Below are 55984 nucleotides of genomic sequence, written 5' to 3'. Positions count from 1 at the left end.
GATCCCGGTCGTGTTCGTCATCCAGAAGGAAGTGGTCGAGCGCGAGGAGAACTATCTCGCGGGCAAGTTCGGCGAACGCTACCTGGCCTATAAGGGCGCCGTCCGCCGCTGGATCTGAACCGGCAGGCTTGACGCACGTTAAGAGGGCATGATCGACGCCCTCACCTTGCCCGAGCCCCTGCTCCGCCGCATCGGCGCCGCCGCGAGCGAGATGATGGGCAGCGCGCCCGGCATGGACTTCGATTTCGCCGCGCCCGCGGGCGAGCCCGCGCTGGTCTCCGCGGATTCGGTTTCGTGGCGGGTGTTCAAGAATCCGGTGAGCCTGTTCATCGGCGGCGTCGCGGCGGTGCTGCTCGAGCTGGCCGAGCCCGGGGTGCGCGACGGGGTGTGGCAGCATTCGAGTTTCCGCACCGATGCGCTCACCCGGCTGCGCCGCACCGGGCTGGCGGCGATGATGACCGTCTATGGCCCGCGCAGCCGCGCCGAGGCGATGATCGCCGGCGTGGTGCGCGCGCATGGCCGGGTAAGCGGCACCACCAGCGAAGGCGCGCCTTACAGCGCCAGTGATCCGGTGCTGCTCGACTGGGTGCAGGCCACGGCCTCCTACGGCTTCATCCGCGCCTATCACGCCTATGTGACGCCGCTCAGCTACCGCGAGCGCGACAGTGCGCTGGCCGAGGGCGCGGCGGTGGCGCGGCTCTATGGCGCGGTGGGCGCGCCGACCAGCGAGGCGAAGATGGCGGCGCTGTTCGCGGGGATGGACGTGCGGCTGGTGCCCTCGCCGATCATCGGCGAATTCCTGGAGATCATGCGCACGGTGCCGGCGCTGCCCTGGGTCGCCCGCCCCTTCCAGCGCACGCTGCTGCGCGCCGCGGTCTCGCTGCTCCCCGATCCGCTGATCGACCGGCTGGGGCTGGAGGAGTGGCGGCTGCGCGGGTTCGAACGCAGGCTGGTGAAGCTGGTCGCCGGCGTCGCGGACCGCGTGCCGCTGCTCGACTCCCCGCCCGCCAGGGCGAGCGAGCGGCTGGGGCTGCCGGCGGACTGGTTGTGGCAAAAACGATAAATCCTCTCCCGGAGGGAGAGGGGGACCGGCGCCGAAGGCGGTGGTGGAGAGGGCCAGCCCCAAGCGGCATCGCCCGTGGAAGGCCCCCTCCACCGCCTTCGGCGGTCCCCCTCCCCCTCCGGGGGAGGATTAATTACTCCGCAGCCTCCGCCACCACCGGCGGCTTCCACGCGAGCACCGGCTTGCGCGCGGCGAGCGTCTCGTCGAGGCGGCGGCGCGGAGCGAAGTGCGGGGCGGTCTTGACCGTAGGATCGCCGTTCTTCGCACGGGCCGCCACGCTGCGGAACGCGCCGATGAACTGGTCGAGTGTCGCCTTGCTCTCGGTCTCGGTCGGCTCGACCAGCATCGCGCCGTGGACGACGAGCGGGAAATAGACCGTCATCGGGTGATAGCCCTCGTCGATCAGCCCCTTGGCGATGTCGATCGTCGACAGGCCCTCGGGCAGGCCCTTATCGCTGAAGATCGCCTCGTGCATGCACGGGCCGTACTTGGCGAAGGGCGCGTCGAGCACGTCCTCCATGCTGCGCAGGATATAGTTGGCGTTGAGCACCGAATCCTCGGCGACCTGGCGCAGGCCATCGGCGCCGTGGCTGAGGATATAGGTGAGCGCGCGCGTGAACATCCCCATCTGGCCGTTGAACGCGGTCATCCGGCCGAAGGTGCCGGCATGATGCTCGCCTGCGGTTTCCTCCTCGACGAGGTGGAACTTGTCGCCGTCCTTCTCGACGAACGGCAAAGGCGCATAGGGCGCCAGCGCCGCCGACAGCACGACCGGACCCGAACCCGGACCACCGCCGCCATGCGGGGTGGAAAAGGTCTTGTGCAGGTTGATGTGCATCGCATCGACGCCGAGATCGCCCGGACGGACCCGGCCGACGATCGCGTTGAAATTGGCGCCATCGCAATAGACATAGCCGCCCGCCGCATGGACCGCGTCCGAAATCGCCTTCATGTCGCGCTCGAACAGGCCGCAGGTATTGGGATTGGTGATCATCACGCCGGCGATGTCCGGGCCCAGCCGCGCCTTGAGCGCTTCGAGATCGACACGGCCGTCCTCGGTGGCGGGAATGTCCTCGACCGAGAAGCCGGCGAACGCCGCCGTCGCCGGGTTGGTGCCGTGCGCGCTGGTCGGCACGAGCAGGATCTTGCGGTCCTGCTGGCCCTGCGCGTCGAGCGCCGAGCGGATCGCGAGGATGCCGCAGAGTTCCCCGTGGGCACCGGCCTTGGGGCTCATCGCCACCGCCTGCATGCCGGTGAGCGTGATCAGCCAGTGCGCGAGCTGGTCGATGACCTCGAGCGCGCCCTGCACCGTGTCGACCGGCGCGAGCGGGTGGATGTCGGCGAAGCCCGGCAGGCGCGCCATCCGCTCGTTGAGGCGCGGATTGTGCTTCATCGTGCACGAGCCGAGCGGGAACAGGCCCAGGTCGATCGCGTAGTTCTGGCGGCTGAGGCGCGTATAGTGGCGCACCGTCTCGGGCTCGGAGAGACCCGGCAGGCCGATCTCGCTCGAACGCTCGAGCCCGCCGAGGCGCGACTTGGCCTGGGGCACTTCGCCGAAATCGACGCCGGTGGTTTCGGACGATCCGATCTCGAAGATCAGCGCTTCCTCGAGCATCAGCGCGCGGTTGCCGGTGAAGGTCGAGAGATTGCCGACTTCGCCTGCCTGCGGGGTGGTCGGGCGCCAGCCGGACTGGTTGATCGTGCTCATGCCAGCACCTCCGAATTGCGGACAGCACCAACCCCGTTCGGGCTGAGCTTGTCGAAGCCCCGTCCTTCCTGGAGGACGGCGGCAAAGAAGAACGGCCCTTCGACAAGCTCAGGGCGAACGGAAATATTCCGGAGATCGCTCATGCCAGCACCTCCTCGAGCGCGGAGGCAAGCGTCTCGACGTCCTCCGCCGTAGTGGTTTCGGTGACGGCGACGATCAGCCCCGTGCCAAGATCGGTGGCCGAAGGATAAAGTCGGCCGAGCGATACGCCCGCCAGGATGCCCTGATCGGCGAGCTGGCGAACCACCGGGCGCGCTTCCTTCGAGAGCTTCAGGGTAAACTCGTTGAAGAAGGTCGGGGTGACCAGCTCGACCCCCGGCACCTGGGCCAGGCGATCGGCGGCGGCCGAGGCGCCGGCATGATTGATCGCGGCGAGCTGGCGCAGGCCCTTCTCGCCGAGCAGGGTCATATGGACCGACATGGCGAGTGCGCACAGCACCGAGCTGGTGCAGATGTTCGACGTCGCTTTCTCGCGGCGGATATGCTGCTCGCGGGTGGAGAGCGTCAGCACATAGCCACGCTTGCCCTCGGCATCGACCGTCTCGCCGCACAGGCGGCCCGGCATCTGGCGGACCAGCTTCTCCGAGCAGGCGAACAGGCCGACATAGGGCCCGCCGAACTGGAGGCCGACGCCGAGCGACTGGCCCTCACCCACCACGATGTCCGCGCCCATCTCGCCGGGCGACCGGATCGCGCCCAGCGCCACCGGCTCGGTGACGACGGCGACGAGCAGCGCCTTCTTCGCATGCGCGGCTTCGGCAAGCTTGGAGAGATCCGCGATGCGGCCGAGGATGTCGGGATACTGGACCACGACGCACGAGGTGTCGTCATCGATCTGCGCGATCAGGTCGTCGGTGTCGGGCGTCGGCGACAGGGTCGGGACCGAAGTGACCAGCTGGTCGCCGGTGAACTTGGCCATGGTCTCGGCAACCGAGACATAATGCGGATGCAGCCCGCCCGAGAGGATCGCCTTGCCGCGCTTGGTGACGCGGCGCGCCATGGTGATGGCTTCCCAGCATGCCGTCGAGCCGTCGTACATCGAGGCGTTCGCCACGTCGCAGCCGAGCAGGCGCGCGATCTGCGACTGGAACTCGAACATCATCTGCAGCGTGCCCTGCGCGATTTCCGGCTGATAGGGCGTGTAGGCGGTGAGGAACTCGCCGCGCTGGATCAGGTGATCGACGCTGGCCGGCACGTGGTGGCGATAGGCACCGGCGCCGAGGAAGAAGGGCGCAGCCCCCGCGGCGAGGTTCTTCGCCGCCAGCTTCGTCATGTGGCGTTCGACCGCGAGCTCGCTGGCATGCATCGGCAGGCCCTTGATCGGGCCATCGAGCACGGCGCTGGCGGGAACGTCGGCAAAGAGATCGTCGATCGAACTGGCACCGATGACGCCGAGCATCGCCTCGCGATCGGGCTGGGTAAGGGGCAGGTAGCGCATTGTTTTCTTCCTGACGCCGTCACCCCGGCGAAAGCCGGGGTCTCAGGCAGCAGGCGCGACGCCGAGACGTTACGCCAATTGGCACGAGATCCCGGCTTCCGCCGGGATGACGATTTAGAGCTTCGAGACGTAGTCCTGATAAGCGCTGTCGTTCATCAGGCTCTCCAGCTCGCTCGCGTCCGACAGCGTCAGCTTGAAGAACCAGCCTTCGCCCTCGGGGTCTTCGTTGACCAGCGCCGGGTTGTCGGCGAGTGCCTCGTTGCCCTCGATCACGGTGCCCGAGACGGGCGCATAGACGTCCGACGCGGCCTTGACCGACTCGACCACGGCGGCATCGTCGCCCTTCGAGACCTGCTTGCCCTCTTCGGGCACTTCGACGAACACGATGTCGCCGAGCTGGCTCTGGGCATATTCGGTGATGCCGACCGTCGCGGTCTCGCCATCGACGTCGATCCACTCATGGTCTTCGGTGAAATAGCGGCTCATGTCTTACGCTCCCTTTCGGACATAGCGGTGGGGGACGAAGGGCATCTTCACGACCTCCGCCGAATGGATCTTGCCGCGCTGGGCAAGGGTGATCTTGGTGCCGGGCTCGGCGCTCGCGGCGGGCACATAGGCCATGGCGATCGGCTTCTGCAGCGTCGGCGCGAAGCCGCCGCTCGTGACCTTGCCGACTTCATTGCCATCGGCGTCGAGCACCAGCCCGCCCTCGCGGACCGGCTGGCGGCCCTCGACGACCAGGCCGACGCGCTTGAGGATCGGGCCGTTCTCGCGCTCGAGCATGATGCGTTCGTGCCCGGGGAAGCCGCCTTCCTCGCGGCGGCGCTTCTTGAGCGCGAAGCCGAGCGCGGCGGAAACCGGGGTGGTCTCGGTATCGAGGTCATGGCCGTAGAGCGGCAGGTCCGCCTCGAGGCGGAGCGAATCGCGGGCACCGAGGCCGATCGGCTTCACTTCGGGCTGGGCGGTGATCGCGTCGGCCAGCGCTTCCGCGCCTTCGACCGGCACCGAAATCTCGAAGCCGTCCTCGCCGGTATAGCCCGAGCGGCTGATCCACAGCGCATGGCCCTGCCACTGGAAGGCAGCGCCCTGCATGAAGACGAGGTCCGAAACGCCGGAAATCACCCGCTCCAGCGCAGTGACCGCCTCGGGCCCCTGCAAGGCGAGCAGGGCATGATCCTCCATGTGGTTCATGCCGATCTCGTCAGGCAGGAACTCGCGGAAATGGGCGATGTCGTCCCATTTGCAGGCGCCGTTGACGACCATGTACACTTCGCCCTCGGCGATGCGGGTGAGCATCAGGTCGTCGAGGATGCCGCCATTCTCGGCCATCAGCAGCGAATAGACCGGGTGCGAGAGCCTGGCGGCCTGGATGTCCGCCGGCATCAGCGCTTCGAGCGCGGCTTCGACACCTTCGCCGGTGAAGGTCAGCTGGCCCATATGGCTGACGTCGAACAGCCCGGCATGCTCGCGCACCCAAAGGTGCTCGGCCATGATGCCCTCATACTGGACGGGCATTTCGTAGCCGGCGAAGGGAACCATGCGGCCGCCCCTGGCGCGGTGCCACTGATCGAGCGGCAGCAGGCGCAGTTCTTCCGCGCCCTCCCCGCCTTCGGGATCGCCGCTCAAGGGCTGGTCCTGGACTTGCTGGCTCATCGCGGCACTCCGGATTCGAGAAGGACTCGATGAAGCGGCGCGGAATCCTCGCGCACCGTTCCATCGCCCCCTCTGTCACGGAACCTGAGAGCTTTCGCCAGTTGCCTGGCTTACCCCTTCGGTGGGACGTGGCCGGGCCGCGTCCGCTTTCCAGAGTGTCGTGTACGCGCGGTCCCTGGTGCCTGAGAGATTCCGGGGCGGTTGCTCCTTCGGCGGTGGGTTGCCCCACACTCTCCCGCGCGTGCTGTTGCGACGCAGCGAGACTTGGCCGCGCCCGCGATTCGAGTCAATCGCCTATCCGTCATCCCGGCGAAAGCCGGGATCTCGTGCCGCATGCCATCACCGCCTGAGACCCCGGCTTTCGCCGGGGTGACGGCTTGCATCAGCGCGTGACGTTGTACTTCAGCTGCTCTTCGGTCAGCTGGAAGCCGACCAGCGCCTCGAAGGTCGCGGAAAGCACGGCGCCGCGCACCGAGGGATCGGCCAGCGGGTCCATCGCCGCGGCCTGCTCGCCGGCCTTGCGCTTCTCGCTCAGCCGCTTGCGGACGTCGTCGGGCAGCGTTGCGGCGCTGCGATCGACATAGGTGGTCGCGGTGCCGGTGGCCTGGGCGCGAATCTGGCCCGGCTCGAAATGCACGGTGACGCGGTTGATCCGCTTGGCGATGACCGAAGTGCCACCGCGCACCACCGTGACGAAATAGGGGAAGCTCACGTCGCGCGCGCCATCGGCGTTCTGGCGACGGGCGAGCACTTCGAAATTGACCGTGGTCACCACCTGCGGGCCGGCATCGTCGCAGGTCGAGGTGACGTTGGTCATCACCGCGTTGACGTCGATCGCGCTCGCGTCGCGGCTGTTCGCCGGATTGAAGATCGTCATGTCACCGGTGCCGGCCGGAATGCCGACATGCGGGCAGGCCGAACGCACCGCCGTGACGCCGACGCCGCCCGAGGCATCGATCTCGCCGGTTTTTGCGCACGCGCCAAGCGCGAGCGGGATTGAAGCGATAACGGCGAGGTTGCGGACCAAGACGGAAACCCTTTCAAACACACGGGACCAGAGGGGTCCAAAACGGCGCGCACCATAGGAACCGCGTTGAGCCCGCGCAAGCAATCGCGTAGGTGCGAGGCAGAACTATGGCCGACGCTTCAAAACCCTATCTCGAGCTGCTGATCGCAGCGCCCCGCGGCTTCTGCGCCGGGGTCGACCGCGCCATCCGCATCGTCGAGTTGGCGATCGAGAAATATGGCGCGCCCGTCTATGTGCGCCACGAGATCGTCCACAACAAGTTCGTGGTCGACAGCCTGAAGGCGAAGGGTGCGATCTTCGTCGAGGATCTCGATCAGGTGCCCGATGGGGTCCCGGTGGTGTTCTCCGCGCACGGCGTGCCCAAGGCAGTGCCGGCCAAGGCAGAGGAGCGCGGGCTCGACTATCTCGACGCCACCTGCCCGCTCGTCTCCAAGGTCCATCGCCAGGCCGAACGGCTGGTCAATGCCGGGCGGCACATCCTGTTCATCGGCCATGCCGGCCATCCCGAGGTGATCGGCACCTTCGGCCAGGTGCCCGAAGGCGCGATGAGCCTGGTCGAGACGCCCGCCGATGCGGAGCGGGTGCAGGTCTCCGATATCGAGAACCTTGCCTTCCTCACCCAGACCACGCTCTCGGTGGACGATACCGCGGCGACGCTCGAAGTGCTCAAGCGGCGCTTCCCCAACATCCTGGCGCCGGGGCCGAACGACATCTGCTACGCCACCACCAACCGCCAGGGCGCAGTGAAGGCGATCGCTTCGTCGGTGGACCTGATGCTGGTGATCGGCAGCCGGAACTCGTCCAACTCGCTCCGCCTCGTCGAAGTCGCCGAGCGCCAGGGCACCACCGCCTATCTGATCCCCCGCGCCGAGGACATCGACTGGGCCTGGTTCGACGGCGTCGGCACCGTCGGCGTGAGCGCAGGCGCCTCCGCCCCCGAGCTGCTGGTGCGCGAGCTGGTCGACAAGCTTTCCGAGCGCTTCGAAGTGAGCGAGCGCGAAGTGGAGACGGTGCCCGAGAACGTCACCTTCAAGCTGCCGCGCGGGCTGGAAGCGGCGTGATCCAACTTTGCCGGCCGAAAGAATAACCCGTTCGTGCTGAGCTTGTCGAAGCACCGCACTTTCTACTAACCGCGGAAGCAGGACGGCCCTTCGACAAGCTCAGGGCGAACGGGGGTTTCGGACGTTGGCAGTCTATACGCAGGTATCGGCGGAAGCGCTGAGCGCGTTTCTCGAAAAGTTCGACGTCGGCGAGCTCGTCTCGGCCAAGGGCATCGCCGAGGGCGTGGAGAACTCCAACTATCTCGTCGATACCAGCAAGAGCCGCTTCATCCTGACGCTGTACGAGAAGCGCGTGGCGGCGGGCGACCTGCCCTATTTCATGGCGCTGCTTGAGCATCTGGCGGACAAGGGCCTGCCGGTGCCGCCCGCGGTACCCGATCGCGACGGCACGCTGATCCACGACCTGGAGGGCCGCCCGGCCTGCCTGATCCAGTTCCTCTCCGGCGTCTCGGTCTCGCACCCGACGCCCGCCCAGGCGCGCGCCGCCGCCGAGTCGATGGGCAAGCTGCACAAGGCCGCCGCGGACTTCGCGCTCGATCGCCCCAATTCGATGGGGGTCGCCGAATGGCAACCGCTGTTCGAGCGCTGCGGCCGTGAGCTCGATACGATCCAGCCGGGCCTGTACGACCGTGCCGGAAAGGCGCTCGACACGATCCTCGCCGCCTGGCCCAGCGACCTGCCGACGAGCGCGATCCATGCCGACCTGTTCCCCGACAATGTGCTGATGCTCGGCAACCGGGTGACCGGGCTGATCGACTTCTATTTCGCCTGCACCGATATCCGCGCCTATGACCTGGCGGTGATGCACGGCGCCTGGGCGTTCGACGGCAAGGGCGAGAATTTCTCGCCGGAAGTCGGCGCTGCGCTGATCGAGGGCTACACCGCCAGCTTCGGGCTGCGCGCCGACGAGTGCGCCGCCCTGCCGATCCTGGCCGAAGGCGCGGCGCTGCGCTTCTTCCTCACCCGCGCCTGGGACTGGCTCAACACGCCGGCCGACGCGCTTGTCACCAGGAAAGACCCGCTCGCCTATATGCGGCGGCTGGACTTCTATGCGGAGAAGGGCGACGCGCTGTTCGCATGAGCGAACTGCAACATGTCGAAATCGCCACCGACGGCGCGTGCAAGGGCAATCCCGGCAAGGGCGGCTGGGGCGTGGTGCTGCGCATGGGCACGACCGAGAAGGAAATGTCCGGCGGCGAGAAGCACACCACCAATAACCGCATGGAGCTGATGGCCGCGATCCGGGGGCTGCAGGCGCTCAAGCGGCCGTGCCGGGTGACGCTGCATACCGACAGCCGCTACGTGATGGACGGCCTTACCAAATGGATCCATGGCTGGTTGAAGAACGGCTGGAAGACCGCCGACAAGAAGCCGGTGAAGAACGCCGACCTGTGGCAGGAGCTGCTCGCCGCCGCCAAGCCGCACCGGGTCGAATGGGTCTGGGTCAAGGGCCATGCCGGCCACCCCGACAATGAGCGCGCCGACAAGCTGGCCAGCGACGCCGCGATCGCAGCCTGATCGAAAATCCCCGCAATATTATCCGCGGACATTACCCCTCGCTTCAATGAATAACCTCGGATAGGATCGGATATTATTCGGCCAGGCATGGGGGTGCCCGATGTCGATCAACGATATGATCTTGGCTGTACTTTCGATCATCACGCCGATCATTGCAGCCATTTCGGGTATATGGGGCCTAACCCGCGAAACAACCACAAAGGGGGATGACGGGCAGAAGCAGCTGACTGCCGCGGGCCGGGTTGCAATCGGCCTCTCCTGCATCAGTGCCCTTATCGCCGTGACGAGCATCGGGTTTCGCGCGATGATCGACAATTACAAGCAGCGCATGCAGGCCGAGCAGGCGCGACAGGCCGCGGCCGACGCCCGCCTGCTCGCAGCCGAGCAGCAACGCAAATATGCCGAGGAGGTCCGCTGGCGCGACTTCAATCGCGGCCAGCAGGAACTGCTGAGCAACCTCGGCATCACGGCAACGCGCGAGGAAGGCGGGCGCGTGGTATCCAATCAGGAGCTGCTGGCGGCGATCGAGGAACAGCGCGATCGCGGCATCGCCTCGGATGCCCGGCTGTTCCAGCTCGCCCAGTCGCAGGGCATCGTGCTCCGGAGCCAGCCGCTCGGGTCGCTTCAGGTGGAGATCCGCTTCGGCGGTTTCACCGATGCGCAGTTTGCGGTTTTGAAGGAGGGATTCGATCAGGTCTCCATCTATCCCGAGACCGACGATGAATATGGCAGATTGGCCGATGCGCGCGGCTTCTACGACGACAGCAATCGCTATCGCGCCGTATTCGTGCCGATGCTCGAGATGATGATGGGCGACAGCGACGCGCCGGACGAGACGGACAGCCTGATCCTGGCGATCGACATCGACGGCACTGGCGCCTGGGTGCTGCCGATGGGCGTGACCCTGGAACCGGGCCCGCGCGGGCTGGTGTTCAACGAGTCGTGGCTGGCGGCGGTGGGCAACCCCAACGACGATGCGCAGGACGGGCTCCAGGAGATCGGCGGATGCACGGTGCCCCAAGCCACCTTCGACCAGCGCCGCAAGGAAATCTCGATCGAGATGACGCTGCTCGGCAATTGCCTGCCCTACGCCATCCACCGCGCCGGCGCGGCGAACCTCGTCGCGCGCCTGACCGATCACCCCACGGCAGTGATCTACCGCAACGGCAACAAGTCCTTTCCGATACGGGGCTCCAATGTGGCCGACATCAGCGCCTGGACGAGCCGGCATTGCTGGGGTGCGGCGTCTCCATCGGCAAATGCAAAGCCCTATATCCGGATCGTCGCGATCCCCAACCGGCGCGCCGACCTGACCGTTCGCAGCACGCTGCATTTCGCCGGAATCGGCGACATGACCTATCAGCCGACCTATTATGACGGACGCGAAGACTGGGATGCCGGCCGGTGCGCCAAGTTCCGCTGAGGCGACGCCGAAGCCCGAACCGTCAGTTGCCTGCGCCGCCGCGCCCCAGCAGCCAGGTAAGCGCGCTCTCCGCGCGATCGAAGATCTGCATATAGGGCTGAGTCATCTCGCGCCGGATCTGCATGCGCGCGACGGCGCTTTCGGTCACGACCGCAATACGGCTGGCCACGGGAAACCCGGCAAAGTGGCGGCGAAAGGCCTGCAGCGCCTCCTGCCCCTGCACGCCGCTGCGGCGCATGTCCATGCGCAGGAGATAGCCGGGCGCGAAGCCCTCCGCATCGAACTGGTCGCGCAGCTTGCGGGCATAGTCGCCCACCCGGTCGGGCTCGAACATCGCAAGCCACTCGATATCGAGAAGGTTGAGTTCTTTCCGGAACGCCACACGGTACATTCCGGCCGCCATCGCAGCGAAAAGTTAACGGACCGTCGCCCCTGCGCTCAGTCGTCGGCCTTGACGAAGAACCGGTCGATCACGTCGCGCGCCAGCCGCGCCGGACGCAGCGTCTCGGCATCGAGGCAGCACCAGCTCGACTTGACCTCGGCCAGCACCTCGCCGCCGCGGCGGATCACCGTCTCGTAGAAAGCGCGTGCGCCCTGAACCTTTTCGAGCAGCACGGTCGCGACGACATCGTCGTCGAGGAATGCCGGCTTGCGATAGGTTATCTCATGCTTGAGCGCGACCCAGAGATGCTCCGCCACCGCCTCCACGGGCGCCAGCGCCTGCCAGTGGCTGATCACCGCTTCCTGCACCCACTTCAGGTAGGACGCGTTGTTGACGTGCCCCATGAAGTCGATGTCGTCCTGGGCGACATCGATCGGGAACTCATAGGGGAGCGCGGTGCCGGACATATTCCAGCATCATACGCCAGATGGGGTTTCGAAGCGACTAAAATCCCCGGAAAACCGCGGATTCCAACGAATCCGCAGATGCCGTAGCGTCACCCGATCGTTCAGGCTGCGGCAAGGCCGGCGGCAGATAACCAGGAGCGTCGGGTGCCCTCCCATGACAGGGGACCATATGAAGCTTCACCACACTGCGCCGGCCCTGCTGCTGCTGGCCGCGACCGGCTGCACTCCACTCCAGATGCGCCCGCCCGCCACCCCATTCGACCAGACCGAGGAGGCGGTGCTGCACGGCATCGACTGGCAGGAAGCGGGCAGCTTCACACTCGCCGGCAGTTCGGGCCGCTATGCCCGGGGTGCCGGCTATGACTGGTTCGGCGACGTGATGGAACTGCGCGGCGGCGCCGGGTTCGTCGCCGCAGGCGACGGCATCACCGGCGAGCTGAGCGCAGCCTGCAACTCCTCCGCCACCGACATGGGCAGCGGCGCCCTCACCATCCGTACCCGCAACATCGCCTATCGCTGCCGCTTCGCCCGCGATCGCCATCCGATCCCTGCGCGGCTGGTGCTCGACGAGCGCACCGCGCTGCTCGACCGACGTGAAGGGCATATCGAACTGGGCGGGGCGCGAATCGAACTGCGGTCCGAGCATCACATGCTCGGCAGCTCGGTGCCGGTGGCGAAGCCGCTGGGCTATGTCTTTTCGGCAAATGGACAGGCAATCGGCGGCATCGACCTGAACGGCAGCGCCAAGCGCGTCTTCCTGCCGCGAGACCCCGCGCTGCGCGAGGCGGCGCTCGCCGCCGCACTGGCACTCGCGCTGTTCATCGATGCGGAAGTGGGCGAGGTTGCCGACTGAATTGGCCTTACCACTTGACTTGGGTACGTCGGACCAACATCGTCGGGCATAACCGCGACAACAGCGGCACCTAGACGGGGATGACCGAATGACACGCAAGCTCGCCGCCGCGCTGGCCGGCGCCGCCCTGGCCACGTCCGGAAGCGGCCTCGCCCGGCCGCCGGCACCGGCCGAAGCCGCTACTCCTGCCCTTCCCAGCCGCATCCAGGTGATGGCGTCGATGGAACGCGTTGCCGACTGGCAGCTCACGCATATGGACGATCTGACCTACATGCCCGCCGCGCGCCCCAGCACCAAGCGGGCGCGCGACTGGCAGCAGGCCACCTTCTGGGTGGCGCTGACCCATCTCGCCGACCGATCGAGCAGCGTGCGCTACAGGGACGCGATCTTCGCCAAGGGCACGGAGGAAGGCTGGCGGCTGGGCGACCGGCTCTATCATGCCGACGATCACATCATCGGCGCGGCCTGGATCTGGGCGGCGCGCAAGGGCGCTGGCGCCCAGGCGATCGCCCCGATGCGCGCCGATTTCGACAGGATCCTCGCCGCGCCCAAGACCAACGCGCTCAAGTTCATCGCCCCGACCACCGGCGATCCCGAATGCACCACCCGCTGGTGCTGGTGCGACGCGCTGTTCATGGCGCCGCCGACGCTCTGGGGCCTGTCGAAAGAAACGAAGGACAAGCGCTACGCTGCGTTCGCCGACCGGGAATATCGCGCGACCACTGCCTATCTGTTCGACAAATCCGAGCATCTCTATTTCCGCGACAGCCGCTTCTTCGATCAGCGGGGGAGTCACGGCGAGAAGCTGTTCTGGAGCCGCGGCAATGGCTGGGTATTTTCCGGCCTTGCCCGGATGATCCCCGAGATTCCCGCCGGCGATCCGCGCCGTGCCTATTATATCCGCCTGTTCAAGGAGATGGCCGCAAAGCTGGTCACGCTCCAGCGCGGCAACGGCTATTGGCCGCCCTCGCTGCTCGCCGATCCGGAGCGCTCGCAGGACGAATCGAGCGGCACCGGCTTCTACGTCCATGGCATGGCCTGGGGCATCAAGGCTGGTCTTCTCGATCGCAAGACCTATCTTCCCGCAGTTACAAAGGGTTGGGTGGCGCTCGAAAGAGCCGTTCAGCCAAATGGCATGTTGGGCTGGGTACAGCAGGTGAGCGACCGGCCCGACGTGGTGAAGGCCGAGGACGCGCAATTCTATGGTACGGGCGCCTATCTGCTCGCCGGCGCCGCGGTGTATGATCTGACGAGGTAAGGAAGACTATGAAGCACGCCCTCTGGCTCCTCGCCGCTCCCTTGCTGGTCGCGGCCGGGCAGGACAGCGCCCCGCCCGCGCCGCTGGCGACGCTCAACGTCCGCCAGGCCGATGGCAGCTACAAGCTGGTCGACCGGATCGAGGTGCCCGCCGGCCATGCCATCCATGACGGGCTGATCGCGATGGAAGGCCCGGGCTGGGAGAGCGACAAGGTCGCCTATCGCCTGTATCTCGACGAGCGCAACGTGCCCGACATCTACGGCAAGAAGCTGCCCGGAAACGTGCTGCCGACGATCGGCATGGGCAAGGACGACTATCATTCGATGGCGCCCTGGGGGCAGGACATCTTCCAGGTCGACCAGTCGCTTGGCATGGGCGGGATCGGCGTGCTGCGCGGCGGCGTGGCCACCCAGCTCGGCAAGGCGAAGATCAGCGCGCGCGTGTTCAACACCGATCGCGCCGCGACGGTGCTGGTGACCAATAGCGGCTTCCCCGGCGAAGGCGGCACCGCCGACCTTTCGACCACCTACCGGATCTTCGCGGGATCGCGCCTCACCAATGTCGAGGCGCGGGTGAGCGGCAATGTGCCGGCGATGATCGCGGGGCTGACGCTGCATGACGGCGTGAGCAAGATCGAGAGCCCGAAGCGCGGCAAGTGGCGCTATTTCGCCACCTGGGGCCAGCAGAGCCTGGCGCATGACGATCTGGGCATCGCGCTCTTCTATCCGGCGGACGAAGCGGTGGCGACGGGCAGCGACGGCAAGTCGCTCTATGTGCAGTTCTGCGACCCGCGCAACATCCGCTACGCCTTTGCCGCAGCCTGGGAGCAGGAGCCGGATGCACCCAAGACCGAACGCGAGTTCCGCAAATGGCTCGACGAGACGGCGGCCGACCTGGCGCGCACGCCCTATGTGGTGGGCGCGGCGCAGAAGACCTGCCCGGTGAAGTGATCTTCTAAAAATCCTCCCCCGGAGGGGGAGGGGGACCAGCGAAGCTGGTGGAGGGGGAGCGCCGCGAGCGATACCGCTCGTGGCAGGCCCTCTCCACCACGCCGCTGCGCGGCGCGGTCCCCCCTTTCCCTCCGGGAGAGGATTTTAGTTCGCCTTGTTCGGCTCGCTCGGGCCCGGGGCCGTTCCGAAATAGCGCTTCAGCTCGGTCTCCGGCGCCAGCGGATAGCCCTCGCCCCAGGCGCCGCGGGCCCGGCGCATCAGCTCGTCGAGTTCGGCAGCATCGGGGCGCAGCTCGGGCAGCGGCCAGGCCTCGACCTTGCGGTAATAGGGCTTCAGATAATTGGTCGCCGCGCGCAGGCTCTTGCCGCCATCGGCATGGTTCCAGACGTCGACGCCCATGCACTTTGCCATATCGGCGACGTCATAGGCGGCGAACAGCGCATAGATCGAATAGTGCAGGCTGCGAGTGCGGGCCAGCTCGAGCGGCATCTTGCCTTCGGGCGTGATCTGCGGCGCGATGCGCTTGCGGCCAAAGGCTTCGGCGACGGCGCGGGTCATCTCCGGGCGCCGGGCGAACAGCGCGAACTGCGCGGTCTGCGCGTCGAACCACATGCCGTGATTGTTCCTCGCCGCATTCTCGGCCTTGCCGTTCCGGCTCGTCTGCATCCAGTCGAGATAGTCGGAGAACCATTTCTCCAGGCCCTTCTGCTCCTCGGCGCTGAGCTTGCCCGAAGGCCCGATCAGGCCGATGCCTTCGACCACCCGCGCGAGCCGCGAGGTATCGAGCACGCCCTCGGCACGCCCCTCCTCGCGGCCCGGCACCGCCTGGGCATAGTTCATGTTCGGGTTCATCCGCGTGGCAGGCGCCAGGAACCAGGTGCGCACCAGGCTCGCCGCGCGGCCGGCATAGCGGGCGTCGTCCGAGAAGAAATAGGCGAGGCTCAGCGTCTCGACATCGGCGCTCATCCCCTCCAGATCGGTCACGTCGAACTTGTCGGTGCTGCGGTCCGGATTGAATTCGCCGTCCCTGCGCACATAGGGCAGGCCGCCCGGCTTGGCCGGATCGGGCCACCAATAGGGCGCCAAGCTCATATAATCGTGCGGATCGCCCGAGGGCGGCGCCGTCTTCTTGTCGACCACCGTGTAGAGCGGCCGCGCCATCGCCCTTTCGGCGCGGGCGATCAGCGCGCCATAGGCTGCCTTGGTCGCCGGATCGGTGGCGATCGCGGCCTTGAGCCGCAGCATCGTGCCAGGCGCGAGGAAGAAGGTCCTGCGGCCGCCGAAGGACGCGGCGAACCCGTCCGCGCCGGCGCAGACCGGGCTGGCGAGGCCAGGGGTGGCGTGCCCGGCATGGGAGGCGGCCTGCGGCGCAAGCGCCGCCGCCAAGACAAGAAGGGCAAGGACGCCGCGGCGCATCGGGTGCTTCCTCTCGATCAGCAGCGGATCCGGACGCCGCGATGGGATCGCGGCGCGCGCTCGCCGTCTTTTGGTCAGGCCAATCTTGACGCCGGGGTAATCGGTGTCAAGCCACCCGAAAGAGAATCAGGCCGATCCGATCTTGAGCCGCCGGGCGACGCTGTCGCGGCGCGTCTCGATCTCGTTGCGGGCGCGCTCCATCGCCTCGAGCTCGGTGGCCTCGAGCAGATCGTCGACCACGCCGCGCAGGTGCCGGCGCATCGCATTGCGCGCGGCATGCGGATCATGCGCCTTGAGCGCATCGAGGATCGGGCGATGCTCCTCCACCCGCGGCGTGATGCCGCCGCGCTTGGCGCGGGCGAACATGTTGGCGGCGAGCGGCGAATTGACGCGCAGGTCCCAGAGATAGTCGACGACGCTGCGGATCGCGGCGTTGCCGGTGGCATTGGCGATGGCGAGGTGGAAGCGGTGATCGGCGTCCATCACCGAGGGCTCGTTCGAGTCGTCGGCCGCCATTTCCTCGAGCAGCCCCTCGAGTTCGGCGATCTGCTCGTCGGTGATCGAGACGGCAGCGAGGGCGACCGCCTCGCCCTCGAACAGGATGCGCGCCTCGGTCAGGTCGAAGGCGCCGACGTCGAAATTGAGCGCATCGGCGCGCTCGCCGCTGCCGTGATCGCGCTTGGTGACATAGAGGCCCGAGCCGTGCCGCGCCTCGATCCAGCCCTTCATCTCGAGCGCGATCATCGCCTCGCGGATGGTGGGGCGGCTGACCTTGTACTCCTCGGCCAGGTCGCGTTCGCCGGGGAGGCGCGAGCCGGGCGACCAGCGCCCCGCCTCGATCGCCTCGGTGATCGAGGCGGCCACGCGCTGGTACAGCTTGTTGCCCGTTATCTTCATCGCATCCTCGTCATACACAGTCTCGTAGGTTGACACGATAGGTCATACAAGTGGATATTGGCCTGACCACTTGGAGGGGTTTCGTTTTGCCACGTATCACTGCCGCCCGCGTCATCGTGACGCGCCCCGGCCGCAACTTTGTAACGCTGAAGATCGAGACCGACGAGGGCGTTTACGGCCTTGGCGACGCGACGCTCAATGGCCGCGAGCTGGCCGTTGCAAGCTACCTCACCGATCACGTCATCCCCTGCCTGATCGGCCGCGACGCGCACAATATCGAGGATATCTGGCAGTATCTCTACAAGGGCGCCTATTGGCGCCGCGGCCCGGTGACGATGACCGCGATCGCCGCGGTCGACATGGCGCTGTGGGACATCAAGGGCAAGCTGGCGAACATGCCCGTCTATCAGCTGCTCGGCGGCGCGGCGCGCGAGGGCTGCATGGTCTATGGCCATGCCAATGGATCGGACATCAGCGAGACGATCGAGCGCGCGCACGAATATCTGGAGCAGGGCTACAAGGCAGTGCGCCTCCAGTCCGGCGTGCCGGGGATGAAGACGACCTACGGCGTATCGGGCGAGCGCTTCTATTACGAGCCGGCCAAGGGCTCGCTGCCCGAGGAATCGCAGTGGAGCACGTCGAAGTACATGCGCTTCGTGCCCGAGCTGTTCGACAAGGCACGCGACGCGCTGGGCTGGGACATCCACCTGCTCCATGACGTCCACCACCGTCTCACTCCGCTCGAGGCGGGCCGGCTGGGCAAGGACCTCGAACCCTATCGCCTGTTCTGGATGGAGGACGCGACTCCGGCCGAGAACCAGGCCGGCTTCCGCCTGATCCGCCAGCACACCACCACGCCGCTGGCGGTGGGCGAGATCTTCAATTCGATCTGGGACGCCAAGCAGCTGATCGAGGAACAGCTGATCGACTATATCCGCGCCACCGTGGTGCATGCCGGCGGCATCACCCATCTGCGCCGGGTGGCGGCGCTCGCCGATCTCTACCAGATCCGCACCGGCTGCCACGGCGCGACCGACCTGTCGCCGGTGTCGATGGCGGCCGCGCTCAACTTCGGCATGTCGATCCCCAATTTCGGCATCCAGGAATATATGCGCCATTCGGAGGAGACCGACGCGGTGTTCCCGCATGCCTACAGCCTGAAGGACGGGCTGATGCACCCGGGCGACAAGCCCGGCCTGGGCGTCGACATCGACGAGGCGCTAGCGGCGAAATACGAATACAAGCGCGCCTATCTGCCGGTGAACCGGCTCGAGGACGGGACCATGTTCAACTGGTGAGGCGCCGGGCGCAGGGTCTTCCAACACCCTGCGCCCCGGCGACTCGCCAAAGGACACGAAGGTCACGCCAAAGAGCCGTTCCCACGGCGCCTGGGTTGACACAATTCCCGCAAACGCGCCGCATCTCGCAATCTTCTTGCGTGCGGCTGATCCAATCTTTCCAACAGATTCAAAGAGCGGCCGGCGCATGGCGGTCGGCAAGAGCCCAGCAGGCGAAATCCTACATTGCAAGGGGGAGCTTCTGCCCGCGTCAACTGGCGCCGAAGCGTAGCGGGACCCCGGGTCAAGCCCGGGGTGACGAAGATGATATTAGGACGCCCACAAACCTCTCCGACCGGCGCGCCGGCCAGTTCGTCGATCAATGCGAGGGCGGCCGCCGGGCCAGGCGCTTGGCAAGGCACACCGCTTCCGGCCTGCCGGCATATTTGCCGAAGTTCGGAATGCGCAGATAGCCGTGCTTTTCATAGAAGCGGACAGCCCGCTCGTTGACGAGCCGCGTTTCGAGCCAGAGTTCGCGATAGCCATCCGCGGCGGCGCGCGCTTCGAGAAAGGCGAGCAGCGCCGCGCCGATGCCACGGCTTCCCGGTGCGGCGAACATGCGCTTCACCTCCGCCACGCCCTCGCCCAGCGGACGATAGGCGCCGCATCCCGCCGCCCGGCCCTCCCCGTCGAACGCCAGGGCAAAGATCGCGCCCGGCACCATCACGTCCGCGGGATCGAACGAGGCTCGCCCGCTGCTCCCGGTTATGGCCGCGAGCGTATCCGACAACCGATCCAGCAGCCCTAGAGCGGCAGGATCGGAAGGGCTGGCAACCTCGATGCGCGGAAGGCTCTCGATGGGCCTCAGCCCTCTTCGACCGGCGCGCCGGGGCCGTTCTTGAGGATCGACTCGATCGCGTTCTTCGCCGCGGCCTTGCTCGAATAGCCCTCGGTCCAGAAGATCACTTCGGCATTGTACTTGAACTTGGCGACATACTCGCCGGCCTTGTTCTGCTCGATCACGAACTTGTGTGCCATGTGTCTTCTCCCGAACTCGAATGGCTAACCTAGGTTAGCCGGCGAAACGTGCAGGCGAATAGAGGGCCGGGTCAATAGCCGCCACCGCCGGATCGGGCGAAGCGCCGAGCAGCAGCGCCGCGGCGAGCTTCGCCGCAGCCGGCGCGGTCTGGATGCCGAAGCCGCCCTGCCCCGCGCACCAGAAGAAGCCGGGCAGGTCCGCGTCAAAGCCATAGACCGGCAGGCGATCGGGGGCGAAGCTCCTGAGGCCCGCCCATTTGTGCTCGAGCTTCTCGACCCGCCAGTCAACCACCTGCTCGAACCGCTCGATCGCGACGGCGACGTCGATGTCCTCGGGCTGGGCGTCGCAGGGCGGCGTCTCGATCTCGTCATGCGGGGAAAGCCAGATGCGGCCGCCCGCTTCGGGCTTCCAGTAGAAGCTGCCGCCGATATGCGCGACCATCGGGCTGCCCACCGCCGGCGCCGGATCGGTCCTGAGCTGCATGATCGTGCGGCGATAGGGCTGGATGCCGAGCGGCCGGGCGCCCGCCATCTCCGCCACCGGATCGGCCCAGGCGCCGGCAGCATCGACCAGCACCGCCGCCTCGAACGCTCCCGCGCGCGTTTCGAGCTTCCACGTGCTGCCCTCGCGCCGGGCCGAGTGCAACGCGGCGTCGGTGCGCAATTCGGCCCCTGCCCGCTTCGCGGCGGCGAGCATGTCGCCGTGCAGGCCGCCGACATCGATATACTCGCAGCTCGGCTCGAGCACGCCGAGCGTCCATTCGGGGCGCAAGCCCGGGATCATCGCCTGCGGATCGATCGCGCGCAGCTCGACGCCGCTGCCTTCGAACTCGGCGAGAAAGGCGTCGATCGCGCCCGCTTCGTCGGCACGGCCGATATGGATCGAGCCCATCGGCTCCATATAAGGCCGCAGCGCCGCACCCGATGCCGTGGTGAGCGGCTGGATCGCCGGGCCGCCATAGCTTTCGGACCAGAAGGCGGCCGAGCGGCCGGTGCTGTGATAGCCGGCGCGATCCTCCGCTTCGAGCAGCAGCACGCGCGCGTGCGGCGCGATCTCGGCCGCGAGGCTGGCGCCGGCGATGCCGGCACCGACGATCGCAACGTCCCAGGCCATCAGCGGCGCTGGGCGCGCGCCGCGAGGAACAGATCGATCTCGCCGATCGCGCGATTACGCACCCTGTCTTCCTCGCGCAGGATCTCGTGCGCGCTTTCCTTGCCGAAGCTGACGATGCGGGCATCGGGCAGCCTGAGGACGATCTTCAGCGCCGCCCGGGCATCGACCAGCCCGTCGGCCTTCGCGACCAGCGCGAGCAGCGGCACCGGCATCTTCCGCAGCTTGGGGTTCTTCGCCAGCTCGCGCATCGACTTGAACGCCTGGATCAGCCAGCGCCAGCTCGGCGGGCCGGTGACGATCTCGGGATTCGCCTGCTGCCAGTAGATCTCGTCCGAATAGCGATCCGGATCATGGGTGAGCAGGTTGGAGCGGGTTTCGGTGGTGTAGGGCTTCTCGTTGCTCTTCCAGGCCGGGCGAGTGCTGTCGCCCACCCCGCCCAGGATGCGCGCGGCGCGCTCGGCGAACGGCCCGAGCGGGCTCTTCACCCCGAGCATCGGCGCGACGATCACCGCGGCATCGGGGCGAATCGCGCCTTCGACCAGGCCGCGCAGCACCAGATGCCCGCCCATCGAATGGCCCATCACGACATGCGGCCCCGGAGTCGCGCTCTCCCAATCGGCATAGAAGGCGCGCAGATCGGCGATGAAGCTGTCGAAGCTGTCGATGTCGCCGCAATTGGCGCGCGAGGTGAGCCGGCCCGAGCCGCCCTGGCCGCGCCAGTCGAACGAGGTGATCGTCCAGCCCTGCTCGTGCCAGTGGTGGAACACCTCGAGATACTTCTCGAAAATGTCGCCGCGCCCGCCCTGGAACAGGATCGAGCCGCGCGGAGTCGCGGTCTCCGCGGGCCAGGCAAAGGCACGCAGATGCCAGCCATCGGGAGCCGCCCAATAGTGAACCTTCGCCCCGGCGGGGATCGTGCGGCGGATATCCGGAGTTTCACGCATGGCGCTTGGTTACGTTTTGATAAGCCGTCCCGTCTAGGACTTTGCTCATATGGGGGAGTGGGTCGTCACTTTGCTGCTTGTCGCGCTTGCGCTGCTGCTCGTTTCCGCGGGCATCCAGGACGCGCGCACCCGTGAGATCGCCAATTGGAAGAATGCCGCCATCGCACTGATGGCGCCGCTCTGGTGGTGGGCGAACGGACTGGCCCTGTGGCCGGACATCACGGTGCAGTTCGGCGTGGCCGTGCTCGTCTTCGCCTTTTTCCTCGGCGCCTTCGCGCTGGGGCAGATGGGCGGCGGCGACGTGAAGATGATCGGCGCGCTCGCCCTGTGGCTGCCGGTGCAGCCGCTCGTCTGGATGCTCGTGCTCATGTCGCTGATCGGCGGCGTGCTCACGCTCATCATGGTGATCGAGAAGAAATGGCGGCGATCCAGCGGGGACCCTGTGGAAATCCCTTATGGCGTGGCCATCGCGATCGCCGCGCTGCTGGTTCTTCGCGAACCGATTTTTAACCAGTTCGGGTGAATAATTAACGCTGGCGCAACCACATGACGCCGCGTTTTTAAGGGGCTTGGGAATAGCGAAATGGATGCACGCAAGCTGATCCTGCTCGTCGGTGCGCTCGTTGTGGCCGCCATCACCGCGTTCATGGCGCGCAGCCTGATGAGCGGCGCGCCCGCGCCTCAGGCCGGTGCCGTGCCTGCCGCGGTGCAGCCGCAGAACACCACCGAGGTGCTCGTCGCCAAGCGCGAGCTGCCCACCGGGACGATCCTCGACGCGCAGTCGCTGGAATTCCGCCCCTGGCCCAAGGAGCTCGTCGAGGGCGCCTATTATGTGAAGAGCGAATCGGATCCGGCCAAGCTGGTCGGCACCGTGGTGCGCTTCCCGATCCCGGCTGGCCAGCCGGTGACCCAGGGCGCGCTGGTGAAGCCCGGCGACCGCGGTTTCCTCGCCGCCGCGCTCGGGCCCGGCATGCGCGCGGTCACCGTGCCCGTCTCGGCGCAGAGCGCCGTGGCCGGCTTCGTCTTCCCGGGCGACCGGGTCGACCTGATCCTCACCCAGTCGGTCGCCGGCGGCGGCGATGGCCCGGCGCTCAAGGCCTCGGAGACGGTGCTGCGCAACCTGCGCGTGCTCGCCACCGACCAGAAGACCGACAAGCAGACCGACGACAAGGGCAACACGATCGTCACCACCTATTCGAACGTGACTGTCGAGGCGACGCCCAAGATCGCCGAGAAGATCGCAGTGGCGCAGACCATCGGCACGCTTTCGCTGTCGCTGCGCTCGATCGCCGACAACCAGGGCGAGCTCGAGGAAGCGATCGCCAATGGCGATGTCGACGTGCCCGCCGACGGCGATCCCAAGAAGGAGAAGGCCATGATGGCCCGCGTCGCCGCACGTCCGCAGGACGGCGCGACCAGCTTCGCCACCGGCGCCGACGTCTCGCGCTTCCAGCGCAGCACGGTGCCGGCCAAGACCGCCTCGCCGGCCCCCGAGGCCGCGCCGGGTGCGCCTGCCGCCAATTATCCGGGTGCCAATGTTCCGCGCGGCCCGGTCGTCACCATCGTTCGCGGCAATTCGGAAACTGCCGTTCCTCTGGGGGGGAAGAACTAAGATGAACCGCATGCTCCTCCTCAAGCGCGCGCTGGCCTGCGCCGTGTCGACCGCACTGGTCGGCGCGCCGGTCGCCGGCCATGCCCAGACCGCGAAGCCCAAGCGTGCCGCCCAGCAGCGCACCACGGTGGGCGTGGCGCCGCTGCCTGCGGGCACCCAGCGCCCGACCAGCGAGATCCTGCTGTCGATCGGCCAGGGCGAGCTCGTCACGCTGCCGTCCAACGTCGCCAGCGTGTGGACGTCGAACCCGACCGTGGCCGACGTCTATGTGAACAATCCGCGCCAGATCCACCTGTTCGGCAAGGAATTCGGCGAGGCGACGGTGTTCGCCGCGACCGCTTCGGGCCAGGTGGTGTTCGCCACCAATGTCCGCGTGGCGCAGAACATCACCTCGATCGACCGCATGCTCAAGGTCGCGATGCCCGATGCCGACGTCCAGGTGACCACGGTCGGCCAGATCGCCGTGCTCAACGGCACAGTGAAGTCGCCGCAAGACAGCGAGCAGGCGCAGCGCCTGGTCACCGGGCTGCTCAACCCGGGCGTCAACGTCAACGACGCCTCGGCGCAGCTCAAGATCGCCGTGATCAACCGCCTGAAGACCGCCACGCCGCTGCAGGTGCAGCTGCAGGTGAAGTTCGCGGAAGTGAGCCGCAGCTTCGTCAAGAATATCGGCGTGAACGTCACCACCAAGGATTCGACCGGCGGCTTCCAGTTCGGCCTGGCCCAGGGCCGCAACCCGGGATCGTACACCGATTCGGCGCTGGCCCAGTATCCGACCGCGACCAAGGTGATCAACGGCGCCACCGTGACCGGCGCCTATGACCCGGTCACCGGCCAGTTCGTCAATCCGCGCGCCTCGGGCATCGCCGACATCACGCGCGGATCGGACAACGCCACCTTCGGCCTGGCCGGCAAGCTGTTCGGCCTCGACATCCTCTCCGCGATCGACGTCGGCGAGACGATCGGCCAGGTGACCACGCTGGCCAATCCGAACCTGACCGCGCTTTCGGGCGAGACCGCGAACTTCCTGGCCGGTGGCGAGATCCCGATCCCGATCGCACAGGGCCTGGGCACCACCACGGTGGAATACAAGCAGTACGGCATCAGCCTGGCCTTCACGCCGACGGTGCTTTCGGACGGCCGCATCTCGCTGCGCGTGCGCCCGGAAGTGTCGCAGCTGACTTCGGCCGGCGCGGTGCAGCTCAACGGCGTCACCATCCCGGCGCTCAGCACGCGCCGCAGCGAGACCACGGTCGAGCTCGGCTCGGGCGAGAGCATGGTGATCGGCGGGCTGCTGCAGAATTCGCAGAACAACTCGATCACCAAGACGCCGGGCCTGGGCGACGTGCCGATCCTCGGCGCGCTGTTCCGCTCGAACGGCTTCCAGCGCAACGAGACCGAGCTGGTGATCGTGATCACGCCCTATCTGGTGAAGCCGGTGAACGCGAACCAGATCGTGCTGCCGACCGACGGCTACAAGGCGCCGAACGACTTCGGCCGCGTCTTCCTTGGCCAGCTCCAGGGCGGTGACGGCGGCGATCGTCCGAAGCCGAGCATGGCGCCGGCGAACGGCCAGCCTTCGGTGGGCGCCTTCGCCCCGGCCCCGACCACGCCGCAGAATGCCGCGCCCGTCCAGGCGCTGCCCAGCCAGAACAACCGCAAGACGAAGAAGGGCGGCTCGGCGGCCCCCGGCTTCGGCAACTGATCGTCTGACGAGGAGACCGCCTGTGCTTCCGCGCTTCACTCCCCTGCTCGTCCCGGCGCTGCTGCTCGCCGGCTGCGGCACCTATAATGGCGGCGTCGAATCGGCCCACCAGCCGATCGTCCAGCGTGCCGACTATGTCCTCGACCTGCAGACCACGGGCTATGGCCTGGCGGCGGGCGAGAACCAGCGCCTGGCCGGCTGGATGTCGGCCATGGGCCTGCGCTACGGCGACCGCGTCGCGATCGACGACGGCGCTGCCGGCACCACCGCCCGCGACGAAGTCGCGGCCGAGGCCGGCCGCTACGGCCTGATGCTCGCCGATCGCGCGCCGGTCACCGCCGGCCAGATCGCACCGGGCACGATCCGCGTCGTGGTCACCCGCATGACCGCCGGCGTGCCGGGCTGCCCCGATCATTCGCGCGCTGCCGAATACACGTTCGAGGCGAGCACCAGCTCCAACTATGGTTGCGCCACCAACAGCAACCTTGCCGCGATGATCGCCGATCCGGCCGATCTCGTCCGCGGCGCGGCCGGCTCGCCCACGGCGGACCAGCAGACCAACGCCAAGGCGATCGGCGCCTATCGTTCGGCAGCCCCCTCGGGCGCCGGCGGCACCAAGGTCAATGCGGAGGCCCCGAAGTGAACGCGCCCTTCAATCCCGCCCGCACCGGGCATCGCGATCCGTTCGTGGCCTTTGTCTGCGACGAGACGACGGCGGAAGTCCTCCGCCCGATCGCCGTCGAGCTCGGCTGGAGCCCGGAAAAGGTCAACAAGGGCGGCCTGCGCAACGCGGTCCAGACCCTCTCGGTCTCGGCGAGCCCGAACATCCTGTTCGTCGATCTCTCCGAGAGCGGCGACCCGCTGAACGACATCAACGCGCTCGCCGAAGTCTGCGAGCCGGGCACGGTCGTGATCGCGTCGGGCCAGGTCAACGACGTGCGCCTCTATCGCGACCTCGTCGCGAGCGGCATCCACGACTATCTGCTCAAGCCGCTGAACCCGGACGCGATCCGCGATGCCTTCGCGCAGGCGCAGACCGCGCTCAACGCGCCGAAGCTGGCCGAAGCCACCGCCGAGCATGCGCATTGCGCGGTGGCGGTGATCGGCACGCGCGGCGGCGCCGGCGCCTCGACCGTGGCGACCTCGCTCGCCTGGCTGATGGGCGAGAAGCAGGGCCGCACCACGGCGCTGCTCGACCTCGACGTGCATTTCGGCACCGGCGCGCTGGCGCTCGACCTCGAGCCGGGCCGCGGCCTGACCGACGCGATCGAGAATCCGAGCCGCATCGACGGGCTGTTCATCGAGCGCGCGATGGTGCGCGCGTCCGACCGGCTCGCCGTGCTCAGCGCCGAAGCGCCGATCAACTCGCCGATCATGACGGATGGCGCGGCCTTCTATCAGCTGCAAGAGGAGATCCGCACCGCCTTCGAGTGCACCGTGGTCGATCTGCCGCGCTCGATGCTGGTCAACCATCCGCACCTGATCACCGACGTGCAGGTCGCCGTGCTCGTGACCGAGCTGACCCTGGCCGCGGCCCGCGACGCGATCCGCATCCTCAGCTGGTTCAAGTCGAACGCGCCGCAGACGCAGGTGATCGTCGTCGCCAACAAGATCCAGCAGGCGGCAGTGCTCGAGATCAGCCGCAAGGACTTCGAAGGCTCGATCGAGCGCAAGATCGACTTCCTGCTGAGCTATGACGCCAAGCTGGCCTCGCAATCGGCCAAGCTCGGCAAGCCGCTCGCCGAAGTCGGCAAGGGCAACAAGGGCCTGTCCGCGCTCGGCGACCTCGCCCAGCGCATCGCCGCGATCGCCGATTCGGGCGCCGAGGAAACCGCGCCCAAGGGCAAGAGCGGCAAGGCGGCCAAGGCCGGCGGCGGCGGCTCGCTGCTCGACAAGCTCAAGGTCAAGATCCCGAGCAAGGCAAAGAAGTAACCATTGCGCGGCTAGGCTGCGCAAGGACCTCGAATTCGGAGACGGTGCGGCGTGGATATGCTGCCGGTATTGATGATGGGAGGGGGCGCCTTCCTGGTGCTCATGATGCTCGGGCTGGCCTTTGCAGGCCCGTCGGCCGAGCGCGCCGGCGCGCGTCGCGTGAAGACGCTGCGCGAACGCCACGTCGTCAGCGCCGCAGGCACCAACGCGATGGAAGCGCAGCTCCGCCGCGTCGCCACTGCCCGCGCGACCAAGATGGACATGACCGCTGCGCGGTTCCTGCCCAATCCGGCGCTGCTCCAGAAGCGCCTGAACATGACCGGCAAGAACTGGACGCTGGGCCGCTACGTGATGATTTCGGCCGGGCTGGTCCTGGTGCCGGCCGTGCTGATGATCCTGCAGGGCCTGCCGATCCTGCTCGGGCTCGCCTTCGGCGCGTTCGTCGGCATCGGCCTGCCGCATTTCATCGTCGGCTTCTTCATCAAGCGCCGCATCGCCAAGTTCACCGCCAAGTTCCCCGATGCGATCGAGCTGCTCGTCCGCGGCCTGCGCTCGGGTCTGCCGATCACCGAGACGATCGGCGTGGTCGGCGCCGAGATCGACGGCCCGGTGGGCGAGGAATTCCGCGCGGTGAGCGACAAGATGAAGATCGGCAAGTCGCTCGACGCCGCGCTGCAGGAGACTGCGGACCGGCTGGGCACGCCCGAATTCCAGTTCTTCACCATCACCATCCAGATCCAGCGCGAGACCGGCGGCAACCTGGCCGAGACGCTGGCGAACCTGGCCGATGTGCTGCGCAAGCGCGCGCAGATGAAGCTCAAGATCAAGGCGATGTCGTCGGAATCCAAGGCTTCGGCGCTGATCGTCGGCGCGCTGCCCTTCATCGTGTTCGGCCTCGTCTGGTTCATCAACAACAACTACATGATGAACTTCTTCCAGGATCAGCGCCTGATGATCGCCGGCGGCGGCGGGCTGATCTGGATGGGCCTGGGCGCCTTCATCATGGCCAAGATGGTCAATTTCGAGATCTGATGCGATGAACGCTCCCGCTTCCGGTCCTACGCTGATGGGTGTCGACGTCCTCTGGGTCGCGACGATCCTCTCGGCCGTTGCCGCATTCGCCGTGCTGCTGGCGATCTACGCCGCCACCACCGTGCGCGACCCGATGGCCAAGCGCGTCAAATCGCTCAACGAGCGCCGCGAGCAGCTGAAGGCAGGCATCACCGCCTCGACCTCGAAGCGGCGCGCCAAGCTGGTCCAGAAGAGCGAGACCACCGACCGGATCCGCTCGCTGCTTTCCTCGATGAAGGTGCTGCAGGACAGCCAGGTCAAGCAGGCGCAGACCAAGCTGCTCCAGGCCGGCATCCGCCGCAAGGAATTCGCCGTCGCCGTGATCTTCGGCCGGCTGGTGCTGCCGATCGCGCTCGGCGTGCCGATGCTCTACATGGTCTATGGCACCGAGATGTTCGCCGACTGGAGCCCGCTCAAGGCCTATGGTCTGGTCGCGGGCACCTTCATCCTCGGCTACAAGGCGCCCGACCTCTATCTGAAGAACAAGATCCAGAAGCGCAGCCACGCGATCCGCAAGGGCCTGCCCGACGCGCTCGACCTGCTGGTGATCTGTGCCGAAGCGGGACTCACCGTCGACGCCGCCTTTGCCCGCGTCTCCAAGGAGCTGAGCAAGGCCTATCCCGAGCTGGGCGAGGAATTCCAGCTGACCGCGATCGAGCTGGGCTTCCTGAGCGATCGCCGCCAGGCCTTCGAGAACCTCGCCGAGCGCATCGACCTGGATGCGATCCGCGGCGTCGTCACCACCATGATCCAGACCGAGAAATACGGCACCCCGCTCGCTTCGGCACTGCGCGTGCTCTCGGCCGAGTTCCGCAACGAGCGGATGATGCGCGCCGAGGAAAAGGCAGCCCGCCTGCCCGCGATCATGACCGTGCCGCTGATCCTGTTCATCCTGCCGGTGCTGTTCATCGTCATTCTCGGCCCGGCGGCCTGCTCGATCAACGACGCGCTGATCAAGTAACCATTTCCGGTGGCGCGGCCTCTCCTGGCGGGTTAGCTTCCCGCCAGACGATGGGGAGGTCGACTCGATGCATGATTTGCCGTTCCAGACGATCACGCAGTTCGCAGGCCTGGGCCTGACGCTGATCGCCGGCTGGTTCCTGGGGCTGGCCAGCCATTCGGGCGGCCGCAAGTGGCGCGAGCGCTATGCCGAGCAGGACATGGAGAATGCCGGCTATCGCGATCGCGCCGAGAGCGACCTGCGCGACGCCAGCCGCCGCATCCGCGACCTGGAAGCCGAGAATGCCAAGCTGAAGGCCGGCGCGCCTGCGCCCGCCCCCGCCGAGCCGGAGGGCCATTCGAGCGCGACGGTGGCGGCCGCCGCAGTCGCCGGTGCCGTGGCGGGTGCCGCAGTGACGCACGCGGTGGACGCGCATCATGACACGCCGGCTCCGGCCGAAGCTGTGCATGCCGAGCCTGCCCCTGCCGAGGCACCGCACGCGGAAACGCAGGACGCGTCGGCGCATCCCGAGCACGCCCACTAGGGCCCGCCGGCCATGGCGCTTCCGTTCGAAACCGCGACGCAGCTCGCCGGCCTGGGGCTGACGCTCGTCGGCGGCTGGTTCCTGGGGCTGGCGAGCCGGTCCGGCGGCGCCAAGTGGCGCGAGCGCTATCAGGACGAAGAGCTCGAGCATGCGCGCTACCGCGACGAGGCCGAGCACCGCATCCGCGCGCTGGAAGGCGAGCTGAAGATGCTGCGCACCCAGGCCCCTGCCCCGGCGCCGGCTACCGAGGACACGCCCGGCGGCGCCTGGCGCGGCTGGTTCGGCTGGGGGCGTGACAATCTTGCCCGCATCAGGGGCATCGACGAGGCGCGCGAGAAGCGGCTCAACGAGCTGGGCATCAAGACCTATCGCGAGATCGAGAAGCTGGCGCCCGATGACGAGGCCGCGCTCGAGCAGCGGCTCGACGTGCCCGCGGGCACGATCGGCGAGCAGGGCTGGCGCGAGCAGGCCGCGCTGCTGCGCGCCGGCAACGAGCGCGCGCATGCCGAGAAGTTCAGTTAGCCTCGGGTTCGGGTTCGAGCGCCGCGGCTGAGGCGGCGATTTCGGCGGCGGTGCCGGCAAAGGCGCGCGTCTTGCTCCAGTCGCCCGAGCAGACCGGCGGCGCGAGATAGCCGACGAACCGCCCGGAAAGCGGCTGGTTCGGATTGCGCGGGATCACCTTGCCGACATAGGTGCCGTCGGTGCGGTAATATTCCGAATAGACGTTGATGCGCAGCCTGGCGGTGCAATCGATCAGCGTGGCATAGTTGAACCGCTGCGCGGTGCTGACGCCTTCGTCGACCTGCATCGTCATGACGAGATAGCGGCCATCGGGCTGGCGGACGACCGAGTCGCGATCGAGGAACAGCGCGAGCCGCTTGCCGCCGATGATCGTCGCATCGACGCGGTGCCAGTTCGCCTTGGTCATGCTCTCGCGGGCCAGCGCCTGCCAGCCGAAGCGCTCGGCGGCGTCGAGCAGGAGATTGCCGGTGACCTTGCTGCGCACCGCGGTCTGGTCGTCTCCGCAGGCAAGCTGCGCCACACGGGCAAAGGGATGATCGCCTTCGAAGGGCTCGATGCCCGCTTCGACCTTCAGCGCGGCAATATCGCGATTGCCGAGCATCGCGGTCGCGGTGACGGCCTGCCCTGTCCTGGCCGCGCAATCGATCCGCCAGCGCGTGCGCACCACGTCATAGGCGCGCTCTTCGGCATCATACTGCTTCCAGAAATAGACGGTGAGGACCGTCGCCTCGCGCGTGTTCGGATCGGGGCTGGCGATGCCCGCGGCATCGACATAGGCGACCGTCTCCGCATCGCCCTCGCCCAGATAGCCGATCGGGCGCCAGTCCGGCACCGCCTGGCCTGCCAGCGCGAGGGCGATGCCGAGGATCAAGCCTTGAGCGCCGCCTGTGCCGCCGCCAGCCGCGCGATCGGCACGCGGTAGGGCGAGGCCGAGACGTAATCGAGCCTGGTCTCTTCGCAGAAGGCGATGCTGGCCGGATCGCCGCCATGCTCGCCGCAGATGCCGAGCTTGATATCGGGCCGGGTCTTGCGGCCGCGTTCGGCGGCGATGGCGATCAGCTCGCCGACACCCTCGACATCGAGGCTGACGAACGGATCCTTGGCGTAGATCCCCTTCTCCACATAGGTGGTGAGGAACTTCGCCGCATCGTCGCGCGAGACGCCGAGCGTGGTCTGGGTCAGGTCGTTGGTGCCGAACGAGAAGAAGGCGCCGACCTCGGCGATCTCGCCCGCACGCAGTGCCGCGCGCGGCAGCTCGATCATCGTGCCGACCAGATAGTCGATCCGCCGGCCCTTCTCGGCGAACACCGCCTCGGCCGCCTTGTCGACCACGGCCTTCATCAGGCTGAGCTCCTTGGCGGTGGCGACCAGCGGGATCATCACCTCGGGGATCGGCGCCTCGCCCGACTTCTCCGCGACCGCCACGGCGGCCTCGAAGATCGCGCGCGCCTGCATCTCGTAGATCTCGGGATAGGTCACGCCGAGACGGCAACCGCGATGACCGAGCATCGGATTGAACTCGTGCAGCTCGGCGGCGCGCCGCTTGAGCGTCTCGACGTCGAGACACGCCGCCGCCGCGACTTCGGCGAACTCGCTTTCCTCGTGCGGGAGGAACTCGTGCAGCGGCGGATCGAGCAGGCGGATCGTGCAGGGCAGCCCTGCCATCACCTCGAAGATCTCGATGAAGTCGCTGCGCTGCTCCGGCAGCAGCCGGTCGAGCGCGGTGCGGCGGCCGGCCTCGTCATTGGCGAGGATCATCTGGCGCACCGCGGTGACGCGCGACGGCTCGAAGAACATGTGCTCGGTGCGGCACAGCCCGATGCCCTCGGCGCCGAAATCGCGCGCGGTGCGGCAATCGAGCGGGGTCTCGGCATTGGTGCGCACCTTGAGGCGGCGCTTGGCATCGGCCCAGACCATCAGCGTGCCGAAATCGCCGGCCAGCTCGGGCTGCACCGTCGGCACCGCGCCAAGCATCACTTCGCCGGTGGCGCCGTCGATCGTGACGAGATCGCCTTCGCGCACTTCGCGGCTGCCGACACGCAGCAACTTCTCGCGCGCGTTGATCGCCAGGCTGCCCGCGCCCGAGACGCAGGGCCGGCCCATGCCGCGCGCGACCACCGCGGCGTGGCTGGTCATGCCGCCGCGCGCGGTGAGGATGCCCTTGGCGGCATGCATGCCGTGAATGTCTTCCGGCGACGTCTCGACGCGGATCAGGATCACCGCGTCGCCCGCATTGGCGCGCTTCTCGGCGGTGTCGCTGTCGAACACCGCGATGCCCGAGGCGGCGCCGGGCGAGGCAGGCAGGCCCTTGGTCAGCACGTCGCGCGGCGCCTTGGGATCGAGCGTCGGGTGGAGCAGCTGGTCGAGCGCGGCGGGATCGACGCGCAGGATCGCCTCGTCCTGGCTGATCAGCCCTTCGCTCGCCATGTCGACCGCGATCTTGAGCGCGGCCTTGGCGGTGCGCTTGCCCGAGCGGGTCTGCAGCATCCAGAGCTTGCCGCGTTCGACGGTGAACTCGATGTCCTGCATGTCGCGATAGTGCTTCTCGAGCGTCTCGAACACGCCGGCGAGCTGCGCATAGACCTCGGGCATCGCCTCTTCCATCGAGGCGGGCTTGGCGCCGGCCTTCTCGCGGGCGGCCCTGGTCAGATATTGCGGCGTGCGGATGCCGGCGACGACGTCCTCGCCCTGCGCGTTGATCAGGAACTCGCCATAGTACGCGTTTTCACCCGTCGAGGGATCGCGGGTGAACGCCACGCCGGTCGCCGAGGTGTCGCCCATATTGCCGAACACCATCGCCTGGACGTTGACCGCGGTGCCCCAGTCACCGGGGATATCGTTGAGGCGGCGATAGACCTTGGCGCGCTCGGACTGCCACGAGCCGAACACCGCGCCGATCGCGCCCCAGAGCTGGTCGTGCACGTCCTGCGGGAAGGGCTTGCCCCACAGCTCCTGCACGATCGACTTGTACTCGGCGACCAGCGCCTGCCAGTCCTTGGCCGAAAGCTCGGTGTCGAGGCTGTAGCCGCGGTCTTCCTTGGCGATCTCGAGCGCTTCCTCGAAGCGGCCATGATCGAGCTCGAGCACCACATCCGAATACATCTGGATGAAGCGGCGATAGCTGTCCCAGGCGAAGCGCTCGTCGCCGCTGATCGTGGCGAGGCCGACGACGGTGGTGTCGTTGAGGCCGAGATTGAGCACCGTGTCCATCATGCCGGGCATCGACGCGCGCGCGCCGGAGCGGACCGAGACGAGCAGCGGATCCGAGGCATCGCCGAATTTCTTGCCGGTGATCCCCTCGATATGGGCGATGCCGTTTGCGACCTCCGCCTTCACGCTGTCGGGAAAGACCCCGCCCTGCTCGTAATAGACCGCGCACATCGGCGTGCTGATCGTGAAACCGGGAGGCACCGGCAGGCCGATCGAGGCCATACCGTCGAGATTGGCCCCCTTGCCACCGAGCAGGTTCTTATCGCCCTTGCCCCCGTCCGACACACCGCCGCCGAAGCGGTACACATATTGCGTCATGCAAAGCCCTTCTTGCGTTGGGGCCGCCTACCGCAGGTGCGAACGGTACGAAAGCCGCTGACTACGTTGTCAGAGGGCAAGATTTGCTTTGGCTGGGGACAAGTCGCGGTGACACCGATTACTACAGATAAATCTTATATTTAGCTGGCGCACAGGGCCTCCGTTACTGTTCCCCGGCGAAAGCCGGGGCCCAGGGCAACAGAGCGATACGGCAGAGAAACCCTGGGCCCCGGCTTTCGCCGGGGAACCGGGGTATCAGCCCTCGATCTTCGAGAAGTCCGCGACGTTGTTCACTGCGTCGCGGATGCGGGCGAGCAGGCCAAGCCGCATCTCGCGCTTGAACGCGTCGGGATCGACCACGGTGACATCGTCGAAGAACTTGTCGATCGGCGCGCGGAGCGAGGCGAGCGCGGCCATCGCAGCCTCGAAATCCTCGGCCTCGAGCGCCGCTTCCGCCTTGGGCTCGGCGGCGTCGAGCGCCTCGCGCAGCGCGGCTTCGGCGGGCTCGGCTTCGTAGATCTCGTTGTCAGCGACCTCGCCCGGCGTGTATTCCTCCTTCTTGAGGATATTGGCGGCGCGCTTGTAGCCGGCGAGCAGGTTCTTGCCGTCTTCCGAGGTGACGAAGGACTGCAGCGCCTTCACCCGCGCGAGCAGCCGGACGAGATCGTCCTCGCCGCCCAATGCGAACACCGCGTCGATCAGATCGTGGCGAACGCCGGCTTCCTTCTGCTGGACCTTGAGGCGATCGGCGAAGAAGGCAGGCAGCCTCCGGATACCCGTTGCAATTGCCGCGCGGGCCCACCCGTTCGGGCCGGTCCCATCCATTGGCGTTCGATCGTATTTCTTGTCCGCTTCCACATCCCAAGAGAAACTGTTGAGAAATGCCGAAACATGTTCTGCAAATAGTTCGCCCGGAAGCAAATGGCGGATATGCGGTTCTGACGCCTGGCGAAGAACGCTATTTAGATTCATCCGTAGCGGCAATTCGATAAACGACAGCACCCCCAAGACCGCTCGGCGAAGGGCAAAGGGGTCCTTTGATCCGGTCGGGATCTCATCAGCCACAAAGAAGCCAACGATCGTATCCAGCTTATCCGCCAGTGCCACAGCGACCGTCACCGGCGCAGTCGGGACATCATCGCCCTGGCCGACCGGCTTGTAGTGATCGCGTACCGCCTCGGCGACGGCGGCGGGCTCGCCCTGCGCGGCGGCGTAATAACCGCCCATCAGGCCCTGGAGCTCGGGGAACTCGCCAACCATGCCGGTGACGAGATCGGCCTTGGCGAGGCGCGCGGCGCGCTCGGCCTGGTCGGCCAATTCCGTCATCCCGGCGGAAGCCGGGATCTCGTGCGGCTCCTGCCCCGCGCCTTCGCCTGAGACCCCGGCTTTCGCCGGGGTGACGATGTTGTTTTCAACCAGCCAGCGGGCCAGCTTGGCGACGCGCTCGACCTTGTCGGCGACCGTGCCCAGCTTCTCATGGAAGACGATCTTCTCGAGCTTGGGCGTCAGGTCTTCGAGCCGGGTCTTGAGATCGGTCTCGTAGAAGAAGCGCGCGTCCGAGAGGCGGGCCGCAAGGACCTTCTGGTTGCCCTCGACGATCTTCTCGCCGCCATCCGCTGCGTCGATATTCGCGACGCAGACGAACGCGTTGGCGAGCTTGCCCGCGCCGTCGCGGCAGACGAAATACTTCTGGTTCACGCGCGCGGTGAGCTGGATCACCTCGGGCGGCACGTCGAGGAACGCTTCGTCGAAGCGGCCGAGCAAAGGCATCGGCCATTCGGTGAGGCCGGCATTCTCGTAGAGTAGCCCCTCATCCTCGATCAGCGTCAGGCCCGCCTTTTGCGCAGCCATCTTGGCGCCGACCGCGATGATCGCGCGGCGCTCGGCACCGTCGACGATCACATGGCAGGCGCGCAGCTTCTCGATGTAATCACTGGCCGAGCCGATCGTGATCCCGCCGGGATGGTGGAAGCGGTGGCCGACGGTGACCGAGGCGCTCTTAACGCCCGCGACTTCGACCGGCACCAGCTTGTCGCCGAGCAAAGCGATGATGCCCTGGAGCGGGCGCACCCAGCGCAGGCTCTCGGTGGTCTCCGAGGCCGCGCCCCAGCGCATCGACTTGGGCCAGGGGAAGGCGGTGATGACATGGCTGATCGCGCTGGCGAGCACCGATCCGGCGACGATGCCGGGGCGGTCGATCACTGCGAAGAGGACCTTGTTGCCCTTGCCGTCGTCGCGCTCGACGAGCTGCTCGCGGCTGAGGCCGGTCGAGCGCAGGAAGCCCTCGATCGCCTGGGCCGGGGCATCGGCGCGGGGGCCCTTGCGCTCCTCGCTGGCGGCATCGGTCGTAGCCGCGACACCGCGCACGATCAGTGCGAGGCGGCGCGGTGTGGCGTAGCTCTCGATGCTTTCGAACGGCAGGTTGAGCGCCTTGAGGCGAGTCTCGAACAGCGACGCAAGATCGGCGCGCGCCTTTTCCTGCATGCGCGCCGGGATTTCCTCCGAGCGGAGTTCGAGGAGAAAGTCTTCAGCCACGGGACACTTCTTTCATCGTCATCCCCGCGCAGGCGGGGATCCATTGGCGCTGCCGTCGCGGATCGAGAACCGGGTTCAGGAAGAATGGATTCCCGCCTGCGCGGGAATGACGGGGATGCGCGCTCATACCGTCCACTCCGGATACTTGGCATTCCAGGCGGGCGTCATGTGCGCGATCCACGCTTCGCAGCTGCCCTTGGCGAGGTCGCGGACGCGGCCGATATAGGCCTGGCGCTCGGCGACCGAGATCACGCCGCGGGCCTGGAGCAGGTTGAACAGGTGGCTGGCCTCGATCGCCTGCTCATAGGCGGCGATGGGCACATTGTTGGTCAGGCAGTTCTCGCATTCGGCCATCGCCTTGCGGAAGCCCTCGAACAGCGTCTCGGTGTCGGCGACTTCGAAGTTGTACTTCGACATCTGCTTCTCGTTCTCGAGAAACACGTCGCCATAGGTCACGCCGGAATCGTTGAAGGCGAGATCGTACACGCTGTCCTTGTTCTGGATGTACATCGCCAGCCGCTCGAGCCCGTAGGTGAGCTCGCCGGCGACGGGCTTGCAGTCGAAGCCGCCCATCTGCTGGAAATAGGTGAACTGGGTGACTTCCATGCCGTCGCACCAGACTTCCCAGCCCAGGCCCCAGGCGCCGAGCGTCGGCGATTCCCAATCGTCCTCGACGAAGCGGATGTCGTGGCGGGTGAAATCGATGCCGATCGCGGCGAGCGAGCCGAGATAGAGGTTCTGCAGGTCGCCCGGGCTCGGCTTCAGGATCACCTGATACTGGTAGTAGTGCTGGAGCCGGTTCGGGTTCTCGCCATAGCGGCCGTCGGTCGGGCGGCGGCAGGGCTGGACGAAGGCGGCGTTCCACGGCTCGGGGCCGAGGGCGCGCAGCGTCGTCGCCGGGTGGAAGGTGCCCGCGCCCATGCGCATGTCATAGGGCTGGAGGATCACGCAGCCCTTCTCCGCCCAATAGTCATGGAGCGTGAGGATCATGCGCTGGAAGCTGAGAGGCTCTGCCATAGTGCCCTGCGCTTTGGCGTGTCCTCCGGGGGCGGTCAATGCCGCACCGCCGTTGACTTGGATTGGGGGTTAAGCTCTCCTCAACGCCATGAGCAGACTCGGGCTGGGCATCGCGGCGATCGGACTGGCACTTGCCGGCGCCGCGGTGGCGCAGGGCGTGCCCGGGCTGCACCCCCGCCTGCCCTATGCCGCCACCGCCCCGGACGAGCAGCTGAGCCTGGGCGGCGCGCGGGTGCTGGCGCCGGGCGATGCCGAATTTGCCGAGCGGCTGAAGAAGGAGAAGGCGCGCGTCGCCGCCTCACAGCCCTATGAGGTGCGCCCGGCGATCTGGAAGATCGCGGACGCGGATACCACCATCTACCTCTTCGGCACCGTCCACAGCCTGCCGCCCGGCTTTCGCTGGCGCAATCCGGGGCTGGAGGGCGTGATCGTCCGCGCCGACACGCTGCTGCTCGAATCGACCGACGACGATGCGACCTCGACGACCGACTTCATGGGCGGGCTACCCACCGATGCCAGCCTGCCGCCGCTGATCGAGCGCGTTTCGCACCGCAGCCGCGCCCGGCTGGCCGCGATGCAGGGCGTGCTGCCCGCCGAGCTGGTGGCGCAGATGGACAAGATGCCGAGCTGGGTCGCCGCGATGGGCATCGGCTATATCAAGGACCTGATCGCCGGCGACATGCCGAGCCAGGGCGCCGACGACTGGCTGGAGAAGCAGTTCCGCGCTACCGGCCGCCCGGTGGAAGCAATCGAGGACAGCGACCAGGTGATGCGCAATATCGGCGAGGTGCCCGAGGAGGCGCAGCGGCTGATGCTCGAATCGGCGATCCTCTCGCCGGCGCGCACGCATGATGAGCTGGATGCGGTGGCGCATGCCTTTGCCCGCGGCGAAGTGGGCCCCGATTCGCCGCTGGTGATCCAGGCCAACGCCTTCGATCCCGCCGGCGCCATCAACGATCCGCTCCTCGCCGAGCGCAATTCCGCCTGGGTCGACAGCCTGATCGCCCGCCTGAAGGTGCGCAAGGGCACCACGCTGTTCGCCGCCGGCGCCGGGCATTTCGTGGGCGCCGGATCGGTGATCGAGCTGCTCGGCAAGCGCGGCCTGAAGGTCGAGCGCGTCCAGTGATCCGCCGCCTGCTGCCCGTGATCCTCGCCCTCGCACTGTGGGGCTGCGGCGGAAAAGCGCCCTCGGACACCGCCGCCGATCCGGCGCTCTGGGTGGTGAAGGACGCCGACACCACCCTCTATCTGTTCGGCACCGTCCATGTGCTCAAGCCCGGCCTCAGCTGGTTCGACGGCGGGGTGAAGGCCGCCTTCGATGCCGCCGACACGCTGGTGCTCGAGCTGGTGATGCCGCCCGATGCCGAGATGCAGCAGATCGTCGCCGAGCTGGGCACGCATGCCCCCGGCACCCCGCTGCCCGACGAACTGCCCCCGGTGGAGGCCGCCAAGATGCGCGCTGCCTTGCCCGAATATGGCCTTTCCCCCGATGCGCTCGACAACAGCGATCCCTGGCTGGCCGCGACGATGCTGTCGGTGCTGCCGCTGCGCCAGCTCGGCTATGACGACAAGCAGGGCGCCGAGCCGATCCTCACCGCCGCCGCCAAGGCGCAGGGCAAGAAGATCGAGGGGCTGGAGACTGCCCGCCAGCAGCTCGGCTATTTCGACGCCCTGCCCCTCCCCGCCCAGCGCAAGCTGCTGATCGAGACGATCGACGAGCTGCCCAATGCCGGCAGCAAGATCGACCAGGCCGTGGCCGCCTGGCGCAAGGGCGATGCCGACGGGCTGGCCCGGCTGGTCAACGAGGATGCGACCAGCTCGCCCGAAGTCACCGAGGCGCTGCTCGTCCGCCGCAATCGCAACTGGGCCGAGTGGATTTCCCGGCGAATGCAACGACCTGGCACCGTGTTCGTCGCGGTGGGCGCCGGGCACCTGGCGGGGAATACCAGCCTGCAGAACGAGCTGGCCAAGCGCGGGCTCCAGGTGGAGCGGGTGCAGTATTGACCGTCATCCCGGCGAAAGCCGGGATCTCATGCCGTATCGCGCCTTCGCCTGAGATCCCGGCTTTCGCCGGGATGACGGAAGTCGTGCAACTCCGAACACCGACGTCGGCGAAAGTTACACCGGATTGACATCGCGCCACCCATTATATAACTACTCAGTTAAATAACTGATTGGTTAGATATGGACGCGCTCAGCACCACCTTCGCTGCCCTGGCCGATCCCACCCGCCGCGCGATCCTGGCGCGGCTGGCGCTGGGCGAGGCGAATGTCGGCGAGATCGCCCAGCCCTTCGCGATGAGCGGACCCGCGGTGACCAAGCATCTCAAGGTGCTCGAACATGCCGGGCTGATCTCGCGCAGCCGCGTGGCGCAGCAGCGCCCCGCGAAGTTGGAGCCCGCCGCGCTCAAGGCAGCGAGCGAGTGGATCGCCGAATATCGCCGCTTCTGGGACGCCAAGTTCGACGGCCTGGACGCCTATCTCGCTGAATTGCAACGGAATGGAGAGGAAGCATGAGCACGACCGAACTCGGCGTCGGCTATGAAGTGACGATCGACCGCACCTTCAAGGCGCCGCGCGAGCTGGTGTTCGACTGCATGACCAGGGCCGAGCATCTCGCCCGCTGGTGGGGACCGCACGGGTTCGACGTGCCCTTCGCCGAGAGCGAGGCGCGGCCGGGCGGCCGGATCCGCCTCGACATGCGCGGGCCCGAGCCCTTCGGCATCAACGAGGTCCATGGCGAGTATGAAGTGGTCGACCGTCCAGACACTCTGGTCATGGTTCTTCGCGCTTTCCGTGGCGCGGACGGCAGCTGGGGGATCGAGCACCGCACCACCATGGTCTTCAGCGACGTGCCCGAAGGCACGCATATGCGCATGACAACATCGGTGTTGCAGGCGAGCGAGGAATTGCTGCCGGCGCTGGCGGGCATGCGCGAGGGGTGGAGCCAGAGCTTCGAGAAGCTGGAGGCGGTGCTGGTGGCGCTGGGGTAAGCTTCAGGGAATACCAAGTCGTCATTCCCGCGAAGGCGGGAATCCATTATTCGCAGTTGCTGGTGATAAATCGCTACGGCAGCGTCAATGGATCCCCGCCTTCGCGGGGATGACGGCTGGAGCGATGCCCCTCCCCCTCCGGGGGAGGATTTGATTGGCTTGCTTTCCCCCGCCCCCTCCGCTATGCGCGCGCCTTCCGTGCCAGGGTCATCCCTGGAGGCCTGGCCGGATCGAACTAACTTTAGCTGATTGGAACGACACATGAGCGATACGCTTACGCTGTCGGCCGAGACGCGCGAGCAGGTTGGCAAGGGAGCCTCCCGCGAGCTTCGTCGTAATGGCCGCGTCCCCGCCGTGATCTACGGCAACAAGCAGGATCCGAAGAGCATCCACGTCGAGGAGCGCGAGCTCTATCGTCTGCTGATGACCGGGCACTTCTTCAACTCGGTCGTCATGATCGATGGTGAGCGCACCCTGCCCAAGGACGTGGCTTTCGACCCCGTCACCGACCGCCCGGTCCATGCCGACTTCCTGCGCATCAGCGAGCACGCCACCGTGCACGTGAACGTGCCGATCGTCTTCACCGATGAAGAGCTGGCCCCCGGCATCAAGCGCGGCGGCGTCCTCAACATCGTCCGTCACGAGCTCGACCTGGTGGTCGACGCCGCCGAGATCCCCAGCGAGATCACCATCTCGCTCAAGGGCCTCGAAGTCGGCGATTCGCTGCACATCTCGGCAGTGACCCTGCCGAAGGGCGCGACCTCGGCGATCACCGACCGCGACTTCACCGTCGCGACGATCGTGGCGCCGTCGGCGCTCAAGTCGAGCGAAGGCGACACGACCCAGACCGAGGCCGCCGGCGAGGCAGCCGAGGGCGAGGGCGAGGAAGCCGGCGAGTAATCGCCGCCTCGAACTTCACGGTTCAAAAAATCGCCTCCGCGCCCTAGGTGCGGAGGCGATTTTCGTTTTGGCAGGAAATGCGATGCAGCTCTGGGTCGGCCTGGGCAATCCGGGCCCGCAATATGCGATGCACCGGCACAATGTGGGCTTCATGGCGGTGGACGCCATTGCCGAGACCTATGGCTTCACGCCCGAGAAGAAGCAGTTCCAGGGCTGGACGCGCGAAGGGCGGATCGGCACCGAGAAGGTGATCCTGCTCAAGCCGGGCACGTTCATGAACGAGAGCGGCCGATCGGTGCGCGCGGCGATGGACTTCTACAAGCTGGCGCCCGAGGACGTGACGCTGTTCCACGACGAGCTCGACCTGGTGCCGATGAAGGTGAAGGTGAAGCGCGGCGGCGGCACGGCGGGGCACAACGGCCTGCGCTCGACCGACAAGCATCTGGGGCCGGACTTCCGCCGCGTGCGGATCGGCATCGGCCACCCCGGGCACAAGGACCGGGTGCACGGCTATGTGCTGGGCAACTACGCCAAGAGCGAGCTGGACCCGCTGGCCGACATGCTGGGCGCGATCGCCGCCGAGGCGCCCTGGCTGGCCGCGGGGGACGACGCGCGGTTCATGAGCGACGTGGCGCTGCGGCTGCAGGATTGAGCGGATCGAGGCCGGTCAATGCCGTGCGACGCGGCGGGTATCGCGCAGCATGCGGGAAAGCTCGTCGACCGAATAGGGCTTGTGCAGCAGGGCGAAGCCGTGGCGCGTGTCGTCGGCGAGCACATGGCTGTAGCCACTGGTGAGCACCACGGCGAGATCGGGCCAGCGCGCGCGGATCTGCCGGCCGAGCTCGACTCCGTCGATGCCCGGCATGATCACATCGGAGAAGACGATGTCGATATCGGCATGCTCGCGCTCCAGCACCGCGATCGCCTCGCGCGCATTGGCGGCGCGGCGCGTGGTGAAACCGAGATCGCCGAGCAGCTGCGCGGCGAACTCGCCGACCTGGTCATTGTCCTCGACGATCAGGATGCTCGCCTCGGTGGCAACGACCGTCTCGGGCGAAGCGACGGTCGCCGACGCATCGGGCGCGGCGGTGCGGGGGAGATAGAGGCTGAAGGTCGTGCCCTCGCCCACCCGGCTCTCCACGTCGATCTCGCCGCCGGACTGCTTGGTGAAGCCATAGACCTGGCTGAGGCCGAGCCCGGTGCCCTTGCCGACTTCCTTGGTGGTGAAGAAGGGCTCGAAGATATGCTCGAGCTGCTCGGCGGGCATGCCCGAGCCGGTGTCGCTCACCGATATCTTGACGAAGTCGCCCCGGGCGGCGGCATGGCCGCGCCGCGCGGGGACGGCGCCGGCCGCCTCGATCGCAATGGTGATGCGCCCTTCGCCGCTCATCGCGTCGCGGGCATTGACCGCCATGTTGATCAGCGCGGTCTCGAACTGGCTCGCGTCCACTTCGACGAAGCTGGCCCCGCAGATCGGATCGACGACGAGCGCGATGCGCGCGCCGACCACGGTGCGCAGCATGTCCGCGACGCTTTCGACCTTCGCCGCGGCATTGAACACTTCGGGCCGCAGCGCCTGGCGGCGGGCAAAGGCGAGGAGCTGGCTGGTCAGCTTGGCGGCGCGATCAGCGGTTTCCGCGATCGCATCGATATATTTCCTCTGCTTGGGCCGCGGCAGCTCGCGGCGCGCCAGCAGCTCGGCCGAAGAGCGGATGATGGTCAGCAGGTTGTTGAAGTCGTGCGCGACCCCGCCGGTCAGCTGGCCGATCGCCTCCATCTTCTGCAACTGGCGGATCTGCTCTTCCGACGCCATCAGCTCGCGCGAACGCTCCTCGACCCGGACTTCCAGCGTCTCGTTGAGCTGGCGCAGCGCCTCTTCGGCGATCGTGCGCTCGAGCAGATCGGCCGCCTGGCGGGCGACGATGTCGAGCAGGCGCAGGTCGCGGTCAGAGGGGTGATGCGGCCGGTCCCAATGGGTCGAGATCATGCCGAGCAGCTTGCCCGAGCGGGAAAGCAGCGGAGTCGTCTGTGCCGAACGGATGCCGGCATCGCGAAAGGCATCGAGATCGGCCGTGCCGGCAATATCGTCCCACTGCTCGAAATCGGGGACGATCGCGCGCTGGCCAAGCTTCAGCGCCAATGTGCAGCTGCTATAGGCGCGCGGGCTGACCCATTGCCAGAAGCCCACGGCTTCGGGCGAAAGGCCGCGATGCGCGAGGAGCTGGAGCTCGCCGCCATGGCCCGAAGGATCGTTGACCGGGCAGAGCAGCTGCATCGTGCCGAACTGCGACCCGGTGATCGTCACCGCCGCTTCGACGATCTTGTCATACAGCTCGAAGCGGTCCTGCTCGCCGATCAGCGCGACGCTGATGCGGTGGAGCAGATCGATATCGCACTCCTCCCGCCCATGGATGGCGGAGGCAGCTTGCAGCGACACCAGTTGCGGGCCGCGATGCGGCATGGTCATCAACCCCCCTTGGCGCGCCGATGCGCGACGCCCTGGAGGAGTTAAAGCCCTATGCCTGCGAAAAGGTTCCAAGGGCCCGGCGAACCGGGCCCCGGAGGCGCTCTCAGTTCGCGTAGATCGGCGGCGCCTCCACACCCGTCGGCAGCGCCCGCGATTCGAGGACGGCGCCGCCGGCGGACTTGATCTCGATCGTGCCGCCGCGGCTGTTCTGGTTGAAGCGCAGCGTCACCACGCGGCCGTCCGCCAGGGTGATCGCGGTGCCGGTCTGGCCCGCGGCGTTCGCGGCGACCGCCTGCGCCACGGCGCCGTCGAGCCCGATGACGTGGAGGAATTCCGAGCTGCCGCCCGCCCCCGCTTCCGCAAGGTCGACGCGCGCCGCGGTGCTGGTCGCGAAATCGGTGGCGTTGGCGCTCTTCCACAGGGTCGTCGTCGGCGTGCCGGTAGCGGGGACGATGCGCAGCATGTCGAAGCGGCTCGCGCCGATGACGAGGCTGGTCAGGTTGCCCGCGATCGTCGGCGCCTTGGGGAAGTTCATCGTGAAGATCCGCCGCGCATTGGCATCGGTGGTGCGGGCGCGGTCATAGACGACGAAGGTCGCCGGCTTGACGAAGACGAACTCGCGCTCCGACTTGGTCACGCCGCTCTTGTACATCGGGGTGAGGTCGGCGAGCGCATAGGCCCAGTTGGCGGTGTTGGCGAGCGCGGCCATGGCGCAGCTGGCGTTGAACGCCTGGCCGATCGCGGTGCCGCCGCTCGTCTCGAAGCGCGCGGTGTTGTGGTATTTCTGGTCCTGCGACAGGCCCGAATGGCTGTCGATATTGGCGTCATAGGCCAGCCAGTTGCCCTTGAAGAGGACGAAGCTGCCGCGATCCTGATGCGCGTGGCTCTCGGTATAGGGGCCGCAGATGAAGTTGGCGTAGGCGGCGCTGGTGGTCCAGTCGGTGCGCATCGAGAAGCTGCCGGTGCCCGAGCCCCAATAGGCGGTGGACAGCTCGGTCAGCGGGCGCGGGGTGATCGCGACCAGGCCGTAGAGATAGTCCGAATAGCGCATGAAATGCTGGCTCATCTCCTTGACCGAGGACTGGCCGAGCAGCGTCTTGACCACGCCCGAGATGCGCTCGTCGGGATAGAGCGTCGCCAGCTTCTGCAGATAGTCGCGGTGATAGTCGAACAGCAAAGCCTTCGAATCGCGGGCATGGTCGCCGGTGGGCGTGATCCGATCGAGCGTGGGGACGATCGCGTGGACCATCCAGGGCAGCGAGGCGAGCGTGTGCGGGGTGCGGCCGGCGAGGTTCTCGCCGGTCGAGCGTTCCCACCAGTCATAGAGCTGGAACAGGTCGCGCATCGCCACGCCGTAGCCGGTGCCCTCGCGCGAGCCGCCGCCGGTGAGGTCGGCGTTGAACACCGGCAGCAGCTGGTTCTCGATCTTGGTGGTGCGGAACTGGGTGAGCCAGCCGCCCGCCATGTCGTTCTCGCCGTAGGTGGCGAGGCCGAGCAGCATCGTCGCCTTGAGGAACGAGTAATAGTAATTGTTGCTCGGATTATCGACCGACCAGCCCGACCAGGGCACGGTGCGCCCGCCCCATTTGGCCTGGGCGGGGTTCCAGACGTTCCACACCGCCTGGTTGCCGAAATCCTTCCAGCGCGTGCGCTGCGCGGCGGTCATGCTGCCGCGGCACCAGTCATAGACCATGGCGAGGTTGCCGACATAGCCGCCGACCTCGAGATAGCTGTCGCCGGCGACGACCGGCGTCTTGTTGGCCGCGATCAGCGCTTCCTCGCTGGCGACATAGGCATCGGTCTTGGCGACGGCATAGGTGCAGTAGTTCGCCTGGCCGGTGACCTGGCCCATCAGCGCGACGTGCCAGGCTTCCATGCCGTAGATATTGCTGTTGGCGACCTGGAGATCGACCGACTGCTTGAAGCGCGTGGCGGCGGGCGCGTTGGCGCTGAGCTGGTTCTTGAGGTTGGTGATCGTCGGCCCGTCCGACACGATGATCCGCGGCGTGCCGAGCGGCTGGATCGTGGCACCGGTGGGCGCGGGCGTGGGAGTCGAGCTGGGCGTGGGAGTCGGCACCGGCGTAGGGGTCGGCGCCGGCGCGGGCACGCTGACCACGCCGCCGCTGTCGCCCCCGCCACTGCCGCCGCCGCACCCTCCGAGGGCGGCGAGCAGGACCGTGCTCAGCAACTTAACCTTCGTCCCCGCCCCGAACCTGCGCATGCTCGTCCTTCTCCGCACCTTTGATGTCGGGCGGGGATACCGGGCGGGATTGCGCGAAAAATAGGGGGCGATCGGGACAAAATCGCCGGCAGTCGCGACAATCGGCAATTGGCTGACCGAATTTCGGCCAGTGTCCCATTGCTGAATTCACAGGAGACCGGCGCGAGATCTGCCCGAGGCAAAGAAAAAGGGCCCCGGCGAACCGGAGCCCCTTCTCGTATTTGCGAAGCGCTGGCGCTTACTTCTTGCCGACGATCACGCCGATCAGGCGCTGCTGGGCGCCGCCGAAGGTGCCCGAGGCCGAGAAGACGGTGCCGACCTGCTCGCCCTGCGAGCCGAAGAAGCCGCCGACCAGCGTGCCCGAGAGCGGGCTGCCGGTGGTGAAGCTGCCGGTCCACTGGTTCTGGCCGACCGGGATCGCGCCGGTGACGCCGAAGGTGCCATAGGCAACCGCAGCGCCGCCGCCCGCCGGGATGGTCGACAGCGTCAGGACCGAATCGACCTGGCCGGTGGCGAAGTTGACGCTCATCGTCACCGTGCCGATTACCTTGTTGATCGTGGTGGTGGTGCCGACGGTGCTGACCAGGCGACCGGTGACCGTGAGCGTGCTGTAGGCGACGGTGCCGGTGGTCGGCATGTCGGCATAGGTCGTCGCATAGCCCCAGGTGGTGTAGGTCAGGCGCTTCTGGCCCGCGGTCGAATCGCCGCGCCACCAATTGGCATAGCTGACGCGGCTGAGCGCCAGCGCGGTGTTGCTGGTCGGCCCGACGCCGGTGCTCGAAACCGCGGTGACGACGTTGTTGAGGAACTCGGCCTGGGCGAACTTGCCCGCGGTGGTCGTATCGTCGGTGCGGAAGATGAACTCCTGGTTCGCCGGGATCGCATTGGCGACGAGCGTCGAGGTGCAGGTCTGGCCGGTCGGCACGCAGAAGCGCGACTCCTCGGTGCTCTCGTCCATCACATAGGTGCCGGTGGCGATCGCCGTATCGGTGGCGAGCTTCACGCGAGTCGACAGCGTCTCGGTGCTGGCGGCGCCGAGGGTGACGGCGCTGGTCGCCGGATCGCCGGTGTAGCTGGTGGTGGCGTTGAAAGTGTAGAACTCGGTCGCCGCGGTGAGCGGCAGCGAAGCGTAGGTCGGCGACGCGGTCGGCGTCGGCGTCGGCGTCGCGGTCGGCGTGGCGGTCGCGGAATCGTCGTCTCCGCCACCGCAGCCCGACAGGGCGAACGTCGCGGCGAGCGCGCTCATGAACATGTGACGGCGAATCATTCCCTGCTCCTCAAAAACACGCGGGCACCGAAAGGGCCTGCCGCCCCTGTACCCCAGATGAACGGCCCCCAGTCAAGCCGCGTGAGACCAAGTTGATCTTGGCCCAATGCGGCGCTTTGAGGGCCTTAGTGGTCGAAGCGAAGCATCGCAACGTTTCGTCCTTGGCCAGGACGGAGACGGAACCGATCCAAGCTTCCCGCAACCCATGCTGGCAATGCCGGCACTTTGCCTCTATCGGGCGCCTTTTCCAGAACCATTTGGCACAGGCAGTTTTCACATGGGTTTCCGCTGCGGCATCGTCGGCCTTCCGAACGTCGGCAAGTCCACGCTCTTCAACGCACTGACCGAAACGGCGGCGGCCCAGGCGGCGAACTATCCGTTCTGCACGATCGAGCCGAACGTCGGCAACGTCGCGGTGCCCGATGCGCGACTGGACAAGCTGGCCGAGATCGCCGGCTCGCAGAAGATCATCGAGACGCAGCTCGGCTTCGTCGACATCGCTGGGCTGGTGCGCGGCGCCAGCAAGGGCGAAGGGCTGGGCAACCAGTTCCTGGGCAACATCCGCGAGGTGGACGCGATCGTCCATGTGCTGCGCTGCTTCGAGAATGACGACATCCAGCATGTCGACAACAAGGTCGATCCGATCGCCGATGCGGAGACGGTGGAAACCGAGCTGATGCTCTCCGACCTGGAGAGCCTCGAGAAGCGCGTGCCCAACCTCCAGAAGAAGGCCGCGCAGGGCGACAAGGAATCGAAGGTGGCCGCCAGCGTGCTCGGCCAGGCGCTCGACCTGCTGCGCGACGGCAAGCCCGCCCGGCTGACCGAGCCGAAGGATGCCGACGAGGCGCGCGTGTTCAAGCAGGCGCAGCTGATCACGTCCAAGCCCGTCCTCTACGTCTGCAACGTCAATGAGGAAGATGCGGCGAACGGCAACGCCTTCTCGGCGCGCGTGTTCGAAAAGGCCAAGGCCGAGGGCGCCGAGGCCGTGGTGGTCTCCGCCGCGATCGAGGCCGAGATCGCGACGATGCCGCAGGAGGACCGCGGCGAGTTCCTGAGCGAGCTGGGGCTGGAGGAGACCGGCCTCGCCCGCGTGATCACCGCCGGCTACAAGCTGCTCCACCTGCTGACCTTCTTCACCGTCGGCCCCAAGGAAGCGCGCGCCTGGACGGTGGACGAAGGCGCCACCGCGCCCAACGCTGCCGGCGTGATCCACAGCGACTTCGAGAAGGGCTTCATCCGCGCCGAGACGATCGCGTACGACGACTATGTCCAGTTCAAGGGCGAGGCCGGCGCGCGCGACGCGGGCAAGCTGCGCGCCGAAGGCAAGGCCTATGTCGTCAAGGACGGCGACGTGATGCACTTCCTGCACAGCTGATGCTCGCCGGGCTGCTCCTCCCCGCGCTGATCGCCCCGGCCCTGATCATGGCGGCGCCGGCGCAGGAGGTGCAGCGCCGTTCGACCGTCTATTTCGGCCTCGATTCGGTGGAGGTCGCGCCCGAGGCGGCACCGGCGCTCGACTATATCGTGCGGACGATGCTCGCCCATCCCGAGATGCAGGCCCGGCTTTCGGGCCATACCGACCGCACGGGCACGACGGAGTACAACATCGCCAAGAGCCAGCGCATGGCGGCATCGGTGGCGCGCTATCTGAGCGACCACGGCGTGCTGGAAGCGCGGATCACCGTGATCGCCTATGGCGAAGCCAAACCCGCGGTGCCGACCAGGGACGATGTGCGCGAGCCGATGAACCGGCGCGTGGAGATCGACCTGATCGGGGGCTGAGCCACCGACGGAGATTTCGGTTCCCCGGCGAAGGCCGGGGCCCAGTCTCGACGTATTTGGTTAGGCGGTCCAACCTCTCGAACGACATTGCAACTGGGCCCCGGCCTTCGCCGGGGAGCAGCTTTGGCATTCCCCGGTTCCGATATCGATCCGGACTACCCCTCGAACGCCGCGAGGATCGGGCACGGCCCCTTGCCGCCCTTGCCGCATTCCATCGCCAGCTTGCCGAGCGCATCGCGCGCGGCGGTGAGCTCGGCGATCTTGCGGTCGAGCACGCCGATCTGCTCGCGGGCGAGTGCGCGGGCACGGGGGCGATCGTCGCGCGCGTCGAGCTCGAGCAGCTCGGCGATCTGCTCGAGCGTGAAGCCCGCCGCCTGGGCCGAGCGGATGAACTTCAGGCGGCGCAGGTCGGCATCGTCGTAGCGACGCACGCCGGCACCATAGCCGCGCGCCGGCTCGCTCAGCAGCCCGCGGCGCTGATAGTAGCGCACCGTCTCGACACCGACGCCGCCCGCCTCCGCCAATTTTCCGATCGTAAGCGACATGCTTGACTCCGTACCATGGTACGGACCCTATATGGCCTTGCATGAGCGAGAATGCAAAGCGCGCGACGCTGTACCGGATGGTGATGCCCGACCATGTCTGCCCCTATGGCATCAAGTCGAAGTGGCAGCTCGAGCGGCACGGCTATGTGGTCGACGACCGCTGGCTGACGACGCGCGCGGAGACCGACGCGTTCAAGGCAGAGCACGGCGTGAAGACGACGCCGCAGACCTTCATCGACGGCAAGCGGATCGGCGGGAACGATGACCTGACCCGCTTCTTCGGCGGCACGGTGGCCGATCCCGGCGCGACCAGCTACCAGCCGGTGATCGCGCTGTTCGGGATCACCGCGGCGCTGGCGCTGGCGGCGAGCTATGCGGTGACGGGATCGGCGTTCAGCGTGCGCGCGGCCGAATGGTTCGTCAGCTTCAGCATGTGCGTGCTGGCGATGCTCAAGCTGCAGGACGTCGAGAAATTCTCGTCGATGTTCCTCAACTACGATCTGCTGGCGAAGCGCTTTGTGCCATATGCCTATGCATATCCATTCCTCGAGGCGCTGGCCGGCGTGCTGATGACCGCGGGGGCGCTGACCTGGTTCGCGGCACCGCTCGGGCTGGTGATCGGCGGGATCGGCGCAGCCTCGGTGTTCAAGGCGGTCTATGTCGACCGGCGAACGCTGAAATGTGCGTGTGTGGGCGGGAGCAGCAACGTGCCCTTGGGCTTCGTTTCGCTGACCGAGAATTTGTTCATGGTCGGTATGGGACTTTGGATGCTGGCCAAGCCGGCAGGAATGGGGATGTGACGATGAAGGCCGTACTGCTCGCCACCGCCGCGCTGCTCGCGCCGCTTCCCGCCTTCGCACAGGACCATTCGGGGCATGCGATGCCCGGCATGGACATGCCGGCGCCGGCTCCCACTCCAACACCAGTCCCTGCCCCGGCCCCCGCACCGCAGGATCATGCCGGACACGCCATGCCGGGCATGGAGATGCCGGCACCGGCACCCACACCCGCTCCTGCCCCCCAAGATCATTCGATGCACGACATGGGCGGCATGGAGGGCAACGACGCAGGCTTCATGCCCACCGGGACCCTGCGCCGCAGCGCCGCCGGTTCGGGCACCTCGCTGCTGCCGGTGCCCGACCGGATGCGCGGGGGCTTCCATGTGCCGACCGGCGACTGGATGCTGATGGCGATGGGATCGGCGAGCCTGGCCTATACCGACCAGGGCGGCCCGCGCGGCGAGGACGCGACCTACACCGCCAACATGGCGATGTTCCAGGCGGTGCGCAGCTGGCAGGGCGGCACCAAACTAACCTTCGACACGATGCTGAGCCTCGACGCGATCAACGGCCAGCGCGGCTATCCCAATTTGTTCGCGACCGGCGAGACCGCGCACGGCGAGCCTTTGGTCGATCGCCAGCACCCGCACGACCTGTTCATGGAGCTGACTGCCCGGCTCGACCTGCCGCTGGGCGGCGGCGTCACCGGCTTCGTCTATGGCGGACCGGTGGGCGAGCCCGCGCTGGGGCCCTCGGCCTTCGTCCACCGCAAGTCCGCCCGCTATCTGCCGCTCTCGCCGATCAGCCACCATTGGTTCGACAGCACGCATATCAGCTACGGCGTGGTGACCGGCGGCGTGACCACCAGCCGCTTCCAGATCGAGGCTTCGGCGTTTCGCGGCCGCGAACCCGACGAACAGCGCTGGGACATCGAGACGCCGAAGCTCGACAGCTGGAGCCTGCGCGCCAGCTGGACGCCCTCGCCCGATTGGGTGGTGCAGCTCAGCCATGGCCGGCTGAACGATCCCGAGGCGATGCATGCCGGCCAGGACGAGAACCGCACCACCGCCAGCGTGCAATATGGCGGCGACAACGGGCTCTCGGCGATGCTTGCCTTCTCGGCCAAGGACCGGGTGCCGGGCAACACGCTGACCGCCTGGCTGGCCGAGGTGAACTGGGACCTGAGCCGGCACCACAGCCTGTTCGGCCGGATCGAGAATGTCGCCAATGACGAGCTGTTCCCCGATCATGCCGACCCGCTGCACGATACCAAGTTCCGGGTGACGCGCTTCGAGACCGGCTATGCCTATCGCATCCCGCTGTCCGACAAGGGCGAGATTGCGCTGGGCGGATCGCTGGCGGCCTATGCCAAGCCGGCGGCACTCGATGCCGCCTATGGCAAGGCGCCGATCAGCTACACGCTGTTTGCCCGGCTGGGGCTGGGGATGTGAATTTGCAGTCCTCCCCCGGAGGGGGAGGGGGACCATGCGCAGCATGGTGGAGGGGTAATCTCCGCGGGCTACACCGCCTGAGGCGCGCTACCCCTCCACCACGCCGCTGCGCGCCGCGGTCCCCCTCCCCCTCCGGGGGAGGATCGGGCCCTGCCTTTCCATCGAAACAATTCGCTGGCATGCGACTGCCCATGCGCTGGTATTCCAAGATCGTCGCCGCGGCGCTTGCCGCCGTCCTCCAGGCCTGCGCAACCGCGCCTGTCGCCGCCCCGCCGCCGCCCGCGACCCCTGCCGTCGCGGCCGAGCAGCGCGCGCCGGTGACGATCCTCGTCTCGATCGACGGCTTCCGCAGCGACTATCTGGGGCGCGGGGTGACGCCGGTGCTGACGCGCCTCGCCACCGGCGGAGTCACGGCGCCGATGCACCCCAGCTTCCCGTCCAAGACCTTCCCCAACCACTGGACGCTGGTGACCGGGCTCTATCCCGACCATCACGGCATCATCGCCAACAAGATGGAGGACGAAAGCCGCCCCAAGGAAGTCTTCACCATGTCCACCGACGATCCGTTCTGGTGGAACGGCGCCGAACCGATCTGGGTGGATGCCGAGAAGGCGGGCATCCGCAGCGCGACCGAATTCTGGCCCGGCTCGAACGTGGCGATCGGCGGCACCCGCGCCAGCGAATGGCCCTATGAGATGAGCGGCGGCACCCGCCCGAGCGACTGGGCGCAGTTCAACCAGGCGATCAGCGGCGCGCAGCGCGTCAACGCCGCGCTCGACTGGCTGCGCCGCCCCGCCGCGATCCGCCCGAAGCTGGTGACGCTCTATTTCGACACGGTCGACACCGCCGGCCATACCTATGGCCCGGACGACGCGCGCACGACCGAGGCGGTCGCCGATATCGACACGTCGATCGGCATGCTGGTCGAGGGGCTGGCGGCGATGGGCCAGCCGGCCAATCTCGTCCTCGTCGCCGATCACGGCATGGCGCAGACGAGCAGCGCGCGCACCATCCTGCTGACGCAGTTCATCGGTGCGGACGACGCCCATGTCGTCGAGACCGGCCCCTATGCCAGCCTGGCCCCCGCGCCGGGGCGCGCGGCGGTGGTGGAGAAGGCGCTGCTCGGCAAGCACCCGCATTTCGAATGCTGGCGCAAGGCCGAGATCCCCGCGCGCTTCCATTATGGCACCAATCCCCGCATCCCGCCGATCTTCTGCCTGGCCGAGACGGGCTGGGAGATCACCGACAAGGCACCCAAGCGCGAGAAGCTGGGCGGCAATCACGGCTTCGACAACATGGCGCCGGAAATGACCGCGCTGTTCATCGCCAACGGCCCCGCCTTCAAGCCCGGCGTGCTGCCGGCGTTCACCAATGTCGATGTCTATCCGCTGCTGCGCGACCTGATCGGCCTGCCGCCCAAGCCGGGTGTGGACGGCAGTGATTCGCCGTTCCGCGAGGTGCTGCGGAAGTAAGGCTTGCGCGGGATCGGTTTCCATCCGAAACTGATCTCATGCTCTATTGGGACGATATCCAGGTCGGCATGAAGCGGAGCTTCGGCCGCTATGAAGTGACACGCGAGGAAGTGCTCGACTTCGCGCGCAAATATGATCCCCAGCCCTTCCACCTCTCCGACGAGGCGGCGGCGCAGACCCATTTCGGGCGGCTGGCGGCGAGCGGCTGGCACACCTGCGCGATGACCATGTCGATGATGGTCGCCGAGATGGCGGTGCAGCCCCAGGCGAGCCTGGGCGCGGCGGGGATCGACGAGCTGCGCTGGCTGAAGCCGGTGCATCCCGGCGACGTGCTGCGCGTCGAGACCGAAGTGCTCGAGATGACGCCCTCGCGCAGCCGGCCCGAGATGGGCAGCCTGAAGAGCCAGACGATCACCTACAACCAGCTGGACGAGCCGGTGCTGCGCTTCGTCGGGCTGGTGCTGATGCGGCGGCGAGTGGCGTAACCAATCCTCCCCCGGAGGGGGACGGGGACCAGCGAAGCTGGTGGAGGGGGTGTCGCCTGCGGCGTTCCCTCTCCACCACCGCCTTCGGCGGCGGTCCCCCTCTCCCTCCGGGAGAGGATCCAGAAGATCAATGCCCCTCGAACGCGACCAGCGCGCTGACCTGCACGCCGTCGCTGCGCAGCGCATCGGCGCCGCCGAGATCGGGCAGGTCGACGACGAACGCGGCCTGCACCACTTCGGCGCCGGCCTTGTGGAGCAGGCGGACCGCGGCGCGGGCGGTGCCGCCCGTGGCGATCAGGTCGTCGACCAGCAGCACACGGGCGCCGGGGGCCAGCGCATCGGCATGGATGGCGATGCGATCGGTGCCATATTCGAGCGCATAATCCTCGGCGATCGTCGCGCCGGGCAGCTTGCCGTCCTTGCGGACCAGCAGCATGCCGGCGCCGAGCTTCACCGCCAGCGCCGCGCCGAACAGGAAGCCGCGTGCCTCGATCCCCGCCACCAGGTCGATCGGGCCGGTCACCGCCGCGGCCATGCGGTCGATCGTGAGCTTCAGCCCCTCGGCATCGAGCAGCAGCGTGGTGATGTCGCGGAACAGGATTCCCGGCTTGGGGAAATCGGGGATGGTCCGGATGCGCTGCCGGATATCGTCATTCGCTGCCGCCGTATCCAAGATCATCGCAAGCCAAGCCTTTTCCCAGAAAAAATCCCGCCCGGGGCTGCCCCCGGGCGGGATCCTATAATGCGCCCGCGCTGCCGCGGGAACCGCCTCAGTGCTTCACGTCCGCCCAGACGACGCGATAGGCGCCAAAAGCGAGGATCGTGGCGAGGAGCAGGAAGCCGAGCACTGCGAAGCCGGCCTGGCGGCGCGTCTCGAGCGTCGGTTCGGCGGTCCACACCAGGAAGGCCGAGACGTCCTGCGACATCTGGTCGACCGTGGCGCGGGTGCCGTCCGAATAGGTCACCTGCCCGTCCTGGGTCAGCGGCGGCGGCATCGCGATGTTGAGGTTCGCGAAATACGGGTTGAAGTGCATCCCGTCGGGCGTCTTGGCGAATTCGGGGAATTCCTTCACCGCCTCGGCCGAGGGCTTCTGATTGTAGCCGGTCAGCAGCGAGTGGACATAGGCCGCCCCGTCATGCCGCGCCTTGGTGATCAGGCTGAGATCCGGCGGCGTGCCGGTGCCCGGATAATAGACCTTGGGGAATCGGTCCGCCGGCGTGTTGTCGCGCTCGCCCCAGGTGCCACCCTTGTCGTCGAACACCGGCTGCTTGATCGCCCAGTCCTTGGCGATCTTCTTCACCTCGGCATCGGTATAGCCAAGGTCCTTCAGGTTGCGGAAGGAGAGCAGGTTGAGCGAGTGGCAGGTCGAGCAGACTTCCTTGTAAACCTGGAAGCCGCGCTGGAGCTGCCGGCGATCGAACTTGCCGAACGGCCCGTCAGAGGCGAGGTGCAGCTTCTCGGGATGCTTGTGCATCACATGCTCGGCGGTTTCCGCCGGGGGCTCCTTGATGACGCCCACCACGGTCCAGAGCAGCGCCCAGAGGAAGATGCCGACGAACGCGATGCCGACCAGGTATTTGATCTTGCTGATGATCCACGAATTCATGGTTCCTGGTCCCCCTTACGCGCCGGTCTTGGCCAGCACGGCCTCGGTGATCGAGCCCGGCAGCGGCTTCGGCGTCTCGATCGCGGAGATGATCGGCACGATGATCAGGAAGTGCGCGAAATAATAGGCCGCCCCGATCTGGCTGAGGATCACGTAGAGCGGCTCGGCCGGCGAGCCGCCGCAATAACCCAGCATCAGCACGTCCACCACGAGCACCCAGAATGCCACCTTGTACATCGGGCGATAGCCGCCCGAGCGCACCGGCGACTTGTCGAGCCAGGGCAGGAAGAACAGGATCAGGATCGAGCCGAACATCGCCAGCACGCCCCACAGCTTCGCCGGCAGGATGAAGTCCGAGGTGCAGGCGCGCAGGATCGCGTAGAACGGCCAGAAATACCATTCGGGCACGATGTGCGCCGGCGTCGAGAGCGGGTTGGCCGGGATGTAATTGTCCGGGTGGCCCAGATAGTCCGGCGCGAAGAAGATCAGCACCGAGAAGACCATCAGGAACACGAAGACGCCGACGCCGTCCTTCGCGGTGTAATAGGGGTGGAACGGCACCGTATCCTGCTCGCCCTTCACCTCGACGCCCGTCGGGTTCGACGAGCCCGGGATGTGCAGCGCCCAGATGTGCAGGATCACCGCGCCCGCCACCACGAAGGGCAGCAGATAGTGGAGCGAGAAGAAGCGGTTCAGCGCGGCATCGTCCGGCGCATAGCCGCCGAGCAGCCACACGCGGATCCACTCGCCGACGACGGGAATCGCCGAGAAGAAGCCGGTGATCACCTGAGCCCCCCAGAAGCTCATCTGCCCCCAGGGGAGCACATAGCCCATGAAGGCAGTGGCCATCAGCAGCAGGAAGATCACCACGCCGAGCAGCCACACCATCTCGCGCGGCGCCTTGTACGACCCGTAATAGAGGCCGCGGAACATGTGGATATAGATCACGATGAAGAACATCGAGGCGCCGTTCGCGTGGGCGAAGCGCAGGAACCAGCCTGCGTTGACGTCGCGCATGATGCCGACGTTCACGCTGTCGAACGCACCGGCGGCCGACGAATG

The 55984-nt window shown here is 67.2% G+C and carries 56 protein-coding genes and 1 riboswitch (2 of these 57 only partly in view); of the genes, 31 read left to right on the top strand and 25 right to left on the bottom strand.

Annotated elements, in window-relative coordinates; genetic code table 11:
* On the top strand, positions 1-118 hold the final stretch of the coding sequence (locus tag P6144_RS17735) for an isoprenylcysteine carboxylmethyltransferase family protein (RefSeq protein ID WP_277769147.1). Its footprint begins 356 nt before the window's first position; 118 of the gene's 474 nt are visible here — the last part of the coding sequence; the start codon falls outside the window, past its left edge; its stop codon occupies positions 116-118.
* A gap of 30 nt (positions 119-148) precedes the next feature.
* Complete coding sequence (locus tag P6144_RS17730; RefSeq protein ID WP_277769146.1) at positions 149-1063, top strand: oxygenase MpaB family protein; 915 nt, start codon at positions 149-151, stop codon at positions 1061-1063.
* Between the two features lie 133 nt (positions 1064-1196).
* On the opposite strand, the gene gcvPB is transcribed toward P6144_RS17730, so the two are convergent.
* The 6 genes from gcvPB to P6144_RS17700 all read right to left on the bottom strand — a co-directional run bounded on the left by gcvPB (position 1197) and on the right by P6144_RS17700 (position 6949).
* Positions 1197-2771: an aminomethyl-transferring glycine dehydrogenase subunit GcvPB gene (gene gcvPB, locus P6144_RS17725; RefSeq protein WP_277769145.1), complete on the bottom strand. Its 1575-nt coding sequence runs from the start codon at positions 2769-2771 to the stop codon at positions 1197-1199.
* Entirely contained in the window at positions 2768-2914 is a 147-nt protein-coding gene (locus tag P6144_RS17720) for a hypothetical protein (protein ID WP_277769144.1), read from the bottom strand. The genes gcvPB and P6144_RS17720 overlap by 4 nt, the downstream gene beginning before the upstream one ends.
* On the bottom strand, positions 2911-4269 hold the full coding sequence (gcvPA, locus tag P6144_RS17715) for an aminomethyl-transferring glycine dehydrogenase subunit GcvPA (RefSeq protein WP_277769143.1): 1359 nt from the start codon (positions 4267-4269) through the stop codon (positions 2911-2913). The genes P6144_RS17720 and gcvPA overlap by 4 nt, the downstream gene beginning before the upstream one ends.
* A 114-nt stretch (positions 4270-4383) precedes the next feature.
* Positions 4384-4755, bottom strand: a complete 372-nt coding sequence (gene gcvH / locus P6144_RS17710; RefSeq protein ID WP_277769142.1) for a glycine cleavage system protein GcvH — start codon at positions 4753-4755, stop codon at positions 4384-4386.
* Between the two features lie 3 nt (positions 4756-4758).
* Positions 4759-5922 carry a glycine cleavage system aminomethyltransferase GcvT gene (gcvT, locus tag P6144_RS17705; protein ID WP_277769141.1) on the bottom strand — a complete coding sequence of 388 codons (1164 nt, stop codon included), beginning with the start codon at positions 5920-5922 and terminating at the stop codon, positions 4759-4761.
* Between the two features lie 159 nt (positions 5923-6081).
* A riboswitch (glycine riboswitch) is annotated at positions 6082-6170 on the bottom strand.
* Between the two features lie 134 nt (positions 6171-6304).
* On the bottom strand, positions 6305-6949 hold the full coding sequence (locus P6144_RS17700; RefSeq protein WP_277769140.1) for a hypothetical protein: 645 nt from the start codon (positions 6947-6949) through the stop codon (positions 6305-6307).
* A gap of 107 nt (positions 6950-7056) precedes the next feature.
* Here P6144_RS17700 and ispH point away from each other — a divergent pair, with 107 nt between their 5' ends.
* The 4 genes from ispH (at position 7057) to P6144_RS17680 (ending at position 10951) form a co-directional block, all read left to right on the top strand.
* Positions 7057-8010, top strand: a complete 954-nt coding sequence (gene ispH, locus P6144_RS17695; RefSeq protein ID WP_277769139.1) for a 4-hydroxy-3-methylbut-2-enyl diphosphate reductase — start codon at positions 7057-7059, stop codon at positions 8008-8010.
* 124 nt (positions 8011-8134) lie between these two features.
* On the top strand, positions 8135-9091 hold the full coding sequence (gene thrB, locus P6144_RS17690) for a homoserine kinase (RefSeq protein WP_277769138.1): 957 nt from the start codon (positions 8135-8137) through the stop codon (positions 9089-9091).
* Entirely contained in the window at positions 9088-9528 is a 441-nt protein-coding gene (rnhA, locus tag P6144_RS17685; RefSeq protein ID WP_277769137.1) for a ribonuclease HI, read from the top strand. The genes thrB and rnhA overlap by 4 nt, the downstream gene beginning before the upstream one ends.
* A gap of 280 nt (positions 9529-9808) precedes the next feature.
* The gene (locus tag P6144_RS17680) at positions 9809-10951 is read left to right on the top strand and encodes a hypothetical protein (RefSeq protein WP_277769136.1); all 1143 of its coding nucleotides are present in this window, start codon (positions 9809-9811) and stop codon (positions 10949-10951) included.
* A gap of 22 nt (positions 10952-10973) precedes the next feature.
* On the opposite strand, the gene P6144_RS17675 is transcribed toward P6144_RS17680, so the two are convergent.
* Both P6144_RS17675 and P6144_RS17670 read right to left on the bottom strand, forming a co-directional pair.
* Positions 10974-11342 carry an STAS/SEC14 domain-containing protein gene (locus tag P6144_RS17675; RefSeq protein ID WP_277769135.1) on the bottom strand — a complete coding sequence of 123 codons (369 nt, stop codon included), beginning with the start codon at positions 11340-11342 and terminating at the stop codon, positions 10974-10976.
* 47 nt (positions 11343-11389) lie between these two features.
* Positions 11390-11800, bottom strand: coding sequence for a thioesterase family protein (locus P6144_RS17670; protein ID WP_277769134.1), 411 nt, complete (start codon positions 11798-11800; stop codon positions 11390-11392).
* Between the two features lie 169 nt (positions 11801-11969).
* On the opposite strand from P6144_RS17670, the gene P6144_RS17665 reads away from it, so the two are divergent.
* From P6144_RS17665 to P6144_RS17655, 3 genes are all read left to right on the top strand, one after another.
* Positions 11970-12653: a hypothetical protein gene (locus tag P6144_RS17665; protein ID WP_277769133.1), complete on the top strand. Its 684-nt coding sequence runs from the start codon at positions 11970-11972 to the stop codon at positions 12651-12653.
* A gap of 88 nt (positions 12654-12741) precedes the next feature.
* On the top strand, positions 12742-13911 hold the full coding sequence (locus tag P6144_RS17660) for a glycoside hydrolase family 88 protein (RefSeq protein WP_277769132.1): 1170 nt from the start codon (positions 12742-12744) through the stop codon (positions 13909-13911).
* 8 nt (positions 13912-13919) lie between these two features.
* Positions 13920-14861 carry a DUF4861 family protein gene (locus tag P6144_RS17655; RefSeq protein WP_277769131.1) on the top strand — a complete coding sequence of 314 codons (942 nt, stop codon included), beginning with the start codon at positions 13920-13922 and terminating at the stop codon, positions 14859-14861.
* 144 nt (positions 14862-15005) lie between these two features.
* On the opposite strand, the gene P6144_RS17650 is transcribed toward P6144_RS17655, so the two are convergent.
* Together P6144_RS17650 and P6144_RS17645 are read right to left on the bottom strand one after the other, a co-directional pair.
* Entirely contained in the window at positions 15006-16277 is a 1272-nt protein-coding gene (locus tag P6144_RS17650; RefSeq protein WP_277769130.1) for an alginate lyase family protein, read from the bottom strand.
* Positions 16278-16403: 126 nt separating this feature from the next.
* Entirely contained in the window at positions 16404-17174 is a 771-nt protein-coding gene (locus tag P6144_RS17645) for a FadR/GntR family transcriptional regulator (RefSeq protein ID WP_277769129.1), read from the bottom strand.
* A gap of 86 nt (positions 17175-17260) precedes the next feature.
* On the opposite strand from P6144_RS17645, the gene manD reads away from it, so the two are divergent.
* Complete coding sequence (gene manD / locus P6144_RS17640) at positions 17261-18472, top strand: D-mannonate dehydratase ManD (RefSeq protein ID WP_277769128.1); 1212 nt, start codon at positions 17261-17263, stop codon at positions 18470-18472.
* A gap of 358 nt (positions 18473-18830) precedes the next feature.
* On the opposite strand, the gene P6144_RS17635 is transcribed toward manD, so the two are convergent.
* From P6144_RS17635 to P6144_RS17620, 4 genes are all read right to left on the bottom strand, one after another.
* A complete protein-coding gene (locus P6144_RS17635; protein ID WP_277769127.1) occupies positions 18831-19175 on the bottom strand; it encodes a GNAT family N-acetyltransferase in 345 nt (114 codons plus the stop codon).
* Positions 19176-19315: 140 nt separating this feature from the next.
* Positions 19316-19489, bottom strand: a complete 174-nt coding sequence (locus P6144_RS17630; protein ID WP_277769126.1) for a DUF1508 domain-containing protein — start codon at positions 19487-19489, stop codon at positions 19316-19318.
* Positions 19490-19523: 34 nt separating this feature from the next.
* Positions 19524-20603, bottom strand: a complete 1080-nt coding sequence (locus P6144_RS17625) for an FAD-dependent oxidoreductase (RefSeq protein ID WP_277769125.1) — start codon at positions 20601-20603, stop codon at positions 19524-19526.
* Positions 20603-21547 (bottom strand): alpha/beta hydrolase, encoded by a 945-nt coding sequence (locus tag P6144_RS17620; RefSeq protein WP_277769124.1) that lies wholly within the window; start codon positions 21545-21547, stop codon positions 20603-20605. The genes P6144_RS17625 and P6144_RS17620 overlap by 1 nt, the downstream gene beginning before the upstream one ends.
* Positions 21548-21596: 49 nt before the next feature.
* Between P6144_RS17620 and P6144_RS17615 the strand changes: the two genes are divergently transcribed.
* The 9 genes from P6144_RS17615 (at position 21597) to P6144_RS17575 (ending at position 29873) form a co-directional block, all read left to right on the top strand.
* Positions 21597-22070, top strand: coding sequence for a prepilin peptidase (locus P6144_RS17615; RefSeq protein ID WP_277769123.1), 474 nt, complete (start codon positions 21597-21599; stop codon positions 22068-22070).
* Positions 22071-22130: 60 nt separating this feature from the next.
* Entirely contained in the window at positions 22131-23159 is a 1029-nt protein-coding gene (gene cpaB, locus P6144_RS17610) for a Flp pilus assembly protein CpaB (RefSeq protein WP_277769122.1), read from the top strand.
* A gap of 1 nt (position 23160) precedes the next feature.
* Positions 23161-24864: a type II and III secretion system protein family protein gene (locus tag P6144_RS17605; protein WP_277769121.1), complete on the top strand. Its 1704-nt coding sequence runs from the start codon at positions 23161-23163 to the stop codon at positions 24862-24864.
* Between the two features lie 22 nt (positions 24865-24886).
* Entirely contained in the window at positions 24887-25507 is a 621-nt protein-coding gene (locus P6144_RS17600) for a CpaD family pilus assembly lipoprotein (RefSeq protein WP_277769120.1), read from the top strand.
* On the top strand, positions 25504-26796 hold the full coding sequence (locus tag P6144_RS17595; RefSeq protein WP_277769119.1) for a pilus assembly protein CpaE: 1293 nt from the start codon (positions 25504-25506) through the stop codon (positions 26794-26796). Before P6144_RS17600 ends, P6144_RS17595 begins: the two co-directional genes overlap by 4 nt.
* A gap of 51 nt (positions 26797-26847) precedes the next feature.
* Positions 26848-27828: a type II secretion system F family protein gene (locus P6144_RS17590; RefSeq protein ID WP_277769118.1), complete on the top strand. Its 981-nt coding sequence runs from the start codon at positions 26848-26850 to the stop codon at positions 27826-27828.
* 4 nt (positions 27829-27832) lie between these two features.
* Complete coding sequence (locus P6144_RS17585) at positions 27833-28828, top strand: type II secretion system F family protein (protein WP_277769117.1); 996 nt, start codon at positions 27833-27835, stop codon at positions 28826-28828.
* Positions 28829-28895: 67 nt separating this feature from the next.
* Positions 28896-29351, top strand: a complete 456-nt coding sequence (locus tag P6144_RS17580; RefSeq protein ID WP_277769116.1) for a hypothetical protein — start codon at positions 28896-28898, stop codon at positions 29349-29351.
* A 12-nt stretch (positions 29352-29363) separates the two neighbouring features.
* Positions 29364-29873 carry a hypothetical protein gene (locus P6144_RS17575; RefSeq protein ID WP_277769115.1) on the top strand — a complete coding sequence of 170 codons (510 nt, stop codon included), beginning with the start codon at positions 29364-29366 and terminating at the stop codon, positions 29871-29873.
* Here the strand turns inward: P6144_RS17575 and P6144_RS17570 are convergent.
* The 4 genes from P6144_RS17570 to P6144_RS17555 form a co-directional block, all read right to left on the bottom strand.
* On the bottom strand, positions 29866-30744 hold the full coding sequence (locus tag P6144_RS17570) for a surface-adhesin E family protein (RefSeq protein WP_277769114.1): 879 nt from the start codon (positions 30742-30744) through the stop codon (positions 29866-29868). The genes P6144_RS17575 and P6144_RS17570 overlap by 8 nt on opposite strands.
* Entirely contained in the window at positions 30741-33401 is a 2661-nt protein-coding gene (gene ppdK / locus P6144_RS17565) for a pyruvate, phosphate dikinase (protein ID WP_277769113.1), read from the bottom strand. Before ppdK ends, P6144_RS17570 begins: the two co-directional genes overlap by 4 nt.
* 255 nt (positions 33402-33656) lie before the next feature.
* On the bottom strand, positions 33657-35936 hold the full coding sequence (glyS, locus tag P6144_RS17560; protein ID WP_277769112.1) for a glycine--tRNA ligase subunit beta: 2280 nt from the start codon (positions 35934-35936) through the stop codon (positions 33657-33659).
* Positions 35937-36059: 123 nt separating this feature from the next.
* Positions 36060-36953, bottom strand: coding sequence for a glycine--tRNA ligase subunit alpha (locus tag P6144_RS17555; RefSeq protein ID WP_277769111.1), 894 nt, complete (start codon positions 36951-36953; stop codon positions 36060-36062).
* Positions 36954-37041: 88 nt separating this feature from the next.
* Here P6144_RS17555 and P6144_RS17550 point away from each other — a divergent pair, with 88 nt between their 5' ends.
* The 6 genes from P6144_RS17550 to pth all read left to right on the top strand — a co-directional run bounded on the left by P6144_RS17550 (position 37042) and on the right by pth (position 41498).
* Positions 37042-38079: a TraB/GumN family protein gene (locus P6144_RS17550; protein ID WP_277769110.1), complete on the top strand. Its 1038-nt coding sequence runs from the start codon at positions 37042-37044 to the stop codon at positions 38077-38079.
* On the top strand, positions 38076-38957 hold the full coding sequence (locus P6144_RS17545) for a TraB/GumN family protein (protein WP_277769109.1): 882 nt from the start codon (positions 38076-38078) through the stop codon (positions 38955-38957). The genes P6144_RS17550 and P6144_RS17545 overlap by 4 nt, the downstream gene beginning before the upstream one ends.
* Positions 38958-39137: 180 nt before the next feature.
* Entirely contained in the window at positions 39138-39470 is a 333-nt protein-coding gene (locus tag P6144_RS17540; RefSeq protein WP_277769108.1) for a metalloregulator ArsR/SmtB family transcription factor, read from the top strand.
* A complete protein-coding gene (locus P6144_RS17535) occupies positions 39467-39946 on the top strand; it encodes an SRPBCC domain-containing protein (protein WP_277769107.1) in 480 nt (159 codons plus the stop codon). The genes P6144_RS17540 and P6144_RS17535 overlap by 4 nt, the downstream gene beginning before the upstream one ends.
* A 261-nt stretch (positions 39947-40207) precedes the next feature.
* Positions 40208-40846 carry a 50S ribosomal protein L25/general stress protein Ctc gene (locus tag P6144_RS17530; RefSeq protein ID WP_277769106.1) on the top strand — a complete coding sequence of 213 codons (639 nt, stop codon included), beginning with the start codon at positions 40208-40210 and terminating at the stop codon, positions 40844-40846.
* Between the two features lie 82 nt (positions 40847-40928).
* Positions 40929-41498, top strand: coding sequence for an aminoacyl-tRNA hydrolase (gene pth, locus P6144_RS17525; protein WP_277769105.1), 570 nt, complete (start codon positions 40929-40931; stop codon positions 41496-41498).
* Between the two features lie 15 nt (positions 41499-41513).
* Here the strand turns inward: pth and P6144_RS17520 are convergent, their stop codons facing one another.
* From P6144_RS17520 to P6144_RS17510, 3 genes are all read right to left on the bottom strand, one after another.
* Positions 41514-43313 carry an ATP-binding protein gene (locus P6144_RS17520; protein WP_277769104.1) on the bottom strand — a complete coding sequence of 600 codons (1800 nt, stop codon included), beginning with the start codon at positions 43311-43313 and terminating at the stop codon, positions 41514-41516.
* A 103-nt stretch (positions 43314-43416) separates the two neighbouring features.
* Complete coding sequence (locus P6144_RS17515) at positions 43417-45501, bottom strand: hypothetical protein (RefSeq protein ID WP_277769103.1); 2085 nt, start codon at positions 45499-45501, stop codon at positions 43417-43419.
* A 271-nt stretch (positions 45502-45772) separates the two neighbouring features.
* A complete protein-coding gene (locus tag P6144_RS17510; RefSeq protein ID WP_277769102.1) occupies positions 45773-46801 on the bottom strand; it encodes a transferrin-binding protein-like solute binding protein in 1029 nt (342 codons plus the stop codon).
* 277 nt (positions 46802-47078) lie between these two features.
* Between P6144_RS17510 and ychF the strand changes: the two genes are divergently transcribed.
* Both ychF and P6144_RS17500 read left to right on the top strand, forming a co-directional pair.
* Positions 47079-48176: a redox-regulated ATPase YchF gene (gene ychF / locus P6144_RS17505; protein ID WP_277769101.1), complete on the top strand. Its 1098-nt coding sequence runs from the start codon at positions 47079-47081 to the stop codon at positions 48174-48176.
* Positions 48176-48583, top strand: a complete 408-nt coding sequence (locus tag P6144_RS17500) for an OmpA family protein (protein ID WP_277769100.1) — start codon at positions 48176-48178, stop codon at positions 48581-48583. Before ychF ends, P6144_RS17500 begins: the two co-directional genes overlap by 1 nt.
* 155 nt (positions 48584-48738) lie before the next feature.
* On the opposite strand, the gene P6144_RS17495 is transcribed toward P6144_RS17500, so the two are convergent.
* On the bottom strand, positions 48739-49128 hold the full coding sequence (locus tag P6144_RS17495; protein ID WP_277769099.1) for a MerR family transcriptional regulator: 390 nt from the start codon (positions 49126-49128) through the stop codon (positions 48739-48741).
* Between the two features lie 41 nt (positions 49129-49169).
* Here P6144_RS17495 and P6144_RS17490 point away from each other — a divergent pair, with 41 nt between their 5' ends.
* The 4 genes from P6144_RS17490 (at position 49170) to P6144_RS17475 (ending at position 53315) form a co-directional block, all read left to right on the top strand.
* Positions 49170-49928: a MauE/DoxX family redox-associated membrane protein gene (locus P6144_RS17490; protein WP_277769098.1), complete on the top strand. Its 759-nt coding sequence runs from the start codon at positions 49170-49172 to the stop codon at positions 49926-49928.
* A 2-nt stretch (positions 49929-49930) separates the two neighbouring features.
* The gene (locus P6144_RS17485) at positions 49931-51358 is read left to right on the top strand and encodes a hypothetical protein (protein ID WP_277769155.1); all 1428 of its coding nucleotides are present in this window, start codon (positions 49931-49933) and stop codon (positions 51356-51358) included.
* Between the two features lie 191 nt (positions 51359-51549).
* Positions 51550-52830 carry an ectonucleotide pyrophosphatase/phosphodiesterase gene (locus tag P6144_RS17480; protein WP_277769097.1) on the top strand — a complete coding sequence of 427 codons (1281 nt, stop codon included), beginning with the start codon at positions 51550-51552 and terminating at the stop codon, positions 52828-52830.
* Positions 52831-52868: 38 nt separating this feature from the next.
* Positions 52869-53315: a MaoC family dehydratase gene (locus P6144_RS17475; protein ID WP_277769096.1), complete on the top strand. Its 447-nt coding sequence runs from the start codon at positions 52869-52871 to the stop codon at positions 53313-53315.
* A gap of 127 nt (positions 53316-53442) precedes the next feature.
* Here the strand turns inward: P6144_RS17475 and P6144_RS17470 are convergent, their stop codons facing one another.
* The 3 genes from P6144_RS17470 to P6144_RS17460 all read right to left on the bottom strand — a co-directional run.
* The gene (locus P6144_RS17470; RefSeq protein ID WP_277769095.1) at positions 53443-53994 is read right to left on the bottom strand and encodes an adenine phosphoribosyltransferase; all 552 of its coding nucleotides are present in this window, start codon (positions 53992-53994) and stop codon (positions 53443-53445) included.
* Between the two features lie 91 nt (positions 53995-54085).
* Positions 54086-54922 (bottom strand): cytochrome c1, encoded by an 837-nt coding sequence (locus P6144_RS17465; RefSeq protein ID WP_277769094.1) that lies wholly within the window; start codon positions 54920-54922, stop codon positions 54086-54088.
* 15 nt (positions 54923-54937) lie between these two features.
* On the bottom strand, positions 54938-55984 hold the 3' portion of the coding sequence (locus P6144_RS17460) for a cytochrome b/b6 (protein WP_277769093.1). The gene runs 213 nt beyond the window's last position; the window shows 1047 of its 1260 coding nt (coding positions 214-1260); its start codon lies beyond the right edge, outside the window; it ends in the stop codon at positions 54938-54940.

It is taken from the genome of Sphingomonas sp. HITSZ_GF, assembly GCF_029543155.1.
Lineage (GTDB): Bacteria > Pseudomonadota > Alphaproteobacteria > Sphingomonadales > Sphingomonadaceae > Sphingomonas.
This window is presented reverse-complemented; position numbering and strand designations above follow the sequence as displayed.

Excerpts from the sequence above, each read along its gene's own strand:
- P6144_RS17655 (WP_277769131.1), top strand. The coding sequence starts at position 13,920 with ATGAAGCACGCCCTCTGGCTCCTCGCCGCTCCCTTGCTGGTCGCGGCC.
- cpaB (WP_277769122.1), top strand. The coding sequence starts at position 22,131 with ATGGATGCACGCAAGCTGATCCTGCTCGTCGGTGCGCTCGTTGTGGCC.
- gcvPB (WP_277769145.1), bottom strand. The coding sequence starts at position 2,771 with ATGAGCACGATCAACCAGTCCGGCTGGCGCCCGACCACCCCGCAGGCA.
- gcvPA (WP_277769143.1), bottom strand. The coding sequence starts at position 4,269 with ATGCGCTACCTGCCCCTTACCCAGCCCGATCGCGAGGCGATGCTCGGC.
- ppdK (WP_277769113.1), bottom strand. The coding sequence starts at position 33,401 with ATGACGCAATATGTGTACCGCTTCGGCGGCGGTGTGTCGGACGGGGGC.
- P6144_RS17465 (WP_277769094.1), bottom strand. The coding sequence starts at position 54,922 with ATGAATTCGTGGATCATCAGCAAGATCAAATACCTGGTCGGCATCGCG.
- P6144_RS17550 (WP_277769110.1), top strand. The coding sequence starts at position 37,042 with ATGAGCAGACTCGGGCTGGGCATCGCGGCGATCGGACTGGCACTTGCC.
- ychF (WP_277769101.1), top strand. The coding sequence starts at position 47,079 with ATGGGTTTCCGCTGCGGCATCGTCGGCCTTCCGAACGTCGGCAAGTCC.
- P6144_RS17535 (WP_277769107.1), top strand. The coding sequence starts at position 39,467 with ATGAGCACGACCGAACTCGGCGTCGGCTATGAAGTGACGATCGACCGC.
- P6144_RS17720 (WP_277769144.1), bottom strand. The coding sequence starts at position 2,914 with ATGAGCGATCTCCGGAATATTTCCGTTCGCCCTGAGCTTGTCGAAGGG.
- P6144_RS17630 (WP_277769126.1), bottom strand. The coding sequence starts at position 19,489 with ATGGCACACAAGTTCGTGATCGAGCAGAACAAGGCCGGCGAGTATGTC.
- P6144_RS17470 (WP_277769095.1), bottom strand. The coding sequence starts at position 53,994 with ATGATCTTGGATACGGCGGCAGCGAATGACGATATCCGGCAGCGCATC.
- pth (WP_277769105.1), top strand. The coding sequence starts at position 40,929 with ATGCAGCTCTGGGTCGGCCTGGGCAATCCGGGCCCGCAATATGCGATG.
- P6144_RS17555 (WP_277769111.1), bottom strand. The coding sequence starts at position 36,953 with ATGGCAGAGCCTCTCAGCTTCCAGCGCATGATCCTCACGCTCCATGAC.
- gcvT (WP_277769141.1), bottom strand. The coding sequence starts at position 5,922 with ATGAGCCAGCAAGTCCAGGACCAGCCCTTGAGCGGCGATCCCGAAGGC.
- ispH (WP_277769139.1), top strand. The coding sequence starts at position 7,057 with ATGGCCGACGCTTCAAAACCCTATCTCGAGCTGCTGATCGCAGCGCCC.
- P6144_RS17495 (WP_277769099.1), bottom strand. The coding sequence starts at position 49,128 with ATGTCGCTTACGATCGGAAAATTGGCGGAGGCGGGCGGCGTCGGTGTC.
- P6144_RS17500 (WP_277769100.1), top strand. The coding sequence starts at position 48,176 with ATGCTCGCCGGGCTGCTCCTCCCCGCGCTGATCGCCCCGGCCCTGATC.
- P6144_RS17475 (WP_277769096.1), top strand. The coding sequence starts at position 52,869 with ATGCTCTATTGGGACGATATCCAGGTCGGCATGAAGCGGAGCTTCGGC.
- P6144_RS17645 (WP_277769129.1), bottom strand. The coding sequence starts at position 17,174 with ATGAAGATAACGGGCAACAAGCTGTACCAGCGCGTGGCCGCCTCGATC.
- P6144_RS17510 (WP_277769102.1), bottom strand. The coding sequence starts at position 46,801 with ATGATTCGCCGTCACATGTTCATGAGCGCGCTCGCCGCGACGTTCGCC.
- P6144_RS17580 (WP_277769116.1), top strand. The coding sequence starts at position 28,896 with ATGCATGATTTGCCGTTCCAGACGATCACGCAGTTCGCAGGCCTGGGC.
- P6144_RS17660 (WP_277769132.1), top strand. The coding sequence starts at position 12,742 with ATGACACGCAAGCTCGCCGCCGCGCTGGCCGGCGCCGCCCTGGCCACG.
- P6144_RS17585 (WP_277769117.1), top strand. The coding sequence starts at position 27,833 with ATGAACGCTCCCGCTTCCGGTCCTACGCTGATGGGTGTCGACGTCCTC.
- P6144_RS17625 (WP_277769125.1), bottom strand. The coding sequence starts at position 20,603 with ATGGCCTGGGACGTTGCGATCGTCGGTGCCGGCATCGCCGGCGCCAGC.
- P6144_RS17650 (WP_277769130.1), bottom strand. The coding sequence starts at position 16,277 with ATGCGCCGCGGCGTCCTTGCCCTTCTTGTCTTGGCGGCGGCGCTTGCG.
- P6144_RS17530 (WP_277769106.1), top strand. The coding sequence starts at position 40,208 with ATGAGCGATACGCTTACGCTGTCGGCCGAGACGCGCGAGCAGGTTGGC.
- P6144_RS17635 (WP_277769127.1), bottom strand. The coding sequence starts at position 19,175 with ATGGTGCCGGGCGCGATCTTTGCCCTGGCGTTCGACGGGGAGGGCCGG.
- P6144_RS17490 (WP_277769098.1), top strand. The coding sequence starts at position 49,170 with ATGAGCGAGAATGCAAAGCGCGCGACGCTGTACCGGATGGTGATGCCC.
- P6144_RS17540 (WP_277769108.1), top strand. The coding sequence starts at position 39,138 with ATGGACGCGCTCAGCACCACCTTCGCTGCCCTGGCCGATCCCACCCGC.
- P6144_RS17520 (WP_277769104.1), bottom strand. The coding sequence starts at position 43,313 with ATGACCATGCCGCATCGCGGCCCGCAACTGGTGTCGCTGCAAGCTGCC.
- P6144_RS17675 (WP_277769135.1), bottom strand. The coding sequence starts at position 11,342 with ATGTACCGTGTGGCGTTCCGGAAAGAACTCAACCTTCTCGATATCGAG.
- gcvH (WP_277769142.1), bottom strand. The coding sequence starts at position 4,755 with ATGAGCCGCTATTTCACCGAAGACCATGAGTGGATCGACGTCGATGGC.
- P6144_RS17615 (WP_277769123.1), top strand. The coding sequence starts at position 21,597 with ATGGGGGAGTGGGTCGTCACTTTGCTGCTTGTCGCGCTTGCGCTGCTG.
- P6144_RS17730 (WP_277769146.1), top strand. The coding sequence starts at position 149 with ATGATCGACGCCCTCACCTTGCCCGAGCCCCTGCTCCGCCGCATCGGC.
- P6144_RS17670 (WP_277769134.1), bottom strand. The coding sequence starts at position 11,800 with ATGTCCGGCACCGCGCTCCCCTATGAGTTCCCGATCGATGTCGCCCAG.
- P6144_RS17480 (WP_277769097.1), top strand. The coding sequence starts at position 51,550 with ATGCGCTGGTATTCCAAGATCGTCGCCGCGGCGCTTGCCGCCGTCCTC.
- P6144_RS17485 (WP_277769155.1), top strand. The coding sequence starts at position 49,931 with ATGAAGGCCGTACTGCTCGCCACCGCCGCGCTGCTCGCGCCGCTTCCC.
- P6144_RS17575 (WP_277769115.1), top strand. The coding sequence starts at position 29,364 with ATGGCGCTTCCGTTCGAAACCGCGACGCAGCTCGCCGGCCTGGGGCTG.
- rnhA (WP_277769137.1), top strand. The coding sequence starts at position 9,088 with ATGAGCGAACTGCAACATGTCGAAATCGCCACCGACGGCGCGTGCAAG.
- P6144_RS17665 (WP_277769133.1), top strand. The coding sequence starts at position 11,970 with ATGAAGCTTCACCACACTGCGCCGGCCCTGCTGCTGCTGGCCGCGACC.
- P6144_RS17620 (WP_277769124.1), bottom strand. The coding sequence starts at position 21,547 with ATGCGTGAAACTCCGGATATCCGCCGCACGATCCCCGCCGGGGCGAAG.
- P6144_RS17605 (WP_277769121.1), top strand. The coding sequence starts at position 23,161 with ATGAACCGCATGCTCCTCCTCAAGCGCGCGCTGGCCTGCGCCGTGTCG.